Below are 57671 nucleotides of genomic sequence, written 5' to 3'. Positions count from 1 at the left end.
CCACTCAAAGCTATTTGATGCTGTAACAGGAAAGCCATTTAATTTGTCTGAAGAACAAGTACTAACTTTGGCAAAAAACTCCTACTCAGGACAGGGTAAGTTAACTACTCCAGTGTTATCTCAACCTCCGTTTTCTGATCACGTAAGGCAGCAAAATCCTATGTGGCAAGTTGCCGTTGAGGATGAGAACAATACAACTATTTATTTAGATAGTATTACAGGTCAAGTACTTCGCCATGCCAATGATGATTTCAGATTGAAAGATCTGATGATGAAGCTTCACTTTATGGACTATGGCAATTCTGGAGGATTTAACCATTGGTTGATCATTGCATTTGCTTTTGCAACGCTATTCCTTTCAATTACTGGTGTTACTTGGCTGATACAACAGTATCGAAGTGGTTTACTGAAGCTAGGTTGGGGCACTAACAGGCAAAAAGTGGCAGTGACGTTTTCCAATGAAAATACTATTACTGACATCTCAGCAGTTGGTCGCTCAACTGTACTAGAAGGGCTAGCTAGTTCACATGTATACCTTCCTTCAGGTTGCGGTGGTGGCGGTACTTGTGGCAAATGCGTGTTCTTAAGTTCAACTAAATTACCTATCACACTATCTGAACAGGAACATTTATCTCAGGAGCAACTTAAGGAAGGTTATCGGCTTGGATGTCAGCATAGGTTCTCTGAAATTAGTTCGATTGAAGTTAATACTGATCGCAATATTGAAAATCATGAGCTAGTTGTGGTTGCGACTAATTTCATTACTCCTTTTATCAAGGAAGTGAAATTTAAGCTGAAATCAGGCAAACAGTTGGCATTTAAAGCTGGTGCATATATGCAATTTGATGTGCCAGCAGGGATGAATAGCTTACGTCCAGATGATATGCCAGAGTGCTATGAAAAATACTGGGATAGCTACTATCATGGAAAATTTTCTCATAACGGTGTAACTCGCCACTACTCATTAGTTAACTTTGACGAGGAGTCTGATGAGTTAATGTTTAATATCCGTTGGCAGACCGCAAAGAATGGTTTTAAAGCAGGAATAGGTTCAAGTTATTTAGGTTCACTCCAAGTAGGTGAAACGATAACTGCAAAAGGCCCTTTTTCTGATTTTTATGCCACTTCAAATAAAAAAGTTAGTCGCGTGTTTATTGGTGCGGGTTCAGGACTTGCACCACTGAGGTCTATTATTTTTGAACAGTTGAAAAAGCATAAAGATAAAAGTGGTTTGGCTCTTATCTATGGTGCGCGAACTGAAGATGACTTGCTATACCATAATGAATTGAAGTCACTGAGTGAGAAGCATAAAAACTTCTCTTATATTCCTACTCTTTCTAATCCTTCAGAAGAATGGCAAGGGCACTCAGGCTATGTTCAAAAAGTACTTCTGCCGTATATGAACCAAAAATCAGAACTGCTTTTGGCTGAGTTTTACTTGTGCGGTCCAGAAGCAATGATGAGTGAAGTGGAAAAAATAATTACAGATGCTGGGATTCCAAGTAATAAAATTTTCAAAGATAAATTTAGTCGTTAATCCATTAAATAAATAGAGGTATATATGAAAACATTAATTAAATTTTTAACCGTAATCAGTGTCGTTTTTAGTAGTGCGGTATTTGCGCATGTGCATCTTGAAAAAAGTGTGCCTGCTGATAATGCAATGCTAATGAATCCTCCAGAAGAGTTAACTTTGGTGTTCACCAAAGAGGTACGGGTTGTAAAAGTTTCATTGGCCAATAAACAAGGCGAAGAATTTAAATTTGGATTCGAGCCTTCTAAAGTCGCTACTAGCAAATTTACATGGAAACTACCTAAATTAGCTCCTGCAAACTATGCTGTGGATGTAACCTTCTTAGGTAACGATGGTCATAAAATGAAACATAGCTTCGGCTTTATGGTTCACTAAAATAGGCGGTGTGATTGATATGGAAATGTATATCTGGAATACAGTCATTGTACTGTCAAAAATTGTATTTTACGTCGGCTTTGCCTGTATTGCTGGTTATACATTTTTCAGGCAAATATTTGAGAATAATGAATCTCATACTAATGCTGTAATAGCGAATTTAACGTGGACAAGAACTTATATAGTTATGGCTTTGATCGCTAATATTACTTGGTTCTTTGCCAGTACTGGTGCAATGGCAGAAGAGGGAATTCAGGGGGCGATAGACGCTGATATATTGGCTATTATGTGGGACTCCTCTGTCGGCACTGGAGCTTTGCTTCGAGCGCTTGGGCTAGTTACCGCAATAATCGCTTTAGCTTTAAGGTTCAAACTCGCTGTGAACTCGTACTTAAAACAAAGCGCTTTAATGTTGAGTTTATTAATCCTTGCATACTCATTCACGTTACTGGGTCATATTTCTGAGTTAGGCACAATTGAAAAAGGCTTGCTTATTTTGCATGTGCTCGTTATGGCATGGTGGTTTGGGGCGTTATTGCCACTAAAACAGGCTTGCCATCAGCTAAGTTATGCAGAACTTCATTTGCTGATGGAAAGCTTTGGCAAACAAGCAAGTTTTACATTGAGCCTATTGTTGGTAGCAGGCCTCTGGCTCGTGATTCAATTGGTCGGAAGTCTTGATGCACTAATAAGCTCAAGTTACGGACAAACACTGTTGTTTAAATTGGCCCTTGTAGTGTCTATTTTGGCACTTGCTGCTAAACATAAACTAATACTCGTTCCACAACTTAAAAATAGTCAAGGCAGAGAGGCTTTATCTAAATCTATCTCGATAGAAATGGTAGTAGCTTTTGCCATTTTATCTGTAACGGCTGGGCTTACTAGTGTTGTTGGCCCTGCAAATTAAAACCTAAAAGAGAAAATGAAAATGAAAACAATAAATATCCTACTCGTTTTATTAATGACGTTTAGTTTCGCAGCAAACGCTCATGGTGATAAGAATAAAGACAAAGGATTGTTTAAAGGTGTAGATACACCAGCCGCAAAAGTTGTTTTGGCATTTCATCAAGCACTTGAAACTGGCAATCAAAAACAGGCTAGAGCGCAGTTAGCGGATGATGTCACCATTTTCGAGGGAGGCCGCGTTGAAAGGAGCGCTGATGAATATGCTCATCATCATATGTTGTCGGATATGAAGTATTTAGCAGCGATGAAGAGCGACACACTTGAACATCAAGTGACGATACTTGGAAATACAGCTATCTCTGCCTCGCGTAGTCAAACTAAAGGTACTTACAATGGTGAAGAACGTGATTATCAAGGGATGGAAACAATGGTTCTCGAAAAGCAAAACGGTGAATGGAAAATTAAGCACATTCATTGGTCACACTAATTTATTGGTCAAACCTCGGAGAGTAAAATGAGAATTAAAGATCCATTACATCAAATTTCTACACCGCGTAGACGCTTTGTACAAGGTTTAGCTGCTGGCGGTATATTAGCTGCTTTTCCAAGCATTCTTCATGCTGCTTCATCTTTAGTGGCTGGAACAATAACAGGTACTGTGCCCGAACTAAGTGGAGAAATAATAGATCTGGTGATAGATGAGTCACCCGTAAACTTCACAGGTGTTGTAAGAATGGCTACAACAATCAATGGCTCAATACCAGCTCCTACCTTGCGCCTCAGAGAAGGTGATGACGTTACTATCAGGGTAACTAATAAATTATCAGTGCCGAGTTCAATTCATTGGCATGGGATCATTCTTCCGTATCAAATGGATGGCGTACCGGGTATTAGCTTTAAAGGTATAATGCCGGGTGAAACCTTTGTTTATAAATTTAAGCTGCAACAAAGCGGCACATATTGGTATCACTCACACAGTGGCTTTCAAGAAATGACAGGTATGTACGGCGCATTAATTATTGAGCCAAGAGAAAAGGATATTATTAGTGCTGACAATGAGCATGTTATCCAATTGTCTGATTGGACTGATGATGACCCAATGGATTTGTTCCGCAAGTTAAAAGTACAGAGCGATGTATTTAACTTTAATCAACCTACTGTTCCAGAGTTTTTTGATGACATTTCAAATAGCAGCGTTTCAAATGCGCTACAACGCCGGGAAATGTGGAATAAAATGAGAATGAACCCTACAGATCTTGCAGACTTATCAGCATCTGCAATGACTTTTTTAATGAATGGTTGTGCGCCTTTGACAAACTGGCGTGGAATGTTTAAAGCTGGCGAAAAGGTTAGGCTTAGATTTATTAACGGTTCTAGCAATACGTTTTTTGATGTAAGAATACCTGAGCTGAAGTTAACAGTTGTACAAGCTGATGGACAAAATGTTGAACCTGTGACAGTAGATGAATTTAGATTTGGTCCCGGTGAAACTTATGATGTACTTGTCGAGCCAAAAAATGATGCATATACGATTTTTGCACAAAGCATGGATCGCTCAGGTTATGCTAAAGGTACTTTATCAATGGCACCTAATATTGATGCACCAGTACCTGCTCTAGATCCCGTTGAATGGTTAACGATGACAGATATGATGGGGAATATGGCCCAAGGTGGTGAGCATTCCGCGATGGCAGGTATGGCAGACATGTCGGGCATGAATTCTAATAAAATGGATCATAGTGCAATGGGTCATGGAGCGATGGCAATGGATCATAGTAAACATGGAATGACTAAAAACCCATTAGCTGTTGCTAGCACTAAAGTGCGTCATGCAAAAACAGAGTATGGAGCTTCTGTTGATATGCGTGTTGATATGCCTAGAACAAACCTTGATGATCCCGGTATAGGTTTACGTAAAAATGGACGCCGTGTTTTAACACTTGCAGATTTACATTCTCTTGAGGGAATTACAAACCAGCAAGAGCCAGAGGCTGAAATTGAATTACATTTAACTGGAAACATGGAGCGTTATAGCTGGTCATTTGATGGCTTGGAATTTGGAAAAAGCACGCCAGTTCACATGAAGCATAATCAACGTTTAAGAGTTATTTTACAAAACGATACAATGATGACACATCCCATGCACCTGCATGGTATGTGGAGCGATTTGGAGAATGAAAAAGGTGATGTACAGGTTCGTCGCCATACTATCCCTGTACAACCAGCGCAAAGAATTAGTTTTTTAACAACACCTCATGACGTAGGTCGCTGGGCATGGCATTGCCATTTATTATTCCACATGGATGCAGGTATGTTTAGAGAGGTAGTTGTATCATGAAAAAATTAATACTAACCAATACGTTAAGACTATTATTAATAGGTTTGCCCCTTATAAGTGTATCTGTATCTGCAAAAGATGAGATGACTGAGATGGGTGATTCTAAAATGCAAGCACAAGGTGGAGATGCACCTAAAGATGCTAGAGACCCCCATGCTTATGCAGCAGGTACAACTTTGACTGAAGGTCCTTATGCACTCAGTAGCGACAAACGACTGACTTTGGCAGATGAGCATTCATTTTACGCGCTACTAGGGGATCGTCTTGAATATAATGAGCAAACAAACGCAGGTGTTTTTGACTTTCAGGCATGGTATGGCACTACTTTTGATAGATTAGTCATCAAAACTGAAGGAGATTTTAGCGAAGGTAATTTAGAGGAGAACCAAACAGATTTTCTATGGGGCCACGCAATATCTGCTTATTGGGATACACAAGTCGGTATTCGACTTGATTACAATAACGAAGGTGAAAACCGCAAATGGCTAGCTTTTGGTTTACAAGGTCTAGCCCCCTACTGGTTTGAAATTGATATGACTGCGTATTTAGGAGAGCAAGGTAATAGTGCATTTTCGATCGAAGCTGAGTATGAGCTATTACTTACTCAAAAGTTAATTGTTCAACCACGAGCAGAGTTGACGCTTTACGGTAAGGATGACGTCCAAAATAACCTTGGTAGTGGCTTGTCTAGCAGTGCTATTGGTTTTCGGGTTCGTTATGAGTTTACCCGCCAGTTTGCTCCCTATGTTGGCGTTGAGTGGACAAATAAATTTGGTAATACAGCCGACTTTGCGAAGTTAAATGGGCAAAGTACTCGTGATACTGCTTTTGTTGCAGGTATCAAGTTCTGGCTCTGATATGAAGAAATACTATATTGACTTGATGAGAGCTACCGCAACTATATTGATGGTAGCTTTCGTTTTTTGGGATTTAAACCATTTTAGTTATGTTAGGAAAGGCCTAGCTAATAGTTTTTTTGGAAAGAACTAAGAGCAGTAATAGTAAGCTACTTCTTGTTTTCAATCGGTGCCAGTCTGGTGTATACCTATCAAGGTGGAATATCAGCTAAGAAGTAAAGTTGGCGAATGGTTAAGGTTAAAGAGTCAAGGCAAAAAACATCGCCATTGAAAGACGTACAATAGGCCATTTTATCACTTTTGATGAACGGGAATTGGATGTGCCCGGGATAGAACCGATTGTTGCAAAGTACTGCGCTTAAAGCTGAACAATTGGAAAAATGATCCATTACTCAATACCTAGTTATGAGCGTAGGGTTTTTATTTCTTTTAATGGTGCTCATGCTTGGCTTCAATCTCATGAGTATAAATTAGACACCCCTTTTATACTTGTGAAGTTAAAGCTGTTTAAAAAAGTAAAAAGTAAAAAGTAAAAAGTAAAAAGTAAAAAGTAAAAAGTTTAGGTTTTAGTTCAAAGGTTGATCAAGATCATAAAATTATTTTTATAAAGTGGCTAATATTGTAGGTGATAAATAAGGAATTAAAATGTTTGGACTTTTCAAGTGGTTTAAAATAGTGGTAATTACTCTGTTGCTTACGCAGCATGGCTTTGCTATTGCTAAACCAATGAATTGTGAAGAACATCAAAATGGATCTTCCGACACGCATATTATACAACCAAGCAAAAATATGCATCATCAATCAATGAATGACAATAGTCACTATCACACTGAAAATTCGCAAGATTCTAAAAACCGTCATGGTGATGAAGACTGTGAAAAATGTAAAGCTGGTGATTGTGTTTGTTGTGAAGGCGGTTTTTGTACAAGCTTTCATTTAAATGCCTATCTTGTGGAAGCGCAAGACGAAGGTATTTGCAATATTCATTCTGAGCTAATTCTACAGCGTATACCCCTACCAAAATCTGGTATCCATCTCTTACTTTATCGTCCACCAATTATTGGCTAATCACGGGATCAGTGCGCCTTTTTTTCGCCAGTCCCATCAAAAATAAAACGATTTACTGATTGGTTTAAATTACCAACCGTTTTGAACAATTAGCACAATATTTTTTGGAGGCATGATGAACATGCTCAAACTATTGCTATTTACAGTACTTAATGCTGTCGATTTTGACCGAGATTTCTCTTTTACCAAAAAATTAGTTTTTAGCTTATTCACTAGAATTAGTACTTGACCTGTGTCTTAGACACAGGTCTAAGCTGAAGATGAGAGTACAAACTTAGCTAAAAAACTGAGGAGTGAATATGAAAGTTGCGGAGCTGGCAAAAAGCCTTGGAACGACTGCTGATACGGTGCGCTATTACACCAGATTAGGATTGTTAAAACCTGCTAAGTCAGTGAACGGCTACAAGTCATACTCGAATAAAGAAGTATCGAGACTTAAATTCATTTTAAGTGCCAGAAACCTTGGTTTTTCCGTTGCAGATATCAAGGAAATTATTAATGAATCTGAAGATGGTAAAAGTGCGTGCCCATTAGTCAGAAGCCTGATCAAAGAGCGGCTTGAAGAAACAGAAAAGCAGTTTCAAGCAATGTTGGCACTTCGAGGAAAAATGTCTTCTGCGCTTTCTCGATGGGAAGAAATGGAAGACAAAGCACCGACTGCAAACATGGTTTGTCATCTCATCGAAAACTTTGAGCAAATTAAAAAAGCATAGGAGGAAAAAGGGTGGCTACTAACACAAATATAAAAACTGAATCAGGCTGTTGCTGTCAGGCAAAAGCTCAATCCTCTTCGTGTAAAAGTAAGGAGAATACGTTGGAGAAAGTATCACATAACCAACAGCTTATCATTGAAGGTGCTGGGTGTGCTAGCTGTGTAGGCAAAATTGAAGGGGCGTTGAAGGCAACTCTTGGAGTCGTCAGTGCGGAAATGAATTTTGCTGATAGGACAGTAACAGTTTATGGGACAGCTAAAACAAAAGAGTTGATCAAAGCTGTTGAGTCAGTGGGGTATAACGCGAAGCCAATTGATGATAGCTCAGCAACAGATGCGCTTGATGAGAAAGAGGCTGCGGATTTTGCATATTACAAAAAGCTAATGCGCGATACGTTTATTGCCCTTTCACTCGGCGTTCCTTTGATGATCTACAGCATTGTAGTTGGAGAAATGACGGTTGAAACAAACCTTGAACGAATTTCTTGGTTGGTTGTAGGCATTTTAACTTTTGGTGTTATGTATTTTTCAGGCAAGCATTTCTATGTAGGAGCATGGAAGAGCTTCAAAAATCATTCAGCCAATATGGACACCCTAATTGCTTTAGGAACAGGCACGGCTTGGTTGTATTCGATGGTTGTCGTGTTTGCACCTGACGCTGTTCCATTGATGGCACGGCATGTTTATTTTGAAGCTACCGCCATGATCATTGGCTTAATTGATTTAGGTTTAGCATTAGAAATCAAAGCCAGAGGTAAAACCTCTGAGGCCATTAAACGTCTTATCGGCTTGCAAGCCAAAACAGCAACCGTGGTTCGTGACAACAAAGAAGTTCAGATAGGTATTGAGCAGGTTTTATTTAACGATATTGTGAAGGTAAAACCGGGTGAAAAAATTCCCGTCGATGGCGTGGTATTGGAAGGACACACCTCTATTGATGAGTCCATGCTGACAGGCGAACCTATGCCTGCTGAAAAAGCTGAAGAAGATGAGGTTGTCGCAGGTACTTTGAACAAATCAGGCATGATTTTATTTAGAGCCACACGCGTTGGTAAAGACACGGCGCTTGCACAGATCATCAATATGGTGAAACGAGCACAAAATTCGAAACCGCCGATTGGCCGTTTGGCCGATGTTATTTCAGCTTTTTTCGTACCTGTCGTGATGATCACCTCTGTGTTAAGTGCGCTAGCATGGCTTAACTTTGGACCTGAGCCAGCCATTGCTTTTGCCATCGTTTCAGCAACTACTGTGCTTATTATTGCCTGCCCGTGTGCTTTAGGCTTGGCAACACCCATGTCTGTCATGGTGGGAGTAGGAAAAGCAGCAGAAGCCGGAGTGCTTATTCGCAACGGTGAGGCACTGCAAACCGCCTCTAAAATCACTGCCATGATTTTAGATAAAACGGGCACTATTACTGAAGGGGCACCTAAGGTAACCGATATTATTTTAGCAAAAGCTACTGACGAAAAAGACGTACTACAGCTTGCAGCAAGTTTAGAAAGCGGCTCAGAGCATCCTTTAGCGCAAGCGATTGTTGAAAGTGCGTTAGATCAGGATATTGAGTTACTAAAAATTGAAGCCTTTAACGCCATTACGGGTTTTGGTGTAGAAGCAAGCTGCAACAACAAAGCCCTGCTTTTCGGAAACGATAAACTAATGAAGTTAAAAGGCATAGACCTCACAGGCTTTGTTGAACAAGCACAGTCTTTAGCCAAAGAAGCCAAAACACCTATGTACTTTGCTGTAGATGGTGAACTTGCAGCAATCATTGCTGTTGCAGATCCTATCAAGTCAGACTCAATCTCTGCTATCAAACGGCTTCAGGCTAATGGTATACGCGTCATCATGTTAACGGGTGATAACAAGGAAACCGCTGCCGCCGTAGCTAAAAAAGTGGGTATTAGTGAGTTTCTTGCTGAAGTGCTGCCAGAAGATAAAGCCAACAAGGTGAAAGAGCTACAAGAAGGCGGCGAAATTGTTGGTATGACAGGAGATGGCATCAACGATGCTCCTGCGCTAGCGTTAGCCGATGTTGGCTTCGCCATAGGCACAGGGACTGATGTAGCTATCGAAAGTGCTGACATTACCCTAATGCGTGGTTCACTTCATGGCCTTGCTGATGCCATAGCGGTAAGCAAAGCTACTTTACGAAATATCAAACAAAACTTGTTTGGCGCGTTTGTCTATAACGTAGCCGGGATTCCTTTTGCTGCGGGGGTTCTATATCCCTTCTTTGGCATTCTGCTTAGCCCTGTAATTGCAGGTGCTGCAATGGCGTTTTCGTCATTGACTGTAGTGTCAAATGCAAATCGACTTCGCTTTTTTAAAGCAAAAGAGCATTAAGGAGAATCACAATGATGGTTATTAACTTATTAGGCTTAATGTTAATCGCGCTGATTGTTTGGTGGTTTTGGCTATATAAACCCAATAAAACAATCGTTCAAGGTAATGAAGTACTCATTGAAGTGAGGGATGGTGTGTATTCCCCATCCTCAATTCAGGTGTCTGCTAGCCAACCTGTCACTCTGAAGTTTATGCGCAAAGATCAATCCCCCTGCGCTGAAACAATGCTTATTCCTTCATTGGATATAAGCGAACAGCTTAAATTAAATGAAATTACTCAAATTACCCTATTGAACTTATCACCGGGAGAGCATGAGTTTCACTGTCAGATGCAAATGTATCGCGGTGTCTTAAAAGTCGTTTAGGAGGGCAATATGAAAAATCAACACCCTAATTTTTGGTCAACACCTACAGGCTGGGCTGCACTGGCACTTATTGCCGCAGTGACCTACTTCTTAGTGCTTGAGCATGGTCAACATATGCTGCAATTTCTTCCCTACTTGATTTTATTGCTATGCCCCTTGATGCACGTATTTATGCATGGCAGTCATGGTAAACATGGTCACGATCATTCACATGCGCCTGATGAAAAAAAGGAAGAGAGCTTTCAAGAACTCACGGATAAAAATGCAGCCTATCGCGATGGCTACATACAAGGGTTAGAAAAGGCACGTAAGGAATCACATAAAAAGGAGAGCAGTGATGAATGAAACATATGATTATGACTTATGGTCAATGGTGATACTGAACTCAGCAATTTTTATCTTTTTTGCCTTTAGTTTTGTCAAACCAAAAACATCAACTGATTGGAGAAGTCTAAGCGCGTTCTCTGCCTTTATTGTTGCCCTATTTACTGAAATGTATGGCTTTCCTTTAACTATCTATTTTCTGTCGGGGTGGCTGACGGAGACCTATCCAGAAGTAAATTTCTTTGCGCATGAAAATGGGCATTTATTACATACTTTCTTTGGATTTCAAGGTGATGCCCATTGGGACCCATTTCATATAGTGAGTATGGTGTTAATTGTTGCAGGTTTCTTTATGTTGTCTTCAGCATGGAATGTATTGCATCACGCGCAAAAACATCATCAATTGGCTACAACTGGATGGTATGCAAGGTGTCGCCACCCACAGTATGTAGCTTTCATTCTAATCATGTTCGGCTTTTTATTGCAGTGGCCGACAATCCCAACACTTGCGATGTTTCCGATCTTAGTCGTTGTTTACGTCAAGCTAGCGAAACGCGAAGAAGCACAAGCGATTGCTGAGTTTGGTTCGGAGTACCACAGGTATATGGAATCGACACCAAGTTGGATCCCAAATTTTAATAAAAGTGTAGAAGGTAAAAATCATGAAAACGTTAACTAAATCAATTTTATTTATTAGTTCACTACTTATAACCACTAGCTCATTTGCCCAAAACAATGAGCATAAGCATGAAGGTGCGAACAAAGCTGATATGCATCAAGGCATGGCAATACCACATGAGAACATGGGAGAAATGCACAAAAAGATGATGGAAATGAAAAAGGAAGTCCATGCCATTAAAACTGAAAAAGATCCTGAAAAGCAACAGCAGATGATGGTTGAACATCACCGTTCAATGATGAAGATGATGCAATCCATGCACAAAAACATGGAAGAAATGCCAATGCATCAACAAATCAAGATGGCTGAACATCATTTAGAAATGATGGGGAACATGATGCCGCAGATGAACCGTAAAATGGAAGAAATGAAAGATAGCAATCAACAGCATTCACACAAACATTAGGAGAAAAATTATGAGCGATTTAAATCATAGAGTTGGCGTTAAAGAGCAAAATTTAGTTGTTCGAAACCTAAAGCTTAGCAATGTCACAGAAGAAAGCTGTGACGAGTTAGTAAAAGAAATAGATCAGCTTTTTGGTATAGATGAAGTTAGTTACAACATCAAAGAAGGTGAAATACACCTTGCCTATGATGCCGCAAACGTAAGCCTTGATGGGATTGAGGAGGTAATCCGTAAGTATGGCGCAGATGTTCATGATGATTGGTGGACACATACTAAAGAAAGTTACTATAAATTTGTTGATCAGAACATCAAAGATAACTCTGTTCATAAGCCTTGGAGTTGTCATCAAGCACCTTCGGGGGCTGGCCGGAAAAACAAATGAATTCATAAAAAAGTGTATAGATAATTAGTTAGTCAAATGAGGTAACAGTGATGAAAACACCCTATATAAAAGCTCTTTTATTGCTTACATTCGGTTTATATTTAGTGGGTTGTTCCAATACCACTTTTTATCATAAATACATGATGAGAGGTCAGGTAGTAGAAAGTTCTGATAATCGAACTCTAATCTGTATTGGTGCTAAGCATGGCGCAGAGGTTGGGCAAAAATACAGTGTTATTAGATTCCATGAAAGAATAGTATTGAGTGAAGGTGAAGATCCCTACACTATCGAAAAGGTAGGAACGGTACAAATTACTAAAATTGTGAATGATCATTTCGCAACTGTAAAGCTAGTGTCTGGTGACATTGCAGCGAAAGATATGGTGGAACTTGAAAACTAATAAAGTGGTGGCGAAAGCCACCACAAGAGCATAACAATAAAACTTAATGAAAAAACTTTAGTGTTATTTTGTACAACCTTTGAGATTGTTTGCTCAGTTCTGGTTATCTTGATGCCAGTACGACAGAAAAAATGTTACATATGAATTAGAAAGGTGTGGGCTGGCATCCTAGGTCTAATCTTAACAGTTAAGGGGCCGCCGAATAGAGCTATACCTTTACATCAGCAGCATAATCAATGCTCCCGCGATCATAAATAAGTTTTCAGATAGCGATACAAATCCAAGTGGCACACTGCTATCGCCGCCTACACAGGCACACTTTAACTGGCGTTTGTCGATGTAAACGGCTTTGAAAACTGAAATTGCTCCAACTGTGCCGATAAACAATGAAAATGGTGCCACTGCGAGAGGCTGTAGTTGGGCAACCATACCAATACCTGCATATGCTTCAATGAAGGGATAAATATAACCATATCTTATCCATCTCATCGCTAGTAAATCATAAGTAATAAACGAATTTGTGAAACTGTATAGGTCTTTCAGTTTTTGCACCGCTAAGAGCGTCATTGAAAAAGCTATAAATAGCATCAGTGTTCTGATGGAGATAAATGAGCCGGAAGCAAAATGTTGAGATGCGACAGCAAGAAGTGCAGCTATCGAGAAAATGGCTACAACGGGCGTGTAGGTTGTGCCAGTTTGACCTGCTTCATCTTTACCAAAATACTCTCTTAAGTCATCGTATCCTCCGACACGCTTTCCTTCAATAAAGGTTTGTGGCGTAGTTTTGACATCATGCTTAGCTTTGAAGTCATCAGCTTGTTGTCTTGACGTGAGCTTATGATCTTCTACATCATACCCTTGCCTCTCCAGCAAATCTTTCGACCTTAAACCATAGGGGCAGATATGTTCGTCAGTGACCATTCTGTACAGGGTAGCTGTCTTAGTCATCTTAGTCTCCTTTGTTCAGTGTGCCTTCAAACTTTGGGAGCGGTCGTTGCTCAGCCTGAGCTTGTGAGCTGACCTTTCCATTTTCAGAAATATCTTTAATCAGCCATTCCATTTCTTTTATTTCTTTTCGTTGGGCTTTAATAATACCATTTGCCAATTCACGCACGCGTACATCCTCCAAAGTTGAATGCTCACTAGTAAGAATAGCAATGGAGTGATGAGGAATCATCGCTTTCATGTAAGCAGTGTCAGAAATTGTGCTTTGAGAGCGAACAAGATAAAGACATATGGCAAACAGTATTGTCGCCAATAGAAAAATAGCCATGTTGAGCTTCTTGTTACTGTACATGCTAAGCATAAAGGCCAGCATGATCATTGCCATACCTGCTCCCATATACAACGCCATATAGATACGCGTTTCACTAAACCATATATGTGATACTGCGTAAGTGTTGAGATACATCATGACAAACATAGCAATGGTTGAGGTGATGATCATTGCAGCAAATCTTGAGTATTTCATAAGTAATCCTTACATTGATAGTGTAAATATTTCCCACTGTTAGCCTATTATTCTCTACATGTGGTCATGTTCTCGAAAAAGTGCAAGTAATGAGCCAGTATCAATAAGAGTATTTGTAATACGATTGACTCAATTTCAGCTTATATCTAAAGTTTAAGTTTTGAACTTATGATAGACACAGGCTAAATTGGCTTTAGTTAACAATCTAATGGGAGAACTCAAAGCACTACAAGCTGAGCTTCAACAAATGGCAAGCTCGTGTACAAGTGAAGCGTGTGAAATAATTAAGTCACTTTATAGTTAGAATTGTCATTCATTTTCTATCCGTAGTGTACGAATTTCTATTTTTTATTACGTTCATGTACAAAATTTATTTAATATACTTTCGTTCATTTAATTGTTAAGGTGTGCGAAAGTTACAGGTTTCGTATATATGAAAGTTGGTTTTGCAAGAGTTTCAACTAAAGAACAAGATTTAAATGTTCAACTGTCCAAGTTGGACGCTCAGGGCTGTGAAAAAATATTCCAAGGCAAACAGTCTGGTGCTTCGATTCGAAATGAAGAAAAGCTTTAGGAACTCATCGACTTTATCAGGGAAGGTGATGAAGTTATTGTTACTCGCCTCGACCGTTTGGGACGGTCGTTAAAATCTATTCTTGAGGCAATTGAAAGCATCCATAAGAAAGGTGCTTGTTTGAATATTATCGACGGCTCTCTCAATACCAAAAATGATAATCCGTTTGCCACTGCCATGATCAACCTATGTGGAGTATTTGTGACTGTGCATAATGATTGAGATTGATCTCATTTTAGACTGAAAGGTTTTAAAGGGATGCCGCCAATCTCTCTTTTTATGAAAGTATGATTTTTTAATCATAATATCTGAGACTCAATCAGTTATATTACGATAATTTGATGCTATTTGCTAACGGCAGCTCCTCCGACATTGCGAACATTAGCATCAATGAATACCTTATGACTTCACTTAGCCAAAAGCGGAAGTTAGCTTTTGAGTTATTAACGAAAATTCAGAGTGTAAAGCAGACGTTGAAGAGTCAATAATAAACTTCAATTTAAACACTCTAGTGCATTAACGGCTGCAACTAATTTTGTCGTTCTAGAATTGGCGGAATTTTGCTGTTCCATATGAGAAGTAAACACACCAGTCACCATTCAATAGTTTGGCAAAACCTTGTGTGACTCATACTTGTGATACCGCTGACATGAATTTGTCAGCATTTCTTCCGTTTTTATCTGTCCACATTTAGGACATGCAATAGTCGATTAATGTTCTATATTCTGCCCGTATGCCTCTAACAGAGTTAACTATCTAGTGACTTAATGATCCCGCATGCTTCAATAGTATTGTTCGAACCACAAGCACTAGCCATCTGTTGTAATTCAGCTTTAAGCGCCCTTAATTCTTTCATGCGTTTATTCACTAGTGCAAGTTGCTGATCAATTAATGCATTAACGCTAGAGCAGCTTTCTTCTGGCTTATTTTTTAATTCGATAAGACGTTTAATATCATTGAGTGATATATCTAGGCTGCGACAATGTTTTACGAACTCCAATTGTTTAAGTCCTTTACTATCATACAGCCTGAAATTACCTTCTGAACGGTTTGGATTTAACAGTAATCCTTCTCTTTCATAATATCTAATTGTTTGTATAGAACAGCCCGATTTTTTAGACAATTCGCCTATTTTCATCAATTTCCCCCAGACATTTGATTCTATAGTTACTATAGAGTCTGTAGTATAAGTATGCAACGAAAAGGATATATAAAAAATGACCGAGAAATATTTAAACAATACGAATATCGTTAATTTTGAACACAAAGATATCCAATCCCTGATCGATCAGCGAGGATGGCAAAGCTTAGACGATTTCAACAAAATTGGAGCAGCATACCAATTTGTGAAAGATGAAATAATGTTTGGCTATAACAAGAGTGATGATATAGCAGCAAGCGATGTACTAGCAGATGGTTATGGGCAATGTAATACTAAGGGTAATCTGTTAATGGCGCTATTGCGTGGACTAGGTATCCAGTGTCGTTTCCATGGTTTTACCATTGATCAGCAATTACAAAAAGGGGCTATACCTAGCTATGTATTTTGGTTAGCACCTAAATACATCATTCATAGTTGGGTAGAAGTTTATTTCGATGGACGCTGGATAAACTTAGAGGGCTTTATATTGGATGAGCAATACTTAAGCTCACTACAGCAGAAATTTAGCCAAGCAAAAGATGACTTTTGTGTCTATGGTGTTGCAACAAAGTGTTTCTCTTCACCAAACACAAATTGGTGCGGCCAAGATACCTATATTCAAAAAGAAGGTATTCATGACGACTTTGGGCTTTATGATTCCCCTGATGAGTTTTATCTTGAAAAGGGTACTAATTTGTCGGGAGTAAAACGTTGGATGTATCAAGGTGTGATTCGCCATTTGATTAATATGAATGTATCAAAAATTAGAAATACAAAAGCACTGGAGGTACAAAATGCACAACCATAGTCACAGTCATCAGCATTCTAAAGATGATCGTATTGGTTGGGCATTTTTTCTGAATGTGACATTTACTATTATCGAATTTATAGGTGGTTGGCTCACTAACAGTACTGCGATAATGGCAGATGCAGTTCACGATCTTGGTGATAGTCTTTCAATAGGTTTTGCGTGGATTTTAAGTCGTTTTTCAGATAAAGAAGCATCAGATAAGTTTAGTTATGGTTATCGTAGACTTACTCTCTTTGGCGCATTGATAAACAGTATTGTTTTAATCATTGGCTCAATTTGGATTTTATTTGAAGCAATTCCAAGGCTGTCCAATCCTGAAATGCCTGTAGTCGAGGGGATGTTAGGGCTAGCGATACTCGGCGTTGCCGTTAACGGATATGCGGTATTAAAATTAAAAGCGGGTGAAACATTAAATGAGAAAGTGCTGACATGGCACCTTCTTGAAGATGTACTTGGATGGGTTGCCGTTCTTATAGTCTCTATCGTACTGTTGTTCGCTGAACTGCCGATATTAGATCCCCTTTTATCAATAGGGTTCACGCTGTTCATCTTGTTTAATGTTTTCAAAAACCTGAAATCAACACTCGTTTTATTTCTTCAAGCTGCACCCGATAAAGAGACTCAAAAGCGTATTAAACTATCACTAATGGAATTTCCTGAAGTTAATGGTATCCACCACATGCACTTTTGGTCACTAGATGGTGAAAGTCACGTTTTAACAGCGCACCTTGAGCTGAGTGACAACTTTGACGTTAAAGAATTAATTAGGCTTAAACAAGAAGTTGCAGCTAAATTATCTTCCTATCATTTATCGCATACAACGATAGAGTTTGAGTTTTTAAATGAAAATTGTCGGGATGAAGCGCAGTAAGCTTTATCAATAAAATGTTGGGCATACAATATAAAAAGCAGCTTAATTAGGCATAACCTATTAATTAAGCTGCTTTTTGGGCTTTAAATTTCGTCAGATTACTGTTTGTTACTCTCAGAGCCATGCGCCCATTGATATAAAACAGGTAATACAAACAAAGTTAAAATGGTAGAAGATACAATACCGCCGATAACGACTGTTGCTAGTGGTCGTTGTACTTCTGCACCAATTCCAGTGTTTAGCGCCATTGGAATAAAACCTAAACTAGCAACCAGTGCCGTCATTAAAATAGGTCTTAAACGAATGATGGCACCTTCAATGATCGCTACGTAAAGGTCGCCTTTTTCATGCCAAAGATCTCGAATAAAAGCCAACATAACCAAGCCATTTAATACGGCGACACCTGACAATGCTATGAAGCCGACACCTGCCGAAATTGATAAGGGCATGTCTCTTAAATAAAGTGAAAATACGCCCCCAGTTAATGCTAAAGGCACGCCACTGAAAATGATTAATGCATCTTTTAATGAACCAAATGCGATAACCAAAATACCTAAGATTACAACTAATGTGATCGGTACAACTAAGCTTAATCTTTTACTCGCTGACTCTAGTTGTTCAAACGTTCCACCATAATCAAGCCAGTATCCTGCTGGGATTTCTCCTTCCTGATTAATTTTAGCTTTCACTTCTTTTACAAAGCCGCCTAAATCTCTGCCACGAACATTGACGGTAACCACAACTCTTCTTTTTCCGTTCTCACGGCTAATTTGAGCAGGTAAAGACTCTGATTTAAGCTCTGCAACTTCTTCAAGTGGCACATAGTTACCACCCTCAAGTGGAAGCGGCAGGTGCTTCAAGCTATCGATATCTGTTCTTGTTTGCTCTGGTAGGCGAACAACTAACTCAAATCGTCTGTCTCCTTCATAAATGATCCCCGCAGATTCTCCACCAATTGCAGTAGCAACCCAGTCTTGCAGTTCTGAAACGCTCAAACCGTATCGACCAAGCGCTTCTCGTTTAGGAATTACTGATAAAGATGGAACACCTGTGACCTGTTCCATTCGGGCATCAGCAGCACCGTCCACGGTTTTCACAATATTTAGAATATCTTTTGCGGTAAGTAATAATCGATCTAAGTCATCACCAAATATTTTGATGCCGACATCAGCTCTAACGCCAGAAATCAATTCATTGAAACGCATTTGAATAGGCTGAGTGAATTCATAGTTGTTGCCCGGAATGTTTTTCAGTACTTCTTCCATTTCTTCAACTAATTCACTCTTTGGCTTTGAAGGTTCGGCCCATTCTTTACGTGGTTTTAAAATAACAAAGATATCAGCAATACTCGGTGGCATTGGATCAGTTGCTACTTCTGATGTGCCGATGCGCGAGAATACTTTATCAACTTCAGGAAACGCTTTAATACGTTGCTCAAGTACTTCTTGCATTTCTACTGATTGCTCTAGGCCGGTAGAAGGTATTCTTAGCGCTTGGACTGTTATATCCCCTTCATTTAGCTGTGGAACAAATTCACTACCCAGCGTTGTTGCTAACCAAAGGCTATACCCCATTAACAGCGTTGAGAATGAAACAATAACCCAACGAAATTTCAACGCCATTTTTAACAATGGTTCATAAATAGACTTGGTTGAACGAATAACTACACTTTCTTTTTCGCTGATTTTACCTTTCATAAACACAGCTACAGCAGCAGGAACCAGTGTAACTGAAAGGATCATTGCGGAAATTAACGCCATAACGACAGTTGCCGCCATAGGGTGGAACATTTTCCCTTCAACGCCAGTTAGCGTGAAAATGGGGATGTAAACAACAGTGATAATTGCCACACCAAACAAGCTTGGACGTATCACTTCTGAAGTGGCTTCAAAAACGGTATTTAGGCGTTCTCTTAAGTCTTGCCTATGACCGTTGTGTTGGGCCTGTGCTAACCTACGGACAGAGTTTTCAACGATGATTACAGCCCCGTCCACTATCAAGCCAAAGTCCAATGCGCCGAGACTCATTAAATTGGCAGATACTCCTGCTTGCGCCATACCTGTGATTGTCATTAACATGGAAATAGGGATAACAGCAGCGGTAATGAGAGCTGCACGTAAATTTCCAAGTAGAATAAATAACACAACAATAACTAAAAGCGCACCTTCAACGAGGTTTTTGGTAACGGTTGCAATCGCTTTATCTACTAACGTTGTTCTGTCGTAAACAGGCTCTGCGGTAATGCCCTTTGGCAGAGATTTTTGTATTTCGCTGAGCTTATGTTCCACTTCTAAAGCAACGGTGCGAGAATTCTCACCAATCAGCATCATGGTTGTACCAAGCACTGTCTCAATGCCATTACGAGTAGCAGCCCCTGTTCTAAGTTCTTTGCCTATAGCAACATTGGCAACATCACTTATTTTTACAGGAATACCATCGTTCTTTTTGATGATGACATTGAGGATCTCATCTATTGTCGCTAGTTGCCCAATGGAGCGTACTAAAACTTGCTGTCCGTTTTGTTCGATATAACCTGCGCCACGGTTGTCATTGTTTTTACGTAATGCATCAGATATTTCTTCAAAGGTTACCTGATGAAAAAGTAATTTTTCGGGTTTAGGCGTTATGTGATATTGCTTGTTGTAGCCGCCGATACTGTTGACCTCAATGACGCCTTTAACTTGAGCCAATTGCGGTTTAATGATCCAGTCTTGTATTTCTCTTAAGGCAATAGCGGTATAAGGCTCTCCATTAGGCATTTTAGCGTCAGGAGAAGCTTGTACGGTATACATAAATATTTCGCCAAGCCCTGTCGAAATAGGACCCATTTCTGGCTCTAAGCCAGAGGGAATAACGCCTTTTATCGCAGCTAATCTTGCATTGATTAAGTTGCGAGCAAAATAAATATCGGTTCCCTCTTCAAAGATAACGGTTACTTGAGATAATCCATATCTTGACAGGGAGCGGGTGTGAGACAGCTTTGGCAATCCGGCTAAGGCGGTTTCTACAGGAAAGGTCACCCTTTGTTCCGCTTCCAAAGGTGAATAACCGGGGGCAGAAGTGTTTATTTGTACCTGCACGTTTGTTATATCTGGAACAGCATCAATGGGAAGTTTTTGATAACTCCACATGCCAACGCCGATGATTACCATCAGCAGACTTAATACTAAATAGCGTCTATTTATTGCAAGACGCAAAATTGATTCAATCATATTGCGTCTCCTAATCGTCGTCTTCTACTTCAGATTTCAAAATATCCGCTTTTATCAGATAACTGTTTTTGTTTACATATTCAGCGTCTTTACTGAGGCCATCAATGACCTCGATATAGTTTTTGTCTGAACGTCCGAGCACAAGTGGCGCAAACTCGTACTCTTCATCTTCTTTTACAAAGACACCAAATTGTCCTCCCAGTTCTTGTATCGCAACTTTCTCGACGGCTAAATCCACCTCAAATCGGTTTATCTTTACGCTGCCCATTAATAATTGGCCTGAGGTTAGGTTTAGCTCAGTGTTATTTAAACGTACACGTGCTAAAACATAAGACTGATCTTTAGCTGGAATTATATTGGTGATGGTTGAGTTGAATGCCTGTTCACCATGCTCAATATCAACAGGTTGACCGACTTTGATTTGATTATATTGGCTGGTAAACACCTTAAATTCAGCCCACAAGGTGTCAAAATTGACGATTTCAAACAAGCTAGTGTTTTGCGTGATACCGCCAATATTTCCATTTCGCTGTAAAACAGTCCCAGAAACAGGGGATGTTATTTTATAGGTATTTAAGCTTTCATTAGATTCAATAACGGCTAATAGATCTCCTTTTTTTACCTTATCACCAACAGTGGAGTTAATTGTCTTTATAACGCCGTTATATCTAGCGCCAACTTGAAATAATTGTTCAGCGCCTATCGTCGTAGCGCCGTATACAGGGATAGTTTGGTTCAACGTTTTTGAAGCTAAATAGGCTGTTTCAACACCAAGCCTTTTTGCCATGTTATTGTTTATTTTGCTAATGCCTTCTTCGCCTTCATGTTCATCTTCACTAGCGATAACACTTTGAATGGGTGATAGATACCCAATAAAAATCAATAGTGCGAGTAAATAGTTTTTCATTTTGAATTCCTAAACGATTCAGTTAATAACTGAATCAATAAATTGTTATTAAACTTAAAGTGATGTTTATTTAGAGTGACAGCGCTTCGTTTGTTAGTTTTTCTATCTCTGCGCCATAAATTAGGGCAGCAGATGCCGCATCAATGAGGGTTCGCCGAGCATTTAACAGCTCTTGTCTAGCCGATACATAATCAAGATATCCATATCGACCTTTTTGATAGGCGTCTTGAGTATCTTCCAGTGCATCTTCAAGCATTGGGATAACCGACTGCTTTAATGAATTAGCTGTTAATATGGCTTGTTTTCTATTGGAGTATGCTCGTAGTAAGTGATTTCTAAACCTCAACTTAGTCGCCTCTTTCTCTATGGCAACTTGGTCACGCTCTGCTAGCGCACTAGCGATTGCACCAGAATTTCGCTTTTCAGCAAACAAAGGTAAGCTAAAGCCAGCGACCAGTGCCGTATCATTGGCTTCTTGAGAGCGCCTAACACCAACAGACCATTTGATATTGGCCGTTGACTCTGTTTTAGCCAACTGTAATTCGGCCTCTTTTAGTCGCTGCTCACTTGCATAAACTTGAATAGCAGGGTTTTTCTCTAACTTCGCAAAAAGGCTGTTAAAGTCACTATCATTGCCAAACTGAAAAAGATCCCCTTGTACTTCAGAGAAGGTTACAGAGTTTTCCCCCCAGTAGGCTGCTAATGAGAGCTTCAAATATTCCAAGCGCTTTTGTTCAGATTGAAGGGTGAGGTTAGCCTGAGCAATAACTGCTTTTGAGCGTTTCACTTCAGCCTCAGGAGTAGCACCTGCGCGGTTACGCTGAGATACAATCTCTAACGTTTCTTGTGCTAAGCTCAAAGCATTTTCTGCCAATATAACTCTTTGTTGGGCTGCAAGTACTTCCACGTACTTCTCAGTGACTTGAGCCATTAAATTAAGCGCAGAGACTTCTTTCTCAGCATTGAGTAGTGCTCTTGATTTTGAAACAAGTCCAATCCGCGCTGAGCGTTTATCTCCCATTTCGATAACCGAAGATAGAGCGACTGTTAATTCAGCACTGTCGAATGCATTAAATTCACCTGAGCCTGCAAAGTTCTCAGCTTCAACTTCTAGTTCATAAGCAGGATTTAAACTTGCTGTTTGTTCTTGTCCTGTTAATGCGGTTTGTTTGAAATCAAATATTTTGAGTTCAGGATTTTGTTTAAGCGTCCACTGAATTGCCTCTTGAAGATTTAACTGCTTTTCAAAGGCATAAACATTAAATGTAAAAAGTGACAACGCGAGAAACGCGATATATTTAAGCCGAGGTGTTACACACCTCAAAATTGCTATCTTGCGATGCACACAGGTATTAAGTGCCATGTATACTTTCCTATAAATTTATATGTTTTTTTCGGTCATTAACATTTGACCTTTCATAATTTTCTATAAAATTTAGGCGTATTTAGGTGGGCGGAATGGCACCGAGATATAGCCTTTTAGCTCAGGAGAAACTAAGGCGTAGGTAAGGAAATATTCTATTGCTTGGAAAATGTTACAGGAAGAATCAGCATTTAAAAATAAGTGACAACAGCAACAAAAATTACAATTATCAATTGAAGAGTTGCTATTATTCACCTCAAGCATATTGGAGTCTTCTGGAGCTTTTAGCGGGGTAATAGACTTAGTTAGTGATGAACTAAAAGAACTTTCACTTAAGTTTATTTCAAGCTCTTCTAGCGAAAAAAACACAGACTGCACCGCGATTAAAATCATTATCACGTATGATATATTTGATTTGATATACGATGAGTGCATTATTTTCATTTCTCTGCTTAATACTTTAGCTGTAAGATGCGGCGAGCACCGTTTAAAACGACAAGAGCAATTATCAAACCAATCACTAAATCTGGATAACGACTGCTTGTTGCTGTAACTAATAAGCCAGCTAAAATTACACCAACGTTTGCGATAACGTCATTTGCGGAAAAAATCCAACTCGCTTTCATATGAGCGCCGTCTTCTTTGTTGCCAAATATCAAAAACAGACAAGCAACGTTAGCGATTAGTGCTATTCCACCAAATATCATCATTAAAGAAGAGATCGGTTCACTACCGTAAACAAAGCGTCTTACGACTTCGCTCAAAGCACCTAGCGCTAGAATAACTTGAAGCACACCAGATATATGTGCTGCTCTAAGTTTCATGCTAATACTTTTACCTACGGCATAAATAGCTAAACCATACACAGCAGCATCAGCAAACATATCTAATGAGTCTGCAATTAGGCCAGCAGACTGTGCAATAATCCCAGCAATTACTTCTATAAAAAACATGACTCCATTAATGGCTAACAACCATTTTAGGGTTGATGCTTCTTTCATCTCATTTTTTTGGGCTAAGTCTTTTGCTTTTGCAGCTTCTGTACTGCAACTTTGTTTAGTTGACTCTAACTCTGCACCGAGTTTAAGTTGTTGTAACTTTTTTGTTATCTCATCTAAATTTTCATCATGAAAAACTTTGACTAAGCGATTAGGAATATCAAACTGCAATCCAACTGAAGGCTGAATTGAGTCAAGTGCTAATCTGATCAATCTCTCTTCTGAAGGACAGTCCATTTGAGGCACTTTATATGTACTGACAAACGCGCCACTATAGTTATCTAATTGTGTATCAATTTTTACGTCTTCGTTGGTAGGAGATGATTGACACTGACCACTACATTTTTCTGACATATTTAACATTCCGAAACAATATTAAAATAAGTATAAAATCTATAGTGGCTATAGAGTCAAATAAAAAGTTATTTAATTTGAAAAGATTGGGAAGTAACTCAAATAGCTATTCCAAGAAAATAATTGTTGGGGGGTAGTGACAGCAAACACTGCTAACATTATTTGGACTGCCCGTTTTATACCGATGTTTATCAAAGATAAAAAATAGAAGAGCTATCTAGATAGAATAAATTAACCGATGATCCTAATTCCACATTAAAGTCGCGTTGGTGTGTTACTAATTGTACAGAGGATCTAAAACAAGATTTAAATTTAAAAGTAAGAGCAACGACTATATTGTTGGAACACTTGTCATGAGATACGCTAAGCCTAATGTCCGGTTTCGTATCAAAGTGAATTTTAGCTGAAGTAATTTTGTACCATCGTTTACGACTGCTTCAGGCTCAAATCTGACGAAGATTTCCTAGTACTCACCCAATCTGGCTTGATGAGAAATAATCTCAAACATTATGCGTAGCCACATATTCGCTCAACTTGAGCGGGATCTTATAAAAGCCAGAACCACAGAAGGTCGTGAAGAGGCTAAAGCTAAAGGCAAACACATGGGCAGATTGCCTGCTTTATCAGACAAACAAGCGAAAGAATTATATAAAGATAAATTAAATGGTGAATCGATCTCTGCATTAGCGAAGAAATATTCTGTTAGCCGCCCCACGGTTCACCGAATTATTGAAAGAATGGAACAAAAGAAATAATAAATAAAAGGAGACGTTATGTGGTCTGATAAAGAATCAAAAATTGATTTCTTAAATTTTAATGAAACGGCTGAGTCAATAAAAGATCTTATAACAGAAAAGGAGTTAATGCCTATTAGTATAGGCGTTTTTGGTGATTGGGGCGCTGGAAAATCGACGATTCTTGAACTTACTAAGGCTTCTCTGGAAAGTGATGAACAAGAATATATCCAAGTACATTTCGATGCATGGACTTTCCAAGGGTATGATGACGCTAAAGCGGCGTTACTAGAAACAATTGCATCTACTTTAGTTAAAAAAGCAGCAGACGATAAAAATCTCAGTGCAAAAGCAAAAGAGTTTGCTGGACGAATAGATAAGATCAGACTGATGGGATTGCTAATGGATGGTGGTGCAGCATTAGCTGGTATACCAACTATGGGTGGTATACAGAAGATCATGGGACTATTCAGTGGTGGTGACGATGGTGAACTGGATGTTGATGATGTAAAAGGTGCTGTCGATGGCGCTAAGGATGTCGCGAAGAAAAACAAAGGTTTGATCAAAGATAATAAATCATTTTCACCTCCTAAAGAAATTAAAGAATTCCGAAAAGCATATTCTGATCTGTTAAAGGAGTTTGATAAGCCACTTATTGTCTATGTCGATAATTTAGATCGCTGCTCTCCATTTAATGCTATTTCGACCCTTGAGGCGATCAGGTTATTTCTATTTTTACCCAATACTGCATTTGTTATTGCCGCCGATGAGGACATGATCCGCTTGGCAGTGCCTGAGTATCACAAAGGTGCATCTCAACGACATCAAACTGATTATTTAGACAAGCTTATTCAAATTCCTGTGCATGTACCAAGACCCGGCGTTCTGGAGATAAGGGCATATTTAATGATGCTTACTGCTCAAGATCACGGCGTTACCGATGCGCAATTAGAAACGATAAGATGTGCCCTTGAAGAGTCATTAAGGCTGTCGTGGAAACAACCACAAATTACCGTTGACGAGCTACTTCAAGATCACGAGATTGAAAAGCATTCCGAACTCAGAAGTAAATTTGTGGTTGCTGAACAGTTAGCTCCACTATTAGCTGAATCCACAAACATTAACGGCAACCCTCGCATAGTTAAGCGATTACTCAATCAGGTTAAGATGAGAAAGAAAACCGCTCATCGCAGAGGAATGCAGCTTGATGAAAAAACTATCACTAAGCTGGTAATTTTTGAGAGGTGCTTAGGCACTCAGGCTACCAACAAGCTTTATGAATTAATTGATAAGGAAAACGGATATCCAAAAGTATTAGCGGATCTTGAAAATTCAGAAGTCGAATTTGACGAAATTAATTTACCTGAAGAGTGGAAACTCGACCTAGCTTTTATTGATAAATGGTCGAAATTACCTCCCATGTTCACTGAAATGGATTTGACACCAGCGGCATATCTGAGCAGAGAAAGCATTCCAATGGGGGCTGTTAATTCGGTAATGTCTGGAGCCGCTCAAAAACTCGTAGAAGAATTAATGAAGCAAAAGGTAAGGGTCAGTGGCGTTAACTCTACTGCGATTACCACAACTCCGAAGGAAGAATACATGTCAGTCATGGATGGTTTGATTGAAAACTTTAAGTTGATTGGTGATTGGACCGAAAGACCAACAGGCATTTATGGGGCTGTGTTACTTGCCAAGCAGGATGATAAATGTAGCTTAAGTCTTCTTACATTTTTAAAAAGCTTGCCCCGCCAAAGATGGCTTAATCCAATTTTAAAAGAACTAGAGGGAACTAAGTAATATGGGTACGTCCGCATCGTCAACAGGACCAAATAATAAGAGTCCACTTATTCCATCTTGGGCAGAGCAAGGAGATCCTGTCACAATAGAACCTGCATCAGGTACTGATGGGGATGAGCAAGCTGGCTCTGATAATAATCAAGCTGATGATCAGAATGACAATAGCAATGATATTGACAATGACAAGGTTCAACAAGAAATCGGTGGTTCACCTACAGCAACACCGCCTCCAAATAGGTTTGCCAGTGCCAGAAGAGCATTTGGTAAATATGCGCAAACAGGTGGCTCAACCTCAGATCTAAGGCGTTCATTAAAAAGTTACTCTAGAAAAGGCTCTGGCGGAGGTAAAAGCACAAGCAGGAGACTATCAAGCGGCATAACTGCTGGTTCTGGATTGCTTGGTGTCATGCGTGGCGACACCGTAACGGTTAATAATCAAAGCTTATCATTAGGTGATCTAACTGGGCTATCGACTGATCAAGCAATCGACAAAATTGCTAGCCATTTAGCGCCTGATAATGCCGATTCGGATGCTGTAAGAGTTGCGTTGGATTACGCACTAGAAGAAGCACTCCCCGATACAGAAGAATTTGACCCAAACAGTTTTACTGACGAAGTTATCCAAGAAGCCATAGGCTGTTATTTAACAGACCTTATTTTTCAGGATGTGGTTGAAGGCATGGGCAGAGCTTGGTTTCATGTTGAGCCAGCAAGCAAGCATCATCAAATGGAAGTTGAATTAAGGGAACTAATAAAAGTGATTACACAAGAGCAGTTAGACAAAGTAACTAATGGCAACCCCAGTACTATTAGCAAAGAAAATATTACTAAAATTCAAGCCGATGCTATTGCTATGACGGTTGATGAATGGGAGAGCTTTAATGACTAATTTTTACTTTAACCATGACCCTGCTAACTTGCCTGACTTTTCTGATGATTGTCATCCTGTCCAAATGTTTCATACGCATCAAAATGACATCACTAAGCACAGCTTGGTGTCAAAACAACTACTACAAACAGTTCGTGATTTAGGATTGAATGTAGATGCTGATTCAATAGATCTGATAACAATTGCTACCGCCGTTACCGCTGCTGATACATTTGAATTAAGGGATAATGCAGAAAATGCATGGGCTAGAAAAATGCATTTGCATGTTCCTGTAACTGATGAGGATATGTGGAATTTTGTAGAACCTGAACTGAGTTCTTTGCTCAACTTTCTTACAGGCGATCAATGGCTGTTTACTTTTGAAAAAACAACTATGCCGATGCCGACTCCTAAAACAAGTGAGCAAGCGAAAGCAAAAGCAAAATCATTAATTGGACTCAACTCTGTTTGCCTTTTTTCTGGTGGTCTTGATAGCGCAGTTGGTGCAATTGATATTTTGAACGGAGAATCAGATTTAAAGCCTCTCTTGGTTAGTCACGCTTATCGTGGTGATGGCGCTAAGCAAGAAGACATTAAGCAATTATTATCCCCGCCATTCGGCGAATTGTCCTATTCAATGTCTCCCCATATTATTAAGCACTTAGAAGGTAAAACTGACATTAGTATGAGGGGAAGAAGCTTTAACTTCCTAGCTATGGCGGTACTTGGTATATCAGCCTTAAGAAATGCTAATTGCGATAGCAGTATTGAAACTATTGTCGTCCCAGAGAATGGCTATATTTCTATAAATCCGCCGCTTACCAGAAGACGGATTGGTAGCCATAGCACTAGAACTACTCATCCTAATTTTCTAAGCAGGCTTGAATCTTTGCTTAGAGACACTGGGTTTCATGTCAAATTTGTAAACCCCTATCAATTCAAAACTAAAGGTGAAATGTTAGCGGAATGTGTTGATCAAGACGCAATTAGAAAAGCAGTTCCCCTAAGTGTTTCATGCAGTCATTGGCACAGAGAACATAAACAGTGTGGGCATTGTGTACCTTGCCTTATTCGAAGAGCGTCAGTTTTTCATGCTGGTTTTACACAAGATGCGCCATACAAGACAAAGCGGTTGAGAGATCTTATCAAAGAAAAAGATACTCGCGATGATCTCCAAGCGGTTCAAACTGCCATTATTAGATTGAAACAATCCGATAACTATCGTTCTTGGCTTCGAAGTTCAGGGCCAATACCACAAGAAAAAGATATACGAGAAAAATTAGAATCAACTATTAAGCGAGGATTGGCAGAGGTTGAATTATTTCTCCAAGCGGATAAATCGTCATGATGGATCTTCATTGCCACGTTGATTTATATCCAGATCATCAAGAGGTATTGAACGACATAAAAAGCAGTAATTATTACGTGCTATCAGTAACTACGGTGCCTTCAGCTTTTGAAGGTACTGTCCAGTTAACAAGTGGCATAAAACACTGTAAGACGGCCTTGGGGCTTCACCCTCAACTTGCTCATCTAAGAAAAAATGAATTAGCACTATTCGATAAGCTAGTTGATAGAACTAGATATATTGGAGAAATTGGACTGGATGGCTCAAAAGGTTACGCTGATTACTTTGATGATCAATTAGAGGTTTTCACGCATATTCTAAAAAAATGTGAAGGCTTTGATGACAAAATACTAACTATCCATAGTCTTAACGCGACTGGTGAAGTTCTTGAACAACTTAAGTTACATCCCAATGCTGGTACTTCTATTCTTCATTGGTTTTTAGGTACTAAGAAGCAAGTTCTAGAAGCCGTCGAGCTAGGCTGTTTCTTCTCTATTGGGCCAGCCATGCTAACTTCAGCCAGAGCTAAAAAAGTAATATCGTGGATACCTCAAGATAGAGTTCTACTCGAAACTGATGGACCTTTCGCCAAAGTGGCGGGGAATATTCTGTTTCCTTCAAGTGTTGGCACTGTTACTGAATATCTGGCTGAAATTTGGTGTAAAAATAAGGCTTTGATAATAGAAAAATTGTCAGTAAATCTTAGGTGTTTAACATCAATCAAGTAACTAATTATACGTCACGTAATCTTATAACAATTTTATTCAGGTTTAATCGGTTTGTTTGAAGTATTTGTATTAGCTATAGCACTCAGTATGGACGCGTTTGCAGTATCCATAGGCTTAGGTTCTAAAAAAGTAGTAAATGCTGAAAAGCTCTTTATTAAAGCCGCTGCTTATTTTGGTTTTTTCCAAGGCTTTATGCCTCTTTTAGGCTATTACAGCGGTAAAGGTTTATCATCTTGGATTGAAGATTATGCACCTTGGATAGCTTTTATTTTGCTAGTATTTATCGGTGGCAAAATGATTTATGAGTCCCAATCTGAAGGAATTGAAGAAGATATTGCTAATGTTACTCATCGTGTACTATTTGTTCTTGCTATTGCCACCAGTATTGATGCAATGGCGGCAGGTTATGCAATCACATTGCTTGAGGTAGATATAGCCGTAGCTTGCTTGATAATAGGCGTCACGACGTTTGCCTTTAGCTGGATTGGTGTGAATATCGGCGAAAGAAGTGGCGTATGGCTGGAATCTAAAGCTGAACTATTTGGTGGTTTAGTGTTAATCGCAATCGCATTTAAGATATTACTTGGTTGACACAGAACCACCGAATACTAGGCTACTTACCTGAGCAACATGCATTGCCTTCTTGAATAGGAGGACACTTAACTGTTCCATAAGAGCAATAAACGCAACAATCACCTTTTAACGGTTTAAGTAGTGCTTTACAGCTTTCGCATTCGTAATACCATTGGCAAGCGTTTGTAGGCATGGTTTCAACTTTGCTAAATCCACATTCAGGGCAAGTGATTTTAGATTCTAGTTCTATACCTTGCATACTGGTTCCTTAATGGGCTTAACAATATCTAAAATAGACATTACGACCATCCAAATGATCCCAAAGTAAAATAAGTAAGTGCTCCAGTCGTATTGCCATAAAGGATAAAGGGTCAGCAATACTGCAATTGGGCCAATGACACTTAAAACGCCTCTCAATGAATCTCGATGTTGATACCAATTATAGAAATTAACTAACAACGCTAGTGAAGCAAATAATGGCAATAAGGTGTTCACCGCTATCCCTTCAAAATGTGAAAGAAAACCTAACCCAAGAGCAGATGCCAATGAGCCGAGTGCAGGAAAACATGCTGTGCAGCTAAGGGCGGCTAGCCAAACGCCACCAGAACCTACTTTATCTAGAATTTTATTGATCATAACTATCTACCTCAATTTTTAAGGTAGTATAAACTCCGTACATAAGTACGGGGTCAATAGCTATTTAAGTGAATTTATTACCGGGCAGGATTGAGGGTCTTGATTGGCCTTGCAAGAATCTGTCATATCTTGAATTACTTTCTCTAATCGCTGTAAATCAGCAATTTTATTACGAATGAGATTAAGTTTTTGCAACCCCATCGACTCAATATCAGCGCAACTGTCACTTAGTGACATAAGCGATTCAATTTCTTTCAGCGTAAACCCTAATGCTTTAGCTTTCAGAATAAATTTGAGTTGACTGGTAAGGGCATCGCCATACATTCTGTAACCAGACTCTGGTTTTAAAGGTTGCTCTATCAGACCTTGGCGCTCATAGAAACGGATTGTTTCAACATTGATATCTAAATCTTTTGCCAGTTTTCCAATGGTTCTCATAAACATACTCTTTAGAAGCAGAAATATCATTATACAATTAATGCGGATTGCCTAAACTCAATTTTATTGCATGAACGGGGTCGCTAAGCGTCCTCTTTGTAGAATTAAGTTCACATATCCAGATCACTCTGACCGTCTCTTGTTCGCTCTTGCTGCCTGTCAGGTGAAGTCTAAGCCTAATCAACAAAACTGTAAGTTGAGATATGAGCTACTACATCTAATCTATTGTTTCGTTGAAACTAATTCAATAATTTCACCAGTAGACGTATCCACTCTTATTTCTGTATGTTGCCCTGAATGCTGAAGTTGATTTTGTAAATCGGCATTAATCAGTTTGAGCTTATCTATTTCTGCGTACATTTCACTCAACAACACTAATAACTTTGTATCTTTATTATCGATTTCCTTAGTGCCGATATTATTTTTTTGCTTTTCTTTAGCAAGCTTGCTTTTTAGTTCGGCTACCTTTGTTCTGAGTTGTTTTATTAAATTATCTTTATTTTTTTCTTCCCAAGTTAATTGAGCTTTTTCAATACTTTCTCGTAACTTTACCCATTTTTCTTCTTCTTTAGATAGATTCGCAATATTTCTTTTAGCTCTCGTTGCTACTGCATTTTTGGTTATCTTGCTGCCATCAGATTTCATCTCTTCAAAAGCACGTTTTATATCATCATATGCGCTACTCATGCTTGTTCTCCTTGGTTTGTATGCGCTTTGCCTTCATCTAATACATAGTCAGCTGCTGCTATATTATTTTTCCAGTGAATAGCAAATAGCTCGTAATCTTCTTGCTCTTCTGTGGTTGATGCTGCATATGCCTCTAGTTTCTGGGTCGCATCTTTTTTTATCACTTGCCAATTGACCTTGTGGCGTTTGGTAATGATTTTACTACCACAATACACACAGCCACTAGGGATTCCTGCTCCTTTTATCTTGCAAGCTTCTCCCGCAGTGCAGTACCCCGTAGGCAAGCCACGTATGTTTTTAATATTTTTGACGAGAAATTTTTTCAGTTCTTCAATTGAACTGAAATGGATCTGCTTAATCACAGTCGAATCTTTACTTTGACTATCAGTAATACCTATTATCAGATCTTTAGATGTTTTATTAATTTGCTCACCAGCACCACCTTTAAGTGATTGTGACTCGGCTTCATCTATTAACTCTTCTGCAACACGGTCAATTAAAATCTCATTAAACTCTTCAGTAGTTTTAATTAAAGTTGTTGAGGCCAAAAATGCTCTTCGAGTATAAACAAACGTCATTAGGCTGGTTAAATGTTTAAATTGATATCTAATATCATCAAGCTCACCTAATTTATTGGCAATGACAAAGTAGGCCAACGTATGTCGAAACATGTGAGCGGTTAATCTAAACGTATCGCCTTCTTCGTATGGGACACCTCTATTCTCTCCTCTAACTTCTTTGTAGTTAGATTCAAGGCGTTCAAGCTCTGCTATATCATCATCGTCTAGAGTTAAGTCAAAAAGCTCAATGTTTTCACTGTTTTTAACCTCAAATTTTGTGAATCGCCCAGCATCGCTAAAACTAACACTACAGCTACTATGTGAAACCCCGAAAAGACGGTTTCTTTCTAACCCTTCTTTCAAGTTGTGTGCTTGACTACTTGTTATATTGGCTCTGCATGAAGAAAGTACAGCTTTTGCCCTTTCTTGCATACCGAACACATATTTTTCGTAAATACCAACACACTCATGTACTTCAGCGTTTGAAAACCATTCCATCTCAACCTTACTGTTGTCGGTTTTGGTCATGATTGCCGTAATGTAATAAATATCATCTTTGTAATTGGCACAGCCAACCTTGCATGTAAGTACTTCGTTATATCTCATGCCTGTATAGGCCAAGATATTAATGTATGTGGCTAATTTTAAATCTTCTAATTCTTCGGATAATTGAATGAATTCCACTTCATCGGGTAAGTTTCTTACATGTTTTGCTATTAGCTCACCTGTACTAATTTTGGGCGGTGGTTCAACGGAGCCTTCATTTAAACTATCTATTAAGCGTGCATTTAATTCTAGCCATCGTTCTATCTTATCCTTAGAGTTTTCAACTATTTTTTCTGCAAACTTCAGAATTTTTTTCATTACTTTAGTAGGAATGACAGGGTGCGAATAAGTGACTGGTCTCGGATGGTGTAACTCGTTTAGTTGGTTAAGTACATCAATAAAAACACTACACACCTTAGGGCCAAAAAGACGAAAGCTGCGCTGCACGTCAAATAGTTTAGTAAATGAGTGTGATTGTCTGTAAATAGCTATTTTCCTGACTTCATATAAATAGTCTTTTATGAGATTCCTAATAACTAAGTCAGATTTGAACTCCAACTCATGAAATGAGTGATAACCTCTTTGTCTTAAGAAGGCTGCAAATAAATTTAGATACGTTACATCATTTTGAAGTGTAGAGATTTTTAGAGGTTTACCGCCTACAACATCACCATGTGTGAGTTTAATTAGTGAATAAATTCGAATTTGATATGCTAATTCATCAACACCTTTAAAATTCACATTTCTTTGCGTTTCTTCATAGCTTATCCAAGTGTCATCGCCAAAGTGAATAGTGCCATGTTTAGCAATATTCAATGCTCTGTTTTCCCACAAAGCAATCGAATTAAAAGCGCTAGTATCATCAACTTTAAAATCTTCTAACACCTGAACCAAAGGTTTTATAGTGATTTGACCTGTATGTGTTTTTACAACAGCGATATCAAGTAGTTTTGTTTTAGTTATCTCTTTGGTCATAGCAAACCTGTGTTTTTCCAATGAGGATGAATACCCTCTGTTCTCAATAGTTCTTTTCCATCAGTCACAGCTTGAGCATTAAGCTTGGCAATATCAGCTAATATTTCGTTAACCCTATTTTTCAACTGCTCTATGTTTTCCAGTTGCTCTGTTATAGAGTCAAATGTTGCGGCTGAGTTTTCCATATCAGCAACAACAAAATCCCGGTATGACAAAAGTTTCCAAACATGCAATGCGTCAGCAACACAGCGATAGAACGGACACCACAAGCATGCGTTAAAGTCGGCACATGCATGCTCGTTTGTATCTCGCTGGTCTAATAATTTCCTGTTTTGTGATTCGAATGCCACTACTGCGGATTTATCTTTTGAGTTAATGCATGTGCCATTCGGGACTTTTTTACCGTCTTCTGGTGGAGTCTGCAAAATGATTACTTTGTCGGTAACATCGCGAACAAAATAGTCTGCCATTGTTTTTGTCGCTCTGTTGATTGTCATTGCAACATCTTTGTTATCTTGCATTAAATAATGACGCAAGAACGTTTCATAAGAGTGCTTGCCAGCTTTTTGATACCACTTAAATTCTTTGGCAACTTTTCGGTAAATGTAGTTAAGCCCTGATTTTCTGATCTTTTGCGAATTAAATACGATATCACACCCAAGCTCAGTCAATATCCTATCTATAGTGGTCTTGAAACGTGATGCTGTTAATAATTGAATCTTTACTTCTCCAATACTATTTACTTTGGGAAAAACAAAAATTCTTTTTGATAGGTTCTCAATAGAAGGGCGGTAAATAGACGTAAGTTTAGTCGCAGCCTTAATATCAAATATTACTGGTTCGACAACGTCGCCGTATAAGACGCCTTCTTTTTCTAGATCTTCGGCTTTAATTTCAAATTTATGCCATTGTGTTTGATAATTAGCTCGGCGTTTAAATAAACGAAGAGCAGGAGTTTTACTTGAATGTAATGGCGTGTTAAAGAAAAATAAGTCGTCAGTATCAAGCTCTAGCGTAGGAGTTGAATTCCAACCAGTTTTCAATATGACTTTTGCTGCATAAAGTGTAACTTTGTCTTTAATTGTGAGTAAGGTCTCAGAAAGCCCTTTTTCTATGTAATATGCTAATTCTACTACTTCTCTATATGAGTAGAGCTTATCTTGATTCTGAGAGAGTTGCTCTTGATGTTGTGCAGTTAATTCGGTGTTGACCGGAAAGCTTTTAATAGTATCTAGACCATAAAACGATAGTAATTTGTCGATAGCGCTCTGATATTGATTACCAACAAAAACCGACAAATCGCCTTGTTTTGATTTTAGTTGAATTGCCTCTCTTATAGCCTTTAGTATCTCACAGTTATTTTCAACAAAAGCATGAACCCCATGATTGGCAATAAGCTTCATTTGTTCATCTGTTAATGATGATGCATTTTCTTTCAATGCTCTAGCCATACTACCTATGTAACCTTTGAGAGTGACGATGCCTATGCTCTCGCCATCAATTCGCTTTGTAAAAACTTTATGGTATTCGACTAGGTTTTGATAAAATTTATAGGCATTGTCATATACCCACTCATGCTTCTGCCATTCGGTAGTGTCACTTTCTTTAAGGTAATAGCCCAATGAGTAGGGTAATAAACTTTCCTTTGCGATTTTTTCACCCGTAACAAAGTGGTAAAGGTCCAATGCAGCGTTTAGTAGCAGTAAAAACTGCTGGTTATTTTGAGTTTCTTCTTGGTAATGCTTATAAAGGTATTTAAATCCCTGAAGGCCATTTTCTGCAAACCCTTGAATTCCACGCTCACTAAGCAGCTTAATTATTGGTGATGCTACGCTACCAGCACTATTCAACCACCTTGGAAATGATAAAGTTGAGGATCTAACTCTTGTTGTATTAGCTTCCGAAGCGCTTGCTATCTGATTTTTCAAAAAAGCATCAACTTCATTGCCAAATTTGGATGATATGCTTTGTGCATACCCTATCACTTCGGCTTCAGTTTTAAATTGATTGACTCTAGCTTTACCCCACACATCGGGTAGTATAAATTTTAAAAAAGTACGGAAGTTGTGATTGCATATAAATGATGAAACGAATTCCCTATCCTTTAATGTTGCCAATAATGGCAGTTTGACGCGTTCAGTATTCTTAAAAGTATCATGTAGACAAATATTTATAATAGCAGTCGCAGTTTTGAGGATGTTGTCTCTAATAGAAGAATCTTTGAGGCTTAATTCTGGAAGGACGAGATAGTCCAGATATTTTTTTAGTAATTTACGAGTCTCTTTTACTTGATGGAATTCAAGTTCGAATAATTTAGTTATGTCGATTGAAGTAGCCCCATTTACTAGCCTAAAAGGAGCGTTGATAGCGTTATCATAAAAATGAAACTTAGCTATGTTTTCTAAAGCTTCTTCTATACGAGTAGCATAACTAGGTAGCTTGACATCATTTATTTCATTAATGCAAAAGTATTCCAGTTCTTGCCAAATTTCAAAGTCTGATAGAGCATTTAATCCCGAAGTTTGAATTGATGTCGCAGTATCTGCACTAACCTTATTAAGGGCTAGAGGAAGAATGTGCTGTAAACTGACACAAGCATTCCGCAAGCGACTCATTGAAATAGCAGTGTCGTCACCTGTGCTAATATTGCTTTCTTTGTCATATGCCCTGTTAAATAAAACGTCTAACTGTTCGGCTAGAACAATTGAATGAGGTTTAAATCTAGCAGGAATACGATTGGACTTCCGCGTTTTAACTTGCTGTAGCATCTTCAGCCTCACGCATAAGCAATTCGTTAACATCACCGTAGATATCTTTTACCCACTCTGACATCGCTCCGTATGCATCCACTGATACACTTTTGGCAAAGTCGATGTAACGTTTGGTTGTTTTAAAGCTTTCGTGACTCATCAAAGTCATTAGTGTTTGTCGGATGGAACTTTCTGATTCACCTTTGTCAATTAGGTATTTAGCGACATAAGTAGCAAAGGTAGCGCGTAAGTCATGGAATGTGCGTAATAGTATTTCTAATCCCTGCTTCCTTTGTTCTTTTCTAACTATGGAAATAGTATTCCCCGGTGTATCTTCGCTTATCCGCGATCCTGAACTATTCATAAACAAAGGAAGCGGATGTTCGCTATTGTCCATACCATGATTAGTCTCATGTTTGGTACGTCGCTTCATATTTTGAATTGTCAAAGTGTGATTGTACAAAAGCTTCATTAGAACTCGCGCTATTGTTAATCTCACTGGCTTATGTCCTTTTCGTACAATGTTCAATTTTGGAATACGTTTCTCGTTTTCTTTTTCATCAGGGTTAAAGAGGTCTTTCTGGTCGATGGCCGAAATTTCAAAAGATCGAAGTCCACCTAACAAGGCACACTGCAAATAAAGTTTATAAGTCTCTTTTTGAGCTGTATTCGTCTCCAGTAACTGTTTAAGTTCTTTTGGAGAATATGGTTGTAGACCTTTGTCTGGTGAGTCTTCTTTTTGTTTCAATGTATTTGGAATGCTCAAATTACTGACCCATTTCCATAAGCCCCCAGAACGATTGTTGCTGGTAGGTAATTGAAACAACGAACTGACACCTGATTTAGCTTTCGATTTAATACGTACCTGTTTGTATTCAAGTGAGAAGGGGAGGCTATCTATAGCTCCGCGCTTATGGCTCCATATATAGAATGCTTTAACAGCTCTAATTCGTTCTTGAGCGCTGTTAAAGCTTATGCGTTTAGACTTATCTTTGGTTTCGACTCTTTCACATAAATGTTTGTGATATCTCCACACAGGTAACCTAGAAATATCATCATCTACAGATTGTTTTGAAAGTGGTGCAGCTATTACTTCAAAATAGGATGCATCATCTTTATCCAACCAATCTAAGAAAGCTTTTAAGTGCTTAGCTATACTGCGAACAGACTTAACATCTAATGGCTTTCCCGGTTGGCTGGCATGATAAGCGTCACTAAAAGCCTCATTGTCTATTTGATTCTTTTTGAGACTGAAATGACCTTCAAAGCGGTGCATTAAAAATAAGTTCATTTCTTGGCATTCGGTGAAGCGAGTCGGGTGATATAGCACTGGAAAATTAGGTTCTATTTTATCGTGCCTATATGAGTGAGTTCTGATGCCTTTTTCAGTCTTAATAGGTTGCCCTGATTTATCGAGGTGAAAAGACATTCCTTTTCCAAAGTTGACTGATGTTTTAATTATTTTAGTTTTTGTTGTATTTCGAAGTATCATTTTCGTTCACCTTTGATTCTTAGCTAGAGTATGTGTGTAAAAACTTTTTTGTTCAAGTTTATTGAGGGTATGATAGTATTATATCAATTCGGGGGTGATTTTAGATGAAAGCCAAAACTTAACGGCTTCTCAGCTCAAAACCATAATTACCCGCTGTGGTGAAGGAACTAAACTTATTTGTACCGGAAATTTAGCACAAATAGACAGTAATTACTTAACCGCAGTTACCTCAGGGCTTACTTATATTGTAGAGCGATTTAAGCACTTTGAAGGTGGCGCTACTGTTAATCTTAATGGTGTGGTAAGAAGCCGACTAGCGTCGTTTGCCGAGGAGAATTTATAACTTGCGCTTAACACCTTGGCTCTATAGTCTACAGTTTGATTTTTGAGCTAATAATTAGGTAGGTCGTTGAATTTTTTACCGCTAAAACATTATCATCGCTCTGTTTTTGTGGCGTTAGCAATCCCTTTATTGGTGGCCTCTTTTTTGTGTTTGCATTTTTATAATATAAAAATGGACCGTGCAATAACAAAAAAGACCACCGATTTTAGTGCGTTATCGGCGCAGCTTGACCATGATATGCAAGCCATGGACGATTTACTTAATGCGATGTTTATTATGTATGACAAACACGCCCCACAACCAGCGAATCATGCCTTCACAAAAAACATTAATCAATACGAGCATTATTATTATAGCCAGATAGCACATTTTAATGGCGAAATAGTAGGAAAAGGCCAATTCAGCTATTCCGAACAGGCATTATCACGCTGGCAAAAAGTCATGTCGCTGGCTCCGTCTTTCAATACTGCTCTAGCGCTGCTTTCGTCGCTGCATTCTGTAGCCTATGTTGATGAGCGCGGCTTTGCTTTTTTAGCTCGGCGTAACAATACACAAAGTTATATTTTAACGCAGGTACTTAATGGCGACTTTAAACCTTTACCTTCAGCGAACACACTCACTTCAAGTGCCGTTATTAAAGTAGACAATAACGCATATTTTGCAGTTGGCCGACAGCGAGAGCTTAACTCCTCAGATTATATTGTTTTAATATATGACTTACAGGCTATTTCTAGTTGGTTGAAAAAAATAACCTCAAAGCAAGGCGAGTATGTTTTTATCAACCAAGAGAATGAAATTATTGCCAGTTCACAGCAGCCAATTAATCAAGCCATAAAGTTATCGACCTATTGGCCTAATATTAATAGCCCCTCACAAAAGAGTAATGCGCGAGCAGACTCATTATTTTTAATTCAGCCTTCAAAAAAGAACCCTATTCATCTGGCGTTTCTTGCTGACAAGCACACTCTCTCAAGCGGTATTGTGTATGAAGTATTGATAGAGTTTATTTCGTTAGCCTTATTTTTATGTTTGATGTTTTACATCTTTTTTTGGTTAAGCAAACGTATATTTATCAAACCTATGACCGAGTTGATGCGTTATTTAGAGCATCATAACGATGACAATAGCGGGTATTTAAATTATCAAATACCGTTAAACTGGCAACCTTGGTTTGCTCGGGTAAAAGCTATTTTTGCGAAAAATGAGCATTTAGTTATTTCTTTGCAAAATGCTAATCAAAAGTTAGATGATCAAGTACAGCAACAATCGCAAAAGCTAAAACATAGCGACCAAGCAAAAGAGCGTCATTTAGCGTTATTAAACACAGTACTTAATAGCGTGCCTGATTTTATTTATTTTAAAAATACAGAAAGCATTTTTTTAGGCTGTAATAAAGCGTTTGAGTTGTTTGTAGGAAAAACTCAAGGTGAACTCCTTGGGCAGCAAATACACAACATAAGTAACGAGTATGAACAAATTAGTTTGCTGGAATATCAAGTATTACAGCATAAAATGCAAATTCAGCAGCGCATAGATGTTGCTGAGCGAACTTATCAGTTAACCATTGCTCCCTTTTACAATGAACAGCAACAATTATTAGGAACTATGGGGGTTGGTCGTGATATTACAGAACAACAACATACTTTGTATGCATTAAAAGAGTCTGAATCTATATTTAGAAGCGCAATTGAATTTGCCGCAAATGGGGTGTTTTTACTCTCGCTTGAGTACGCTATTTTACAGGTAAACAAAGCCGCACGAAAATTATTTTCCAAGCATGATAAATTAACCGATACTCCTTTTTATGCGCTTTTTAATGATACGCAATGGCAGGAGCTTGAAGCATTACTACAGCAATTATTAAATAATAAAAAAAGGGTGTTTCACTTAACCTTGGCTCATACCCAATTAAATGCCTGGTTACAGTTGAGTATGTCGTTAATTTGGAATGAAAATAGTCAGCCGCTTTATTATGTTATTCATATTCAAGATGTTACAGAACTTACCAAAGCCAAAGATGATGCAGAGCGTGCCACGTTAGCTAAAAGCCGTTTTATTGCTAATTTAAGTCACGAAATACGCACCCCCCTCAATGCCGTGTTGGGATTATTGGATATGCTCGCAGAGCACGGGTTAACACAGCGGCAAATTCAACAAGCTAGCCAAGCAAAATATGCGGCCAATAATTTGTTGCAGATGCTAAATAGTATGCTTGATTTTGCCCGCGTTGAAAGTAAAGAAGCAACGCTGCAATTAGCGCCATTGTGCTTAGTTGATTTGATTGATACCTGCGAAAGTTTAATTTTACCTTTATGCCAAACAAAACAGATACAGCTAAAAATCGACATAGACTCGCAAATTTCTCCATTTTTAGTCGGCGATACAATTCGTTTGCAACAAGTATTAGGTAACTTACTTACCAATGCCGTTAAGTTTACCAATAAAGGCAGTGTGACATTAAAAATGACATTACAGCCGAGCCAGAGCCATACAGAGCAGCGTATTTGTTTTCAGGTTATCGATACGGGAGTGGGGATTGCTCAAGCGGATCAACGCCGTTTATTTGATGCCTTTACACAAGGTGATGAATCATCTACTCGCTTGCATCAAGGGGTTGGCTTAGGGCTGGCAATTGTAAAGCATAGTGTGGCATTAATGGGAGGTGAAATTGCAATCAGTAGTGATAAAGGCCATGGCTGTCATTTTTACTTCACGCTTGATTTAGCGACAGATACCGAGAAATCAGCAAGCTTTACAGATAGGCTATTACTGATCACCAGCGCGAAGAGTCAGTTGCTTAATCAGGTTATTACCGCGCATCCTTTTTTCAATAATCAAGCTCTTGAAATAGTCGTAACTGATCCTGATTGTTTGCAACAAGCGCATAGCATTGTAATCGATGCTGATGACGTACCTGCCTTTCTCACGTCAGCAATAAAAGCAGTATTAAACACTCGTACTACTTCACTCATCGTTATAGAGCACTCGCAACCGAATCAACTTTCAATAAATGACTCTTTTATTAGCCAGTATTTACCGCGCAGTGCATTGGCGCAGCGGTTACTTAGTTTAACCCCTGAAAAGTTAAAGAAAGTAACTCAATATAAAGCGGATAAACCACAAGAAGAAATAGCGGGAACCTTAGTATTAGCCATAGATGATAACCCGCTCAATCTCGACATTATTAGCAGTATATTGTGTAAAGCCGAAGTGAATGTTGTGACTGCTAGTGATGCTAAACAGGGAGTTGAATGGGTGAATATATTACGCCCCGATTTAGTTTTAATGGATATTCAAATGCCGGGTATTGATGGCTATCAAGCAACCCAAATAATACGCCAACAGTTTGACGCCCAGCAATTGCCTATTTTTGCATTAACTGCACATTGTGAGCCTGCCGATATTGCACGTTCATTGAATAGTGGTATGAATAAACATTTAACTAAGCCCGTGGTTGCGCCTATTTTATTTGCATCGATAGCTGATTTAGGCATATCTAAGCCTTGCTTTTTTGATAAAACCTTCGCTTTGACACAGTTCAATGATGATGAGAAGCTATTGCAAAGCATGCTTACTAAGTTAGCGGTGTTAAGTGAGTCATATTCAGCTGAGCTTCAAAAAGACATACCTACTATTGAAATGGTACGCTTAGTGCATAGTCTAAAAGGGATAGCAGGAAACTTAGGGTTTAACCGATTGTTATTATGTGCTCAACATACTGAGCAATTATTAAAAGTGGGCGACAAGAGCGCCAATGCTGCAATTAAAGAGCTGATAATACAGTTAAAACAAGTTCATATTTATATAAAAATTTTAGATGTAAGCAATGATAAATAAAGCAAAAATATTAATTGTAGATGACGATGCGCTTAACCGAATCATTTTAGAAAAAACCTTAAGTGATGAGCATGATGTTTACTTAGTGACAAGCGGCGAAGACGCGCTGGCGTTTGTTAAACACACACAAGTAGACTTAATCATTTTAGATATCATGATGCCTGGTATGAATGGTTATGAAGTACTCGTACAGCTAAAAGAGAACAGTATAAGTCAGGCTATTCCTATTATTTTTATCTCTGCAAACAACCGTCATGAAGATGAGGCAAAGGGGCTAGAGCTCGGCGCAATGGATTATATTGGTAAGCCATTTAGTGCCGCTATTGTGAAAGTTAGAGTGCGGAACCAGTTATTAATTAAGCAAAAAAATGATTTGCTAGAAATGCTTGCCTCTATTGATGGCTTAACAGAAATACCCAATAGACGTTATTTAGATGAGAACTTAGAAAGAGAGTGGCGTAGAAGTAAGCGTAACTACTCTCCTTTGTGCGTTTTACTCATAGATATTGATCATTTTAAACGTTATAACGACTACTATGGCCACCGAGCTGGAGACGAATGTTTAAAAACAGTGGCAAAAACGTTAGCCGCGCAATGTGAGCGTGGCAGTGATTTTGTTGCGCGTTACGGCGGTGAAGAATTTGTGGCCGTATTACCAGAAACCAATCAGCAAGGTGCAATCGCTTTTGCCAACAAGTTACGTAACGCCGTTAATGATTTGAATATTGAACATAATGCGTCTTTAAACGCTACACACGTCACCATTAGCATTGGTATTGCTTCTAGTGAGAGTAGCCAAGCTTACACTGAAAAAGCATTGTTAGAAGAAGCTGATTCCGGTTTGTATAACGCGAAAAAGTTAGGGCGCAATCAAATTAGCGCCCAATAAATGCTGTAGTTACTTAGTTTGTCAGCATTTGCAGTGCTGAGGCACCAATACCAACTAATTTATCATTTTTAAATACCAACGGTGTGCATTCATCTTTAGTCATTTTACCATCTGAATGGATGCTGTGCGTTGCATAAAATAAGACTTGGTAAACATCCTCTTCTTTTTTGAGTAATTCGGTGAAGTCAGGTGTTTTTAGGGTTTTTAATACCGACTGATAAGAGCTATCCATTGCCAAGCCTGAAATAATTTCACGATTATTCTTATGTGTTGCCTGCCAGCTAGAAGAACTATTACCAGCCCAATGACCTTCCGCTTCGCCATCGGATACAGCAATAACACAGCCAGTTAAAAAAGGAGCGGTGAGGGCGGCGATTAAAAGTGTTTTTTTCATTTTTTATTATCCTAGATGATTAATTACAGACTTTAGAGCAAAGACTAGGCCAGTTTTTTAATCCTTAAAAATCAATTGCTTATTTTTAAAGTGATTTTTGAGTTAGTGGCTTTTTTAAGAAATAAAATTAAAAAGCCACTTTTTAGTTATTTTGACTAACTTAATTTAACGGCATTAAACCAAGCGATTACGCGACTCTTGTTGACTAAATGCAGCGATATTTAAACTCACTTCTTTAACCAAGCGCACAATAGATTCGGTACTGGCCCACGCTATATGTGGGGTTAGTAGTAAGTTATCTCCCGTGTAATTGGCCAGTGGATTGTTGTGCTCAGCAGGCTCTTTAGTTAGTACGTCAACACCTGCACCAGCAATCACATTAGTTTTTAAGGCTTGTGCTAAGTCGGCTTCGTTAATGATCCCCCCGCGCGCGGTGTTAATAATAAGCGCAGTTGGTTTCATCATTTTTAATTCATTAAGCGTAATTAAGTCACGCGTTTCATCATTAAGTGGGCAATGTACGCTGATAATATCCGCTGTTTTTATTGCGGTTTCAAAAGGCGTGCGTCCTTGGCGACACTCAGCACCTTTGCGCTCTGCAACAATGACATGAGCACCAAAGGCTTCAGCCACTTTAGATACAGCATTGCCCAGAGTTCCCCCACCAATAATGGCTAATGTTTTACCCTGAATGTCATTAAAGCTGTAATCAAGGCGACAAAACATTTCACTTTTTTGCCATGCGCCTTGTTGGCAGTCCGCTTGGTAGCGATGAGTATTGCCTAATAAGTTAGTAATTAACGAAAAGGTATGCTGCACAACCGAGGGGGTTGAATAACCAGCAACATTGGTTACCGCAATACCTAAATCTTTCGCGGCATTTAAATCAACATTATTGGTGCCGGTGGCACTAACACAAATAAGTTTGAGTGATGTTAATTGTGCCATGGTGTCACGATTAATCACTACTTTATTGGTGATTAACACCTCTGCATTTTGGCTATGTGCTAGCACTTGCTCTGGGCTAGTTAGCTGATGCACGGTAAGCTTTCCCAGTGCTGAGATACAATCAAGTGAGGTGTTTGCCAGTGTAGCGTTATCAAGAATTGTTATGTTCACGGTGTGTCCTAATAGTGTATGTGTTAAGGGAATAATAACCCCTGTACGCAAAATGCTTGTGATAAAAAGAGTATCATCTATTTGAATGTTATTGGGTTTATCATGTTGCGTTTACATTAGCAGTTGTAGAGCCATATTTAAATGTGGTCTGCCCACTGACGGTTAACTTGCATGTTATTATGATCAACTGCCTTGCTAAGTTAACTTGAACAAAGTGCTGTTAGTAGGGTCTACCCATTTAAATTAATAATTAATAGCCATAGTTTATACGTATGCGTTGTTAGCAAGACAGCTTGGCTCGGCGTTAAACTATAACGCTATGAAAACTCAGTAAATCGAACTTTAGTATTGCTAGTTTCGTATTTTTGATTGAGTTATAATCAAAATCAGACACAGCGGGGCGTTTTAACGCGCCGTTTTTAACTTTGTAGATGCAGTAAATGATTGAATTAGAAGATAAGTACGCAGATATAAGACCTTACAATGACGATGAAGTTGCCGCCTCATTAACGCGATTAATTAATGATAATGCGTTTATTGATGTAATTGCAAAATACAATTTGCCACGCTTTATATCCGCAGTTGGGTTTTTAGCACGCGCTATAATAAAGCATCAGTTGCGCAAAAAGTGGGGCAAAGTTAAAACGGTTGAAGATGTACAAAATGAAGTGGCACATTACTTAAATAAATTAATAAAACGTACCACCTCAAAAGTCACTTTTTCTGGCTTAGAAGACTTAGACCCTAATCAAGCCTATCTTTTTGTTTCAAACCACAGAGATATTGTACTTGACCCTGCACTGGTTAATTGGGGCTTATTCCAGCATAAAATGAAAACAGTGAGAATTGCGATTGGCGATAACTTGCTGCAAATTCCTTACATTACTGAGCTTATGCGCTTAAATAAAAGTTTTATTGTGAAACGCTCAGCAAAAGCCCCAAAAGAGATGTTAAAAGCGCTGACTCAGTTATCGGCTTATATTTATGATTCACTCAGTAGCGGGCACTCAATTTGGATTGCACAAAAAGAAGGGCGCGCTAAAGATGGGGTTGATCAAACTGATCCTGCGCTTTTAAAAATGTTGCAACTTAATGGCCGTAAACAAAAGAAAGAATTTGGCGAATACATTAAAGAGCTCAAAGTGGTGCCGGTTGCAATCTCTTACCAATACGAACCATGTGCAATTGCCAAGGCAAAAGAGCTATATCATAAACAACATCATGGCAAGTATGTTAAATCGGCGGGTGAAGATATTGCCAGCATTGTTGAAGGGTTTAGTTCAGCCAAAGGGCATGTGCATTTATCGTTTGGTCAGCCCATTGAGTCAGGTTGTGACAGTGCCGATGAACTGGCAAAAACCATTGATAAGCAAATTATTGATTCGTTTTACTTACACCCAGGCAACTTTATTGCTGCTGGCTACACTGAGGCGGTGATCAATAAAAATGACGCAGCACAGTTTGAAGAACGTTTGGCCAAGGTGCCAGAAGAGTTAAGGGATTTGGTTTTAGCTATGTATGCCAAGCCATTTCATCGAAAAACACAAGCAGATGAACAAAGCTGTGAGCAGTAATTAACAGTTTAAGCTAACAACAAAGCAGCAATTTATTTGCTGCTTTTTTTTTGCACAAAAATAGCGCTATACTCAGGCTATGCTTTTAATACCGGAGGGTAAAATGCAACAAATTGAAATATTTGATATTCCTAGCCCTTGTAAAGGTATTTGCTTAGTTAATAATCGCGGTTATTGCAAAGGCTGCTATCGCAGTCGCGATGAACGTTTTTCTTGGAATTCGTTAACGAATTCCCAAAAGAAAAAAGTATTGAGTTTATGCCAGCAGCGCTATAAACGTTACTTACAGCAAAAAAATAAAGTGGCACAATCATCACCGCAAGCAGATCAACAAGGTTTTGATTTTTAAAAGTGTAGGTTGTATTTTGACCTGAGTTTTGCAACTGTGCCGTTATTGTGTAACTTATCCAGTGTTGCTTCTAGCTGGGGAACAATATCCGCATGACTGTTATGTAAATAATGATAAAGCGGGTAGGTTGCAACTACTTGTTTTTCATAGCAGCCTAAAGAGGGGGGAATGGTTTTATTTGCCATCGCAAAATCAATAAGTAACGCTCCTTGTACTTTTTGCTGGATCAGTAAGTTAAGCTGCGTATTATTATTTTTAACTTCAATTACCTTACCTTGAAAATCAATACTGTCTAAATATCGCTGTTGCACAGGGTAACTGGAAATAATGGCAACGCTATCTATGGTTTTAGTGGAGCTGGGCTCACAGCGTTTATAAAGTTCAAGGTTAAATTTAAAGAGTGGATAGTTAACTCGAATTAAATTTTTATAGGCACTTTCAATACTGATATCGCGAGCAAGCTGCCCATCTAACATGCCATTATCTGCTGCAAATAATGCATTTTGACGATTAAAATCGACAATATTTAGTTTAAAGCCCATATCTGCATAGGCCAATTGTAATAGCTCAATGGTATAGTTTGCTTGTTGAGTGTTTTGCGGGCGATTAAATGTGTAGCTATAACTGTGCGCAAAAGACATATTACTAAAAACTAAGCACAGTAATACCAGCAATCCGTTAAAGCGTTTAAGCACGTCAGTATTTCCAATTAATTGCGGCAAGATAATAAGCAGCCATAGTAACAAATTGTCTGTCTTTTGCACAGTTTGCATTAGTAATCTTGCAAAAGTTACCACCAACAATTATTGATTACGTTGAATTATTTACAGTCGCTTATTTTTATTAGTTATAGAGTTAGTTTTTTATAAGTTTAAACGTATAATCTACGTTTTATTGAGCGAGGGGCTGTTGACCTTTGCGGATGAAAATTTGTTCAAGCTAGGGGCGCTCGGCGCGACTTGTTTAACCTAGTGGGCTAATAAAAGCCTCCGTGTGCTGCTCACGGCCCTTACCTGTATTCATGCAGGCAACAATAAGTTTATAGCCCCTAATAATTGGAGTGAATATGAGTTTTAATCTGTGTAACTTGCCGCGAGAGCAAAAGTATCAAATTCAGTTAGATTACGAGGCCTCATTTTGGGCTTATCAAATTAAGCGCGGTAAAAAAACGCGTGAGCAAGTGTACGACACTCTGCATAGTCGTCCTGTTGCAGAGCAAGGTGTTTTAAAACAAAAATTTGAGCAGTATTTGGCAATTATGCTTAGCTAGGGTTTGCCTACTATGCTTGTAATTAAACAATTAGAATCAATTAAAACGCCCTTAGTTAATAAGTTTTATACGTTACATAACGTCCGCGGCCGTGCTAACAAACAGGATCAAGTCTGGGTCGCTTACGATAATAATACGATTATTGCCGCCTGCCGGTTACAGAATAAGCCCACTTTTTTATTTTTATCAACGGTGTTCGTGGCTCCTTCTTATCGTTCAAAGGGGGTGGCAACCCAGTTATTAGTTGCCCTTTTAAATGCGCAAACAGAACCTGTTTACACCTTTGCTTATCAACGCCTTACTGATTTTTATCAATCACTTGGTTTTAACCAAGTGTTAACATATACTCCTGCATTATTAACGCTATTTGATGCTTATAAGCACCGAAATATTACCGCATTGAAATATCAATAAAACATAAATTAGTAATAGGACAAGCATGGGTATGAGTATTAATGGGTTTATCACAGCCATATTTGTGCTGTTTATGCTCATAAGCGTTGAAGTAACAGCGCAAGTAAAACGATTATCCCCAAGCGAAGGCTTATCTCAAAGTTACGTTAATACCATGCTTATTGATAACAATGGGTATTTATGGCTCTCTACTGAAGGAGGTCTTAACCGATACGATGGCTATCAAGTTATTCCAATCAATGGCCCAAATGGTGAGTTAGAAGAGGCGATCATCGATCGCATATATCAAGACCAACAAGGGCATATCTGGATTGCCTCCTTATTAGCAGGCTTGTTTAGATACGATCCGAAAACGGATACCTACCAACAATACATAGAAAAACCTGTCACAGAAGAGCAAATACTACAGCAGTCCGTTTTTACTATGTTAGCCACCGATGATAAAATCTTATGGATTGGACAAGGCCGAGAGTTTGCAAAACTCGATATAGACAACGGCTCTATTACCTCCTTATTTACACTTCCTGAGCAATTTGAAAATGCGTTTGTGCGTACTTTGTTTCATTATAACGGTTATATTTTTATCGGTAGCACAGACGGCGCGTATGTTTTTAACATCGCAACACAGCAGGTAAGGCCACTCGAGCACTTGAGCGAAACGGATGTACATATTTATCAAAATAATGTGAAATCATTTGCGCTAGGTAATAACAATCAGTTGCTTGTAGGTGCAGTTAAGGGCTTATACGCTGTTGATATTAGTAATTTAGAGGCAATGTTTAACAACCGCGAGCAATCATTTACAAGCCAAAAATTACTGGCCGATTTGAATGTTTGGGATATTGATAATCAGCAAGGAGTGCTCGATTTAGCAACAGATAAAGGCCTGCTTTGTTTTAATTTAACCACTAAAAAAGTGGTTAAAAATAAACGTATCCAACAGAGTAAGTACACCCTCGCCGATAACAGTATTATTGATATGGTGAAAGATAAATCGGGCGGAATGTGGCTAGCCACTAAAACCGATGGTGCGTTTTATTTATCGGGCGACAATTACAAGTTTTATAATGTAGAGGGGAATGCACTGGTTGGGGATGGTTTATCACATCATTCGGTATGGTCAATTAAGGAGTTCCAAGAAAAGCTATGGTTAGGCACACACAATGGTTTAACTGCGGTTGATTTAAAAAGTAATCGCTCAAAGGTGTATTTAAAAGATTATAAAGTCGATTTACTGACCACAGAGTTTACTATTTTCAAAATAATGCCTTACAAAGATAAACTCTGGTTGCACTCAAACCGAGGATTATTCATTTTTGACCCGCAAACTCAGCAACTTACCCAACCAAGAACTAACAGTCCTACCAATCAGATTTTTTTAAATGATTGGATGCATGGCCTGACATTGCTACCAAACGGAGATTTGTATTTTGTACACCCAGATCATGGCATGTTTAAATATAATATTGATAGCCGACAATTAGTTCACTTAAAAGGCGAATTAGCACAATTTGACCCTTTTTTAGCGCATGGCTTTTTACCCCCATTACCGAACCAACCCGAGAAGCCATTATTTTTTAGTGGTGGCGTTTTATATCAATTTAACCCCAATGATTTAAGTTTAAACACTATTTATAAAGTGCCTAAACACCATGATAATGTAGCCGTTAGTATTCTTTCTTACGTGGTAGATGGGCAAGGCATACTTTGGCTATCGTTATCTAATTTTGGGCTGATTGGTATTGATGCAACGACCTATGAGTTAGTACACACAATTGATTTAGATAAAAATAAACTAGGCACCTTGTTGTACGATATGGTTCTTGATGAAGAGGGAATGATTTGGATGAGTAGTCATAAAGGAATATGGCGACTAAATCCTGAAACAATTCATTTTCAGCAATTTACAACATCAGATGGGGTGCTCTCTGCTGAGTTTAATAATGGCGCTATGGCTAAGTTAGCGGATGGCCGAATTGCCTTCGGTAGCCTCAAGGGCTTTACCTACTTTGATCCTAAAGACAATAAAAATAGCCAAGGTTTATTAGATCACGTCAATATCACGCGCATTAACTTAATGTCTCGAGATTTGTCTATAAATTTACAGCAGCCATTAAAAAATATCACTTTAAATCATGATGATATCGGGCTTGAAATTGCATTTTCAGCGATGTCATTCAGCTTCCAAGAGCGCATTATTTACGAATATCAGCTTGATAAAGGCAAAAAAAGTTATACCCGAAATAATCGAGTGGTGTTTCCTAAATTAAACCCCGGCAGTTACCAGTTAAAAGTCTGGGCAAAAGATCCACTGACCGGCGACTATACTGCGCCAGCCACGTTAAATATTAAAGTGAAATATCCGCTATGGCGTGCCCCTTACTTTTTAGCGCTTTATACCGTTTTATTGATCACCATAGTGACTGCATGGGTAATGAGGCGCAACAAAATACAGCGTATCTTATTGGCAGCACACAAAGAAAGCCAAGACAGTGAGGCGCGTTTAAAGCTTGCGCTAGAGGGAAGTGAGTCGGGTGTATGGGATTGGCAGGCGAGCCAGTTAAATATTTATCAGCCTAGATTAGTCAACGAATTAGGCTACGAGGATGACTCGGTGAGTTTAGATGACTACCTAGAAAAGATTCACCCTCAAGAGCGTGCTATTTTTAGGTTGGAGTGGTTAGAATTTTTATCAACAGATAAAGGATATTTTAATTGTACCTACCGATTACGCCACGCCAAAGGTCATTGGCGCTGGTACAAAGATTTTGGCAAGGTGGTTGAGTGGGACAAACAAACGCCGCAAAAAGTAGCCGGTACGTATACCAATATGACACGCGAAAGGGTGTTTGAAGAGCATGCACGGTTATTTACCGCCGCGTTTGAACAAACCCGAGATTGGGTGTTTATCTTAGATAAAAACTTTAATATACGTGCCTCAAATAAATCACTGCAAAGCGCTTTTGGCTTATCAGCAGAGCCTCGTTCAACCCGTGCGCTTAATTTGGGAATGTCCCGCAGTAGCTATTTTGATTATTTACGAATTATGCAAAAGCTTGAAGTGGGCGAACATTTTTCATGTGAAGACACTGTCGTTCTGGCAAACAAAGAGCAACGCCATGTACTGGTTAAAATAAGCGCCGTGGCTGATGAAAGCCAAAGGCTGAGTAGTTTTGTGATTATTTTAACGGATATTCATGCACAAAAGTCAGCTGAGAGCGAACTGCATATACTGGCTAATTACGATTCACTTACTGGGCTGCCAAACAGAACCTTGTTTAACGACAGAGCTATACATGCCATCGATCAGGCGCGCCGCCATCAGCGTAAAGTGGCTTTGTTACACGTTAATATAAAACGGTTTAAGTATTTTAATGATTCATTTGGCACAGAAAACGCCGATGAGATAATAAAGCTGGTGGCGAACCGCTTGAAAACAGCATTACGTCCTTGTGATAGCGTCGCGCGTTTAGGCGGTGATGAATTTGTAATTCTAGTTGAAGATATTCAGCAAATAGAAGAAGTATTACTTATATGCACCAAACTAATGGATTGCGTGAGTAAAGACATTGTTATGAATCAGCAAAGCGTCAATGTGCACCTAAGTATTGGTGTGGCTATTTTCCCTGATGATGCCGCGCATTATAAAGCACTATTGAAAGCATCAAATGTGGCGCTTTATTATGCTAAAGATGGCTTGGAAGGGTGTTATAAGTTTTACAAACAAGAAATGAATCAACGTGTTGAAAGAGCGATGCATTTAGAATCACAGTTGATCAAAGCTTATCATGAACATGAATTTTGTAATTATTATCAACCCATTATTAATGCGTCTACGCAAAAAACAGTGGGCTTTGAGGTGTTACTACGCTGGCCTGATAATCAGTTAGCGAGTACGCAAGAGTTTGCAAACGTAGCTGAAAATATAGGTTTAATCACTAAAATAATGCTACAAACATTTAAGCGTGCTTTGGTGCAGTTAGCTCGTTGGCGTAAAGTGTGTCCTGATCTATACCTATCAATTAACCTCTCAGCACTGGATTTTGAATTTATCGGACTCGTCCCTGAAATTCGTCAAGCACTAAACAATGCAGCACTGCCGCCCGAGGCTATTGTATTTGAAATAACAGAGTCTATTTTAATGCGCGACTCAGAACATGCGCTTAAAAATATGGACTTATTAAAACAACTAGGCTGTAAGTTGTACATGGATGATTTTGGAACAGGGTATGCCTCGTTAACCTATTTGAAGCGCTTTCCGATTGATGTATTAAAAATAGATCGCAGCTTTGTGCAAGATATTGGTATTGATTCGGATAACGAAGCGATTATTCAATCTACACTAACTTTAGCAAGCAGTTTAGGTAAAGAGTGTATTGCTGAAGGGGTTGAAAGCGCACATCAGCTGGCCTTTTTAAAAGCGCAAGGTTGCAGCTACTTTCAAGGCTACTTGTTTAGTAAAGCGGTGCCAAAAGAGCAGGTGCTTGAGCTTATTGAGCACGATTGGCACCCTGTATTCTCACAAGCTTAAAGCGCCGCTTAATACATTATTTTATTAAGGACGCTTACCACAGTGACGGCAAAATAAGTGTGAGCTGCGTTTATTAAGCTCTGCTTTTATCGCTTTATTGGCCTCTAGCTTACTTAGCCCTAGCTTGTAGCGTAACTCCTCAAGGTGATGCATCTGCTCATCAGTGAGCTTACCATCGGTTATTTTCTCGTGGGTGGCATCTTCAAATAGCTGGCGACGTTTGCGTATTTGCTCTGAGAAACTCGACGCTAATAAACCGGTTGGTATGGCAACCATCCCCATACTCACCAAAGTGATTACGCCACCAAATAGTTTACCAATAGGCGTTATAGGCACAACATCGCCATAACCAACCGTAGTTAGGGTTGCCATTGCCCACCACATGGCTGCAGGAATAGAGCCGAACTTGTCTGGTTGAATGTCGTGCTCTAATAAATAAATACCGCAAGAGGCTAAAATAAGTACCACAGACATAATAAAAAATGCCGCCAGTAATGAACTCGACTCATCAATAAACGCCTGCAATAACAATTGCATTGCTCGAGAGTAACGGGTGAGCTTAAATACCCGCAACAACCGCAGTACCCGTAAAAAACGTAAATCGATAGCAAAGAAAAACATTAATAAACTAGGCAAAATGGCAATTAAATCGATAATTGCCAGAGGTGATAAAATATATCGAATCCGTTTTTGTGTGTTTGAGCAATTCATGGAGGCGTACTTTACGCGATCGACACAAGTCCAAGCACGTATTAGGTATTCAGCACTAAATATAGCCACTGATACCAGCTCCAAGATTAAAAACTCGCTATAGTACTCGGTTGCGATGCTGTGCACCGACTCAAGCACAATCGCCACCACATTAATCATAATTATGCTGATCAGTATGACATCTAAAATGTGTCCCGCTCGCTGATACTTACCTGACGCTTCAAATACTTGGTTTATGGTTTGTCTTAGTTTACGCATAGTACCTATTACAATGTGAGCAGCATATTGATACTGCCTTCTTCAAAATCACGACTTATTTTAAACCCGAGTTTACGAGCCAACTCAATCATGCCGGTATTTTCTGGCAGGGTGATACCTTCAACCGTTTTCACGCCTTGGCGTCTGCAGTGAGAAATAGCCGCGTTCATTAAAATACGCCCTAACCCAAGTCCTTGGCAATCAGAACGTACCACAATGGCAAACTCTGCTTGTAAGTTGTCGGGATCCATAATCACTCGCGAAACCCCTAATGTGTGTTGTTGCTCGTCTTGTGTTTGGGTAACAATAAACGCCATTTCGCGGTCGTAATCAATTTGCGTCATTTTAGCGAGTTGATCATGGTTAAATTGTGGCAATTCACCAAAAAAGCGCTTGTACCTATCTTCTTTGCTTAAGGAGCGGTCAAACTCTTGATGTGCCTGCTCATCTTCTGGTTTGATTGGTCTGAGCGTTGCTAAGGTCTTATTTTTTAGGGTCACGGTTTCAACCAACTCAATAGGATAAGGGCGGATTGATAAACGTTTTCGGTGCGCCTGAACCTGATACTGATTTAAGTTCATGGTGGCATCAAGGACTAAAAACTGCCCATTACTGGCTAAAATAGGATTTAGCTCTAATGAGGTGATATCGGGTTGATCGACAACGAGTTGAGAAATTCGGGTCAGTAGCGCACATAAACGATATTTATCTACTTTTTCTGGCAGAATGCGATCTTTAAGAACTCCCTTATCATGGGCGGCGGCAATTAAATATTTAGCTAGGTTCATATTCAGTGGTGGCAAGGCCACCGCCGCTTGAGCGTACTCAAGCCCTGTGCCAGCTTCACCTAATAAAATAACTGGCCCAAAATTAGGCTCTGTTTTAATGGCTATGCGCAGCTCATTGGCGCCTGCTCTCGGTGCCATTTTTTGTAATGAAAAGCCATCAATAATAGCATCAGGGTAGGTGTTTTTTATTCTTAACAGCATGGCAAATGCCGTTTGCTCGACCTCTTGTGCATCATTGAGGTTGAGTACTACGCCACCGACTTCAGACTTAGAGGGAATACTGGGGCTCATCAATTTTAATGCGACCGGAAAACCTAGCTCTATTGCTTGCTCTTTTGCCTCGGTAGGGGTGTAGGCTACTTCAGTTTGGATACAGTCTATACCGTAGCTACTTAAAATTTGACTCGCTTGATGGGTTGATAAGTAATGTTGCTCATCATTTAAAAACTCTTTAATAGCTGCTTTCGCTGCTACTTTATTAATAGTCGCATCATCGGTGTTTGATTCTGGCGTTTGGGTTAAATGTTTTTGGTTACGACGATAGCTTACTAAATGCATAAAGGCACCTACTGCGCCTTCTGGGGTACGATAGGTCGGAATGGCGTTATTTGCGCAGATGCGTCTGGCTGCGAAGGCGGCATCTTCTCCCATGAAATTAGTGATCACATACGGGCGTGCCATTTTTGGTAATTTGTTCAGTGCCTCAACAATAACCTGAGCGTAATTTTCACTCGGGGCCAATGCCGATGGAGTATGAATGATCAGTAAGTTTTTAACTTCTTTAGCATTAAGCAGTATTTCTAATGCGTGTTTGTAACGCACTGGCGCAGAATCGCCAAATATATCGACAGGGTTTGATGTTGTGTCTGAATGTGGGATCACTTTATTGAGTGCTTCGCGCGTTTCATCACTAAGCTGAGCAAGTTTACCTGAGCTTTGAATAAGTTCATCAACGGCCATCACTCCAGGGCCGCCGCCATTAGTTAATATAGTTAGCTGCTCTACTTGCAGTAATTTGGGGTGCATTGCCAAGGTTTGAGTGGCGGCAAAGAGTTCGCGTAAATCATTTACTCTCAACATCCCTGCACGTTGAAACATGGCATCATATACTGCATCTGAGCTTTGTTTTCCGCCGGTGTGTATTTCAGCGGCAAGAGCGCCTGCACTGGTTCTGCCTGTTTTAATAGCGATCACGGGCTTAGAAAATGCCGCCGCACGCGCGGCAGAAATAAAGCTGCGAATATCATTAATGTTATCTATGTAAAGTAGGATAGCTTTGGTTTTAGCGTCGCGGCCTAAAAAGTCGAGTATTTCGTCAAACTCAATATCTAAACAATCTCCCATAGATACAAAGTATGAAAAGCCAATTTCTTTATTTTTAGCCCAATCAAGAATCGTTGAACAAACAGCCGCTGATTGCGACACAAAAGCCAGTTTACCTGGCGTGGCAACAGTGTGCGAAAAACTCGCGTTTAAACCTATATGCGGAATTAGTAACCCTAAGCAATTTGAGCCAAGCAGCGTCACTTTATGCTTTGCAGCGTTATCTTTAAGTTCTTGTTTTTGGGTACCTGTTAGGCCATCAGCAATAATAATAGCGCTTTGGCACCCCAGCGTACCTAGCTGCTCAATAATTTTCATTAAGGTGTTTTTATTGGTACAGATAACGGCTAAATCAGGTACTTTGGGGAGGGCTTCAATACTTGAGTAAGCCAATACGCCATGCACTGCAGTATGATTGGGTGTAACAGGCATGATGGGCCCTTTAAACCCGCCTTGTAATAAATTACGCATTACCACATTACCAGCCCGAGTAGGGGTGTTTGATGCCCCAATAACAGCGACTGAGCTTGGATTAAAAAACTGGCTAATACGTTTTAGACTCATTGCGTTTCCTTGGCTGATTAAGTTTTGCTATCTATACCTTCTCAATGTAACCTGTTTATAGTGTTTTTTCGAGCGTGAACGTGCTTATTATTGATATCGGTCAAGGAGACTAAGGTGAATAAAATATCGAATGTAACCGTTGTTATGGCAGCAGCGTGTTTAAGCATTGGCCTAATTGCATTGGGTTTTATTATAAAAGGGGCTGCGCTTGATATTAAAGGGATGGAGCGCACGGTGCAGGTAAAAGGGTTAGCTGAACGTGAAGTTGTGGCAGATACCGTTATTTGGCCTTTGCAGTTTAACGATGCCGACAACAATCTTGAAAAGCTTGTTGAGCGAGTTGAGCAAAAAAATGATGCGGTGATTGCTTTTTTAAAGTTACACGGCTTTGATGATCAAGAAATATCGACAGGTACTCAATCTATTATTGATAAGCAAGCCCGTGAATACGCGAATGATAACCAAAAGTTTAGGTATGTTATTAGCTCAAATATTATTGTTTACTCCAATGCTCCTGATAAAATTAAAAACGCACTGAGCAAAGTGAGTCAGCTAGCTAAACAAAATATAGCTATTGTGCAAGACAACTATCAAACCCGTATTGAGTATATTTTTACTGGGCTTAACGATATAAAACCAGCCATGGTGCAAGAAGCCACAGAAAAAGCCCGTGAAGTGGCAGATAAGTTTGCTAAAGATTCAAATTCACGCTTAGGTAAAATTAAAACCGCTCGCCAAGGGCAGTTTAGCATTAGCGATCGGGATTCAAACACGCCG

51 protein-coding genes and 2 pseudogenes (2 of these 53 cut by a window edge) are annotated in these 57671 nt (G+C 39.1%); 33 read left to right on the top strand and 20 right to left on the bottom strand.

Going from position 1 to position 57671, the window contains the following annotated elements; all coding sequences use genetic code 11:
- The 15 genes from KK487_RS13190 to KK487_RS13120 all read left to right on the top strand — a co-directional run.
- Positions 1–1537: the 3' portion of a 2Fe-2S iron-sulfur cluster-binding protein gene (locus KK487_RS13190; RefSeq protein ID WP_215521838.1), read on the top strand. It extends 296 nt beyond the left edge of the window; 1537 of the gene's 1833 nt are visible here — the last part of the coding sequence; the start codon falls outside the window, past its left edge; it ends in the stop codon at positions 1535–1537.
- A gap of 24 nt (positions 1538–1561) precedes the next feature.
- Positions 1562–1909 carry a copper resistance CopC family protein gene (locus KK487_RS13185; RefSeq protein ID WP_004589258.1) on the top strand — a complete coding sequence of 116 codons (348 nt, stop codon included), beginning with the start codon at positions 1562–1564 and terminating at the stop codon, positions 1907–1909.
- Between the two features lie 19 nt (positions 1910–1928).
- Positions 1929–2816, top strand: coding sequence for a CopD family protein (locus KK487_RS13180; RefSeq protein ID WP_024596191.1), 888 nt, complete (start codon positions 1929–1931; stop codon positions 2814–2816).
- Between the two features lie 15 nt (positions 2817–2831).
- Complete coding sequence (locus KK487_RS13175) at positions 2832–3302, top strand: YybH family protein (protein WP_024596192.1); 471 nt, start codon at positions 2832–2834, stop codon at positions 3300–3302.
- 27 nt (positions 3303–3329) lie between these two features.
- The gene (locus KK487_RS13170) at positions 3330–5153 is read left to right on the top strand and encodes a copper resistance system multicopper oxidase (RefSeq protein ID WP_013465888.1); all 1824 of its coding nucleotides are present in this window, start codon (positions 3330–3332) and stop codon (positions 5151–5153) included.
- Positions 5150–6010: a copper resistance protein B gene (locus KK487_RS13165; protein WP_004589262.1), complete on the top strand. Its 861-nt coding sequence runs from the start codon at positions 5150–5152 to the stop codon at positions 6008–6010. The genes KK487_RS13170 and KK487_RS13165 overlap by 4 nt, the downstream gene beginning before the upstream one ends.
- A gap of 645 nt (positions 6011–6655) precedes the next feature.
- The gene (locus tag KK487_RS13160; RefSeq protein ID WP_010558026.1) at positions 6656–7078 is read left to right on the top strand and encodes a hypothetical protein; all 423 of its coding nucleotides are present in this window, start codon (positions 6656–6658) and stop codon (positions 7076–7078) included.
- A 299-nt stretch (positions 7079–7377) separates the two neighbouring features.
- Complete coding sequence (locus KK487_RS13155) at positions 7378–7791, top strand: MerR family transcriptional regulator (RefSeq protein WP_008467855.1); 414 nt, start codon at positions 7378–7380, stop codon at positions 7789–7791.
- Positions 7792–7892: 101 nt separating this feature from the next.
- Positions 7893–10136: a heavy metal translocating P-type ATPase gene (locus KK487_RS13150; RefSeq protein WP_008467856.1), complete on the top strand. Its 2244-nt coding sequence runs from the start codon at positions 7893–7895 to the stop codon at positions 10134–10136.
- A gap of 11 nt (positions 10137–10147) precedes the next feature.
- Positions 10148–10501 carry a cupredoxin domain-containing protein gene (locus tag KK487_RS13145; protein ID WP_004589267.1) on the top strand — a complete coding sequence of 118 codons (354 nt, stop codon included), beginning with the start codon at positions 10148–10150 and terminating at the stop codon, positions 10499–10501.
- Positions 10502–10510: 9 nt separating this feature from the next.
- Positions 10511–10846, top strand: coding sequence for a DUF2933 domain-containing protein (locus tag KK487_RS13140; RefSeq protein ID WP_008467859.1), 336 nt, complete (start codon positions 10511–10513; stop codon positions 10844–10846).
- Entirely contained in the window at positions 10839–11504 is a 666-nt protein-coding gene (locus KK487_RS13135) for a methyltransferase family protein (protein ID WP_010558024.1), read from the top strand. The genes KK487_RS13140 and KK487_RS13135 overlap by 8 nt, the downstream gene beginning before the upstream one ends.
- Entirely contained in the window at positions 11488–11910 is a 423-nt protein-coding gene (locus tag KK487_RS13130) for a hypothetical protein (protein ID WP_008467863.1), read from the top strand. The genes KK487_RS13135 and KK487_RS13130 overlap by 17 nt, the downstream gene beginning before the upstream one ends.
- A gap of 10 nt (positions 11911–11920) precedes the next feature.
- Complete coding sequence (locus tag KK487_RS13125; protein ID WP_008467865.1) at positions 11921–12292, top strand: hypothetical protein; 372 nt, start codon at positions 11921–11923, stop codon at positions 12290–12292.
- Between the two features lie 50 nt (positions 12293–12342).
- The gene (locus KK487_RS13120) at positions 12343–12693 is read left to right on the top strand and encodes a hypothetical protein (RefSeq protein ID WP_004589646.1); all 351 of its coding nucleotides are present in this window, start codon (positions 12343–12345) and stop codon (positions 12691–12693) included.
- Between the two features lie 216 nt (positions 12694–12909).
- On the opposite strand, the gene KK487_RS13115 is transcribed toward KK487_RS13120, so the two are convergent.
- Both KK487_RS13115 and KK487_RS13110 read right to left on the bottom strand, forming a co-directional pair.
- On the bottom strand, positions 12910–13641 hold the full coding sequence (locus tag KK487_RS13115) for a MauE/DoxX family redox-associated membrane protein (protein WP_008109669.1): 732 nt from the start codon (positions 13639–13641) through the stop codon (positions 12910–12912).
- A 1-nt stretch (position 13642) separates the two neighbouring features.
- Positions 13643–14164: a DUF305 domain-containing protein gene (locus tag KK487_RS13110; protein ID WP_215521837.1), complete on the bottom strand. Its 522-nt coding sequence runs from the start codon at positions 14162–14164 to the stop codon at positions 13643–13645.
- A 433-nt stretch (positions 14165–14597) separates the two neighbouring features.
- Between KK487_RS13110 and KK487_RS18565 the strand changes: the two are divergent.
- Positions 14598–14960: pseudogene (locus tag KK487_RS18565) on the top strand (recombinase family protein).
- Between the two features lie 526 nt (positions 14961–15486).
- Here the strand turns inward: KK487_RS18565 and cadR are convergent.
- Positions 15487–15876, bottom strand: a complete 390-nt coding sequence (gene cadR, locus KK487_RS13095; RefSeq protein WP_041695792.1) for a Cd(II)/Pb(II)-responsive transcriptional regulator — start codon at positions 15874–15876, stop codon at positions 15487–15489.
- Between the two features lie 79 nt (positions 15877–15955).
- On the opposite strand from cadR, the gene KK487_RS13090 reads away from it, so the two are divergent.
- A complete protein-coding gene (locus KK487_RS13090; RefSeq protein ID WP_008464145.1) occupies positions 15956–16687 on the top strand; it encodes a transglutaminase-like domain-containing protein in 732 nt (243 codons plus the stop codon).
- A complete protein-coding gene (locus KK487_RS13085; protein ID WP_008464143.1) occupies positions 16674–17561 on the top strand; it encodes a cation diffusion facilitator family transporter in 888 nt (295 codons plus the stop codon). The genes KK487_RS13090 and KK487_RS13085 overlap by 14 nt, the downstream gene beginning before the upstream one ends.
- Positions 17562–17659: 98 nt before the next feature.
- Here KK487_RS13085 and KK487_RS13080 read toward each other — a convergent pair whose 3' ends face one another.
- From KK487_RS13080 to KK487_RS13060, 5 genes are all read right to left on the bottom strand, one after another.
- The gene (locus KK487_RS13080) at positions 17660–20773 is read right to left on the bottom strand and encodes an efflux RND transporter permease subunit (protein WP_013465884.1); all 3114 of its coding nucleotides are present in this window, start codon (positions 20771–20773) and stop codon (positions 17660–17662) included.
- 10 nt (positions 20774–20783) lie between these two features.
- Complete coding sequence (locus KK487_RS13075) at positions 20784–21680, bottom strand: efflux RND transporter periplasmic adaptor subunit (protein ID WP_008109684.1); 897 nt, start codon at positions 21678–21680, stop codon at positions 20784–20786.
- 70 nt (positions 21681–21750) lie between these two features.
- Positions 21751–23043 (bottom strand): TolC family protein, encoded by a 1293-nt coding sequence (locus tag KK487_RS13070; protein WP_033103104.1) that lies wholly within the window; start codon positions 23041–23043, stop codon positions 21751–21753.
- Between the two features lie 72 nt (positions 23044–23115).
- The gene (locus tag KK487_RS13065; RefSeq protein ID WP_016899211.1) at positions 23116–23487 is read right to left on the bottom strand and encodes a hypothetical protein; all 372 of its coding nucleotides are present in this window, start codon (positions 23485–23487) and stop codon (positions 23116–23118) included.
- Positions 23488–23495: 8 nt separating this feature from the next.
- On the bottom strand, positions 23496–24395 hold the full coding sequence (locus KK487_RS13060; protein ID WP_013465880.1) for a cation efflux transmembrane domain-containing protein: 900 nt from the start codon (positions 24393–24395) through the stop codon (positions 23496–23498).
- Positions 24396–24904: 509 nt separating this feature from the next.
- Here KK487_RS13060 and KK487_RS18560 point away from each other — a divergent pair.
- The 6 genes from KK487_RS18560 to KK487_RS13030 are packed head-to-tail and all read left to right on the top strand — an operon-like array spanning position 24905 to position 30464.
- Positions 24905–25150 carry a helix-turn-helix domain-containing protein gene (locus KK487_RS18560; RefSeq protein WP_016899212.1) on the top strand — a complete coding sequence of 82 codons (246 nt, stop codon included), beginning with the start codon at positions 24905–24907 and terminating at the stop codon, positions 25148–25150.
- 18 nt (positions 25151–25168) lie between these two features.
- Positions 25169–26929 carry a KAP family P-loop NTPase fold protein gene (locus KK487_RS13050; RefSeq protein ID WP_024596196.1) on the top strand — a complete coding sequence of 587 codons (1761 nt, stop codon included), beginning with the start codon at positions 25169–25171 and terminating at the stop codon, positions 26927–26929.
- Position 26930: 1 nt separating this feature from the next.
- Positions 26931–27818 (top strand): Qat anti-phage system associated protein QatB, encoded by an 888-nt coding sequence (locus KK487_RS13045; RefSeq protein ID WP_008109702.1) that lies wholly within the window; start codon positions 26931–26933, stop codon positions 27816–27818.
- Positions 27811–29145 (top strand): Qat anti-phage system QueC-like protein QatC, encoded by a 1335-nt coding sequence (gene qatC, locus KK487_RS13040; RefSeq protein WP_008109704.1) that lies wholly within the window; start codon positions 27811–27813, stop codon positions 29143–29145. Before KK487_RS13045 ends, qatC begins: the two co-directional genes overlap by 8 nt.
- Positions 29142–29873 (top strand): Qat anti-phage system TatD family nuclease QatD, encoded by a 732-nt coding sequence (qatD, locus tag KK487_RS13035; protein WP_128583154.1) that lies wholly within the window; start codon positions 29142–29144, stop codon positions 29871–29873. Before qatC ends, qatD begins: the two co-directional genes overlap by 4 nt.
- 51 nt (positions 29874–29924) lie before the next feature.
- Positions 29925–30464, top strand: a complete 540-nt coding sequence (locus KK487_RS13030) for a manganese efflux pump MntP (protein WP_008109708.1) — start codon at positions 29925–29927, stop codon at positions 30462–30464.
- 22 nt (positions 30465–30486) lie between these two features.
- Here the strand turns inward: KK487_RS13030 and KK487_RS13025 are convergent, their stop codons facing one another.
- The 7 genes from KK487_RS13025 to KK487_RS12995 form a co-directional block, all read right to left on the bottom strand.
- Positions 30487–30705, bottom strand: a complete 219-nt coding sequence (locus KK487_RS13025) for a GDCCVxC domain-containing (seleno)protein (protein WP_008109710.1) — start codon at positions 30703–30705, stop codon at positions 30487–30489.
- A complete protein-coding gene (gene merC, locus KK487_RS13020) occupies positions 30693–31082 on the bottom strand; it encodes an organomercurial transporter MerC (protein WP_008109712.1) in 390 nt (129 codons plus the stop codon). The genes KK487_RS13025 and merC overlap by 13 nt, the downstream gene beginning before the upstream one ends.
- A 60-nt stretch (positions 31083–31142) precedes the next feature.
- Complete coding sequence (locus tag KK487_RS13015; protein ID WP_008464133.1) at positions 31143–31520, bottom strand: MerR family transcriptional regulator; 378 nt, start codon at positions 31518–31520, stop codon at positions 31143–31145.
- 222 nt (positions 31521–31742) lie between these two features.
- A complete protein-coding gene (locus KK487_RS13010) occupies positions 31743–32207 on the bottom strand; it encodes a hypothetical protein (protein ID WP_008113385.1) in 465 nt (154 codons plus the stop codon).
- Positions 32204–34288 carry a site-specific integrase gene (locus tag KK487_RS13005; protein ID WP_008113384.1) on the bottom strand — a complete coding sequence of 695 codons (2085 nt, stop codon included), beginning with the start codon at positions 34286–34288 and terminating at the stop codon, positions 32204–32206. Before KK487_RS13005 ends, KK487_RS13010 begins: the two co-directional genes overlap by 4 nt.
- Positions 34285–37056 (bottom strand): hypothetical protein, encoded by a 2772-nt coding sequence (locus KK487_RS13000; protein WP_013465872.1) that lies wholly within the window; start codon positions 37054–37056, stop codon positions 34285–34287. Before KK487_RS13000 ends, KK487_RS13005 begins: the two co-directional genes overlap by 4 nt.
- Positions 37040–38530 carry a tyrosine-type recombinase/integrase gene (locus tag KK487_RS12995; protein WP_008113382.1) on the bottom strand — a complete coding sequence of 497 codons (1491 nt, stop codon included), beginning with the start codon at positions 38528–38530 and terminating at the stop codon, positions 37040–37042. The genes KK487_RS13000 and KK487_RS12995 overlap by 17 nt, the downstream gene beginning before the upstream one ends.
- An 85-nt stretch (positions 38531–38615) precedes the next feature.
- Here KK487_RS12995 and KK487_RS12990 point away from each other — a divergent pair.
- From KK487_RS12990 to KK487_RS12980, 3 genes and pseudogenes are all read left to right on the top strand, one after another.
- A pseudogene (locus KK487_RS12990) lies at positions 38616–38873 on the top strand (PhoH family protein); the annotation flags it as partial.
- A gap of 66 nt (positions 38874–38939) precedes the next feature.
- Positions 38940–42710, top strand: a complete 3771-nt coding sequence (locus tag KK487_RS12985) for a PAS domain-containing hybrid sensor histidine kinase/response regulator (protein WP_215521836.1) — start codon at positions 38940–38942, stop codon at positions 42708–42710.
- Positions 42700–43599, top strand: coding sequence for a diguanylate cyclase (locus KK487_RS12980; protein ID WP_016900589.1), 900 nt, complete (start codon positions 42700–42702; stop codon positions 43597–43599). The genes KK487_RS12985 and KK487_RS12980 overlap by 11 nt, the downstream gene beginning before the upstream one ends.
- Before the next feature lie 13 nt (positions 43600–43612).
- Here KK487_RS12980 and KK487_RS12975 read toward each other — a convergent pair whose 3' ends face one another.
- Positions 43613–43993 carry a DUF3192 domain-containing protein gene (locus KK487_RS12975; RefSeq protein ID WP_013465869.1) on the bottom strand — a complete coding sequence of 127 codons (381 nt, stop codon included), beginning with the start codon at positions 43991–43993 and terminating at the stop codon, positions 43613–43615.
- 174 nt (positions 43994–44167) lie between these two features.
- A complete protein-coding gene (locus tag KK487_RS12970; RefSeq protein WP_013465868.1) occupies positions 44168–45112 on the bottom strand; it encodes a D-2-hydroxyacid dehydrogenase in 945 nt (314 codons plus the stop codon).
- Between the two features lie 440 nt (positions 45113–45552).
- Here KK487_RS12970 and KK487_RS12965 point away from each other — a divergent pair, with 440 nt between their 5' ends.
- Both KK487_RS12965 and KK487_RS12960 read left to right on the top strand, forming a co-directional pair.
- Positions 45553–46686, top strand: coding sequence for a 1-acyl-sn-glycerol-3-phosphate acyltransferase (locus KK487_RS12965; protein WP_036956644.1), 1134 nt, complete (start codon positions 45553–45555; stop codon positions 46684–46686).
- Between the two features lie 103 nt (positions 46687–46789).
- On the top strand, positions 46790–47035 hold the full coding sequence (locus KK487_RS12960) for a DUF1289 domain-containing protein (protein WP_013465866.1): 246 nt from the start codon (positions 46790–46792) through the stop codon (positions 47033–47035).
- Here KK487_RS12960 and KK487_RS12955 read toward each other — a convergent pair.
- A complete protein-coding gene (locus KK487_RS12955) occupies positions 47032–47676 on the bottom strand; it encodes a transporter substrate-binding domain-containing protein (RefSeq protein WP_049775596.1) in 645 nt (214 codons plus the stop codon). The genes KK487_RS12960 and KK487_RS12955 overlap by 4 nt on opposite strands.
- Positions 47677–48101: 425 nt before the next feature.
- Between KK487_RS12955 and KK487_RS12950 the strand changes: the two genes are divergently transcribed.
- The 3 genes from KK487_RS12950 to KK487_RS12940 are packed head-to-tail and all read left to right on the top strand — an operon-like array spanning position 48102 to position 53250.
- Positions 48102–48305 carry a DUF3283 family protein gene (locus tag KK487_RS12950; RefSeq protein ID WP_013465864.1) on the top strand — a complete coding sequence of 68 codons (204 nt, stop codon included), beginning with the start codon at positions 48102–48104 and terminating at the stop codon, positions 48303–48305.
- Positions 48306–48317: 12 nt separating this feature from the next.
- Entirely contained in the window at positions 48318–48719 is a 402-nt protein-coding gene (locus tag KK487_RS12945) for a GNAT family N-acetyltransferase (protein WP_036956643.1), read from the top strand.
- A gap of 25 nt (positions 48720–48744) precedes the next feature.
- Positions 48745–53250: an EAL domain-containing protein gene (locus KK487_RS12940; RefSeq protein WP_215521835.1), complete on the top strand. Its 4506-nt coding sequence runs from the start codon at positions 48745–48747 to the stop codon at positions 53248–53250.
- Between the two features lie 24 nt (positions 53251–53274).
- On the opposite strand, the gene KK487_RS12935 is transcribed toward KK487_RS12940, so the two are convergent.
- The gene (locus KK487_RS12935) at positions 53275–54219 is read right to left on the bottom strand and encodes an ion transporter (protein ID WP_024600830.1); all 945 of its coding nucleotides are present in this window, start codon (positions 54217–54219) and stop codon (positions 53275–53277) included.
- 8 nt (positions 54220–54227) lie between these two features.
- Positions 54228–56894 carry a bifunctional acetate--CoA ligase family protein/GNAT family N-acetyltransferase gene (locus tag KK487_RS12930; RefSeq protein WP_024600829.1) on the bottom strand — a complete coding sequence of 889 codons (2667 nt, stop codon included), beginning with the start codon at positions 56892–56894 and terminating at the stop codon, positions 54228–54230.
- A gap of 114 nt (positions 56895–57008) precedes the next feature.
- Between KK487_RS12930 and KK487_RS12925 the strand changes: the two genes are divergently transcribed.
- Positions 57009–57671, top strand: the 5' portion of a protein-coding gene (locus KK487_RS12925; RefSeq protein ID WP_064663416.1) for an SIMPL domain-containing protein. It continues 54 nt past the right edge of the window; only the first 663 of its 717 coding nucleotides appear in the window; the start codon lies at positions 57009–57011; the stop codon falls past the right edge of the window.

Origin of the sequence: Pseudoalteromonas sp. SiA1 (assembly GCF_018732205.1) — a bacterium.
In the GTDB taxonomy this organism is placed as follows: Bacteria; Pseudomonadota; Gammaproteobacteria; order Enterobacterales; family Alteromonadaceae; genus Pseudoalteromonas; species Pseudoalteromonas tetraodonis.
This window is presented reverse-complemented; position numbering and strand designations above follow the sequence as displayed.

What these genes read in the sequence shown, in the direction of transcription:
- KK487_RS12930 (WP_024600829.1), bottom strand. Translation starts at nt 56,894, where the DNA reads ATGAGTCTAAAACGTATTAGCCAGTTTTTTAATCCAAGCTCAGTCGCT.
- KK487_RS13005 (WP_008113384.1), bottom strand. Translation starts at nt 34,288, where the DNA reads ATGACCAAAGAGATAACTAAAACAAAACTACTTGATATCGCTGTTGTA.
- qatD (WP_128583154.1), top strand. Translation starts at nt 29,142, where the DNA reads ATGATGGATCTTCATTGCCACGTTGATTTATATCCAGATCATCAAGAG.
- KK487_RS13130 (WP_008467863.1), top strand. Translation starts at nt 11,488, where the DNA reads ATGAAAACGTTAACTAAATCAATTTTATTTATTAGTTCACTACTTATA.
- KK487_RS13160 (WP_010558026.1), top strand. Translation starts at nt 6,656, where the DNA reads ATGTTTGGACTTTTCAAGTGGTTTAAAATAGTGGTAATTACTCTGTTG.
- KK487_RS13075 (WP_008109684.1), bottom strand. Translation starts at nt 21,680, where the DNA reads ATGAAAAACTATTTACTCGCACTATTGATTTTTATTGGGTATCTATCA.
- KK487_RS12940 (WP_215521835.1), top strand. Translation starts at nt 48,745, where the DNA reads ATGGGTATGAGTATTAATGGGTTTATCACAGCCATATTTGTGCTGTTT.
- KK487_RS12955 (WP_049775596.1), bottom strand. Translation starts at nt 47,676, where the DNA reads ATGTCTTTTGCGCACAGTTATAGCTACACATTTAATCGCCCGCAAAAC.
- KK487_RS13070 (WP_033103104.1), bottom strand. Translation starts at nt 23,043, where the DNA reads ATGGCACTTAATACCTGTGTGCATCGCAAGATAGCAATTTTGAGGTGT.
- KK487_RS13090 (WP_008464145.1), top strand. Translation starts at nt 15,956, where the DNA reads ATGACCGAGAAATATTTAAACAATACGAATATCGTTAATTTTGAACAC.
- KK487_RS13170 (WP_013465888.1), top strand. Translation starts at nt 3,330, where the DNA reads ATGAGAATTAAAGATCCATTACATCAAATTTCTACACCGCGTAGACGC.
- KK487_RS13115 (WP_008109669.1), bottom strand. Translation starts at nt 13,641, where the DNA reads ATGACTAAGACAGCTACCCTGTACAGAATGGTCACTGACGAACATATC.
- KK487_RS13085 (WP_008464143.1), top strand. Translation starts at nt 16,674, where the DNA reads ATGCACAACCATAGTCACAGTCATCAGCATTCTAAAGATGATCGTATT.
- KK487_RS12935 (WP_024600830.1), bottom strand. Translation starts at nt 54,219, where the DNA reads ATGCGTAAACTAAGACAAACCATAAACCAAGTATTTGAAGCGTCAGGT.
- KK487_RS13140 (WP_008467859.1), top strand. Translation starts at nt 10,511, where the DNA reads ATGAAAAATCAACACCCTAATTTTTGGTCAACACCTACAGGCTGGGCT.
- KK487_RS12995 (WP_008113382.1), bottom strand. Translation starts at nt 38,530, where the DNA reads ATGATACTTCGAAATACAACAAAAACTAAAATAATTAAAACATCAGTC.
- KK487_RS12980 (WP_016900589.1), top strand. Translation starts at nt 42,700, where the DNA reads ATGATAAATAAAGCAAAAATATTAATTGTAGATGACGATGCGCTTAAC.
- KK487_RS12950 (WP_013465864.1), top strand. Translation starts at nt 48,102, where the DNA reads ATGAGTTTTAATCTGTGTAACTTGCCGCGAGAGCAAAAGTATCAAATT.
- KK487_RS13165 (WP_004589262.1), top strand. Translation starts at nt 5,150, where the DNA reads ATGAAAAAATTAATACTAACCAATACGTTAAGACTATTATTAATAGGT.
- KK487_RS13000 (WP_013465872.1), bottom strand. Translation starts at nt 37,056, where the DNA reads ATGCTACAGCAAGTTAAAACGCGGAAGTCCAATCGTATTCCTGCTAGA.
- KK487_RS13155 (WP_008467855.1), top strand. Translation starts at nt 7,378, where the DNA reads ATGAAAGTTGCGGAGCTGGCAAAAAGCCTTGGAACGACTGCTGATACG.
- KK487_RS12975 (WP_013465869.1), bottom strand. Translation starts at nt 43,993, where the DNA reads ATGAAAAAAACACTTTTAATCGCCGCCCTCACCGCTCCTTTTTTAACT.
- KK487_RS13025 (WP_008109710.1), bottom strand. Translation starts at nt 30,705, where the DNA reads ATGCAAGGTATAGAACTAGAATCTAAAATCACTTGCCCTGAATGTGGA.
- KK487_RS13065 (WP_016899211.1), bottom strand. Translation starts at nt 23,487, where the DNA reads ATGAAAATAATGCACTCATCGTATATCAAATCAAATATATCATACGTG.
- KK487_RS13045 (WP_008109702.1), top strand. Translation starts at nt 26,931, where the DNA reads ATGGGTACGTCCGCATCGTCAACAGGACCAAATAATAAGAGTCCACTT.
- KK487_RS13080 (WP_013465884.1), bottom strand. Translation starts at nt 20,773, where the DNA reads ATGATTGAATCAATTTTGCGTCTTGCAATAAATAGACGCTATTTAGTA.
- KK487_RS13175 (WP_024596192.1), top strand. Translation starts at nt 2,832, where the DNA reads ATGAAAATGAAAACAATAAATATCCTACTCGTTTTATTAATGACGTTT.
- KK487_RS18560 (WP_016899212.1), top strand. Translation starts at nt 24,905, where the DNA reads ATGCGTAGCCACATATTCGCTCAACTTGAGCGGGATCTTATAAAAGCC.
- merC (WP_008109712.1), bottom strand. Translation starts at nt 31,082, where the DNA reads ATGATCAATAAAATTCTAGATAAAGTAGGTTCTGGTGGCGTTTGGCTA.
- KK487_RS13180 (WP_024596191.1), top strand. Translation starts at nt 1,929, where the DNA reads ATGGAAATGTATATCTGGAATACAGTCATTGTACTGTCAAAAATTGTA.
- KK487_RS13060 (WP_013465880.1), bottom strand. Translation starts at nt 24,395, where the DNA reads ATGTCAGAAAAATGTAGTGGTCAGTGTCAATCATCTCCTACCAACGAA.
- KK487_RS12965 (WP_036956644.1), top strand. Translation starts at nt 45,553, where the DNA reads ATGATTGAATTAGAAGATAAGTACGCAGATATAAGACCTTACAATGAC.
- KK487_RS13010 (WP_008113385.1), bottom strand. Translation starts at nt 32,207, where the DNA reads ATGAGTAGCGCATATGATGATATAAAACGTGCTTTTGAAGAGATGAAA.
- KK487_RS13110 (WP_215521837.1), bottom strand. Translation starts at nt 14,164, where the DNA reads ATGAAATACTCAAGATTTGCTGCAATGATCATCACCTCAACCATTGCT.
- KK487_RS12960 (WP_013465866.1), top strand. Translation starts at nt 46,790, where the DNA reads ATGCAACAAATTGAAATATTTGATATTCCTAGCCCTTGTAAAGGTATT.
- KK487_RS12945 (WP_036956643.1), top strand. Translation starts at nt 48,318, where the DNA reads ATGCTTGTAATTAAACAATTAGAATCAATTAAAACGCCCTTAGTTAAT.
- qatC (WP_008109704.1), top strand. Translation starts at nt 27,811, where the DNA reads ATGACTAATTTTTACTTTAACCATGACCCTGCTAACTTGCCTGACTTT.
- KK487_RS13145 (WP_004589267.1), top strand. Translation starts at nt 10,148, where the DNA reads ATGATGGTTATTAACTTATTAGGCTTAATGTTAATCGCGCTGATTGTT.
- KK487_RS13135 (WP_010558024.1), top strand. Translation starts at nt 10,839, where the DNA reads ATGAATGAAACATATGATTATGACTTATGGTCAATGGTGATACTGAAC.
- KK487_RS13015 (WP_008464133.1), bottom strand. Translation starts at nt 31,520, where the DNA reads ATGAGAACCATTGGAAAACTGGCAAAAGATTTAGATATCAATGTTGAA.
- cadR (WP_041695792.1), bottom strand. Translation starts at nt 15,876, where the DNA reads ATGAAAATAGGCGAATTGTCTAAAAAATCGGGCTGTTCTATACAAACA.
- KK487_RS13050 (WP_024596196.1), top strand. Translation starts at nt 25,169, where the DNA reads ATGTGGTCTGATAAAGAATCAAAAATTGATTTCTTAAATTTTAATGAA.
- KK487_RS13120 (WP_004589646.1), top strand. Translation starts at nt 12,343, where the DNA reads ATGAAAACACCCTATATAAAAGCTCTTTTATTGCTTACATTCGGTTTA.
- KK487_RS13185 (WP_004589258.1), top strand. Translation starts at nt 1,562, where the DNA reads ATGAAAACATTAATTAAATTTTTAACCGTAATCAGTGTCGTTTTTAGT.
- KK487_RS13125 (WP_008467865.1), top strand. Translation starts at nt 11,921, where the DNA reads ATGAGCGATTTAAATCATAGAGTTGGCGTTAAAGAGCAAAATTTAGTT.